Genomic DNA, 57,671 nt, shown 5'->3' on the forward strand with positions numbered 1-57,671 from the left:
TTCCCCAGGTAATACGGGGATTGCTGTCTGCAGGAATGGGAACCGGCTGAATGATGGAAGTGTAGCTTACCCAGGGAATGCTGGAAAAGAAAAAAAGCTGTTTCTGGTTTCTTCCGTCTGATAGGACCTGGCTCTGTCTGGCCTTTTCCTGCCGCTGTTTCCCATCCTCTAAAAAGGCGTTAAAGGGCAGCCGGTCGTCTGCAGTGCAGTAACAATAATTTTCATTTTCTAACGCCAGGGTATAGGAAGGAATGCAATGATCATATTCGATGATCACGTCTTCTTGAATACGGCGGCGAAATTCCGGGATAGAGTTGGCTGTTTGGGCTGTCGCGTAAAGGAAAGTCAAATAAAAGGGCAGCTTCTTTTCTTTTATGTAGCTCATGAAACTTGTAATGTCCAAATTTACGGTCATACCTACATATGGATAAGCGAGATTACGGAAAAGGTCAAACTGATCCTTACGCAGATAATGTTCCATGTCAAGATAATGGTAACTCATAAGAAACACCTCCTGATTTCATAAACCAATTGTGACGTAAATCGTTAGAAAAAAGCGCAGGCAGTACGCGCAATTATGATACAAAAAAATACCGGGAACCTTATATTAATAAGGCAAACCGGCATTCTTAAGTAAATTGTCAGTCGGAGTAACAGGATTTGAACCTGCGACCTCTCGGCCCCCAGCCGAGCGCGCTACCAAGCTACGCCATACTCCGTTCCCATGACACTATGACATTATAGCAGAAAATTTCCAATTGGTAAAGTATATTTCTTGAAAAATTTTCAAATTTAATATATTATGATAAAGAGACGATTATTTTAGGAAGAAAAACAGGTGAATATAGATGAAACCAATTGTAAGCTTTGATGTAGATATGACACTGCTGGACCATAAAGACTGGACAATTCCTGCCAGCGCTTTGGAAACCATAGAAAAGCTGAGAGAAAATTATACCATTGTTCTGGCAACGGGCAGAGATATGGATTCTCTTTTCAGCACTGCTATTCGGGATGTGGTAAGGCCGGAGGCGATCATCCATCTCAATGGAACAAAAGTAACCGTGGGAGATAAGGTCATTTATGAGCATACCTTTGATAAGGACCTGCTGAGGCAGATTCTGGCCTATACGGAGAAAACCCCTTACAGCGTGGGAACTACTGTCGGGGAATGGGATTATTATGTTCATCCGGAAGTGGTTGAAAGGCATGATGCAAATCTCTGGGGAGAATGCGGAAGAAGATTTAAGGATCCGGGAATACTTATGGATCTGGAAGTGAGGACCATGGCCTATATTGGAGATGAAGCAGGCGCAAAAGCCATGGAAGAGGTATTTCCGGAAATCCATGTGCATATGTTTGCCGACAAACGGGGAGCGGACGTGGTGGAACGGAAAGCTTCAAAAGCCATGGGGCTGATAAGGCTCTGCGAATATTATAAGATACCTCTCGCGGAAACAATAGCCTTTGGAGACAGCATGAATGACTATGATATCATAAAGATGGCAGGCAAGGGCATTGCCATGGGCAACGCCATGGATGAACTAAAGAAAGCGGCTGATTACGTTACGGATCCTATTGATCAGGAGGGGATTAAAAATGCCTGCCTGTATTTTGGGTTGATCCGGTAGGAGGGCTGAAATGGCTGAACATTATGATATTCTTGTGATCGGCGGAGGGCCGGGCGGTTATACGGCAGCTTTAAAAGCAGCCGGTCTGGGTCTTAAGACCGCCATTGTGGAGAAGGATAAACTGGGAGGAACCTGTATTAACAAAGGCTGCATTCCAACAAAGGCTTTGCTTCATGCCTCCAGTATCTTTGAATCTCTTCAAAACAGCGATGAATTCGGAGTATCCACAGATTTCATTTCTTTTGATTTTAAAAAGATGCAGAATTATAAGAAACGTTCCGTAAAGGCATACCGCAAGGAGATGGACGAGCTTGTTAAGGCTGCCGGGATAACCGTTATTTGCGGGACAGCCACCATTCGCCGGGGGCGGACCATAGAGGTGAACAGCCCGGAAGGCAAGGATTATTATCAGGCAGATCACATCATCATTGCCACCGGGGCAAAACCGGTGATCCTAAAGATTCCGGGAGCAGATCTTCCCGGGGTGCTGACCAGTGACCGCCTGTTAGCTTCTGATACCTGGAATTACGACCGGCTTACGATCATTGGAGGAGGGGTGATCGGGGTGGAATTTGCCACCATTTTCAGCGCCCTCTGTTCCCATGTGACCATACTGGAGAGCGAGGCCCATTTATTAGGGCCTATGGACTCTGAGGTCTCCCAGGCTCTGGAAGAAGAGCTTAAAAGAAAAGGAATCGTGATTCATTGCAGGGCAAAGGTTAAGGAGATCCGTGAGGAACCGAATCAAGGGCTGACATGTATCTTTGATGTAAATGGAGAGGAACAAACCATTCGTTCCGGACAGGTCCTCATGGCAGCCGGCCGGGCTCCTCGTCTGCATGGACTGATGGGACAGGATGTGAATCTTGAGATGGAGAATGGACATCTGAAAGTGGATTCAGAATTCAGAACCAGTGAACCTGGAATTTATGCCATCGGCGACGTGGCGGCTGATATAAAGCTTGCCCATGTGGCGGCCGCACAAGGGACCTATGTAGTAGAAAAGATTGCAGGAGTCGGTCATACCATCCGGCTTTCTGTTGTGCCCAACGGTATGTTCGCCAAGCTGCCTGTGGTACCCAGCTGCATTTACACGGAACCGGAAATAGCTTCCGTAGGGCTTACCAGGGAGGCTGCCAGCGCCTGCAGCATGAAGGTGAGCTGCGGCCGCTACTCCATGAGCGGAAATGGAAAGTCCATTATAACCAGGGAGCAGAATGGGTTCATTCATCTGGTATTTGAGGAATATTCCGGCACTCTTGTAGGAGCCCAGATCGTATGTCCCAGGGCAACCGATATGATCAGCGAGATGGCAACGGCTATTGCAAACGGTCTGACCGCAGAACAGCTTATGCTTGCCATGCGGGCCCATCCTACTTACAGCGAAGGAATCGGAGCAGCCATAGAGAATTATTTTGAAACCAAAGGAGAGATAAAGCGATGATTCAGGAAAGACTGGAACAATTAAGAAAACTGATGGCAGAGCACCATATGGATGCTTACATGATTCCGACCTCGGATTTTCATGAATCCGAGTATGTGGGAGAATATTTTAAATGCAGGGAATTTATGACCGGATTCAGCGGATCAGCTGGTACGGTTGTGATTACAAAGGATGGAGCCGGTCTGTGGACCGACGGCCGTTATTTCGTGCAGGCGGGAAAGCAGCTTGAGGGAACCGGAATTACCCTGCAGAGAATGGGACAGCCTGGTGTTCCTGAAATTGGGGAATATCTGGATCAGGTCCTCCCGGAAGGCGGCTGTCTGGGATTTGACGGACGGGTGGTAAACTGCCAGTTAGGGCAGGAGCTGGAAAAGCTTCTGGCCGATAAAAATGTGACCCTGGCTTATCAGGAGGACCTGGTAGATGTTCTGTGGAAAGAACGCCCCCAGCTGTCTGCAAAACCGGTCTGGATCCTTGAGGAGAAGTATAGCGGAAAATCTTCTGCAGAGAAAATAGAAGAATTGAGAAGCCAGATGAAGAAGGAAAAGGCAACCATTCATATCCTTACTTCTCTGGATGACATTGCATGGCTTTTAAATATCCGGGGAAATGATGTGGAATGTAATCCGGTAGTCCTTTCCTATGCAATGATAACCCTGGACCGTTTCTATCTTTTCATCAATGAAAAGGTGTTAAAGGATGAAGTGAAAGCCTATTTAAAGAACCTTTCCGTAACGGTATGCCCTTACAATGACATTTACACGGCAGTCCTTCAGTTAAGAAACCAGAAGGTTCTTTTAGAAACAGGTAAAATCAATTATGCCATCGTAAGAAATCTTGACATCTCCAACAGCATCATTGATAAAATGAATCCCACCGCCCTTTCAAAGGCCATGAAAAATCCTGTGGAAGTGGAAAATATGAGAAAAGGCCATATTAAGGATGGAGTGGTCATGGTAAAATTCATTTACTGGCTGAAGCAGAATGTGGGAAAGGAAACGATTACAGAGGTCAGCGCCCAGGAACATCTGGATGATCTGCGTTCCCAGCAGGAGGGGAATCTTGGACTGAGTTTTGACACGATTTCCGCCTATGGCGCCAATGCGGCTATGTGCCATTATAAGGCAACAGCGGAAAGTGATGTGAATATAGAACCTAAGGGACTTTATCTGGTGGATTCAGGCGGACAGTATTATGAAGGAACAACGGATGTGACCAGAACCATTGCAATAGGGCCGCTGACAGAGAAAGAGAGAGAGCATTTTACTCTTACCGTCATCAGCATGCTGCGGCTGGGTGCAGTGAAATTCCTTTACGGATGCCGGGGACTGACCCTGGATTATGTGGCAAGGGAGCCGTTCTGGAGCCGCGGAATTAATTTTGACCATGGTACCGGTCATGGAGTAGGATATCTCCTAAATGTCCATGAGCGTCCCAATGGAATCCGGTGGCGCATGGTACCGGAGCGTCAGGACAATGGTATCCTGGAGGAAGGCATGATTACTTCCGATGAGCCTGGAGTATATATAGAGGGCAGCCACGGCGTCCGTACGGAGAACCTGATTGTTTGCAGGAAGGCTGAAAAGAATGAATATGGGCAATTTATGGAATTTGAATTCCTGACCATGGTTCCCATTGATCTGGAAGCCATTGATAAATCCATTATGACGGAAAATGACGTGAAGCTGTTAAATGATTATCACAAAGCCGTTTATGAAGCCCTTTCCCCGTATTTTACAGGAGAGGAAGCATTGTGGCTGAAAGAGAATACAAGAGCTATTTAGCTGATAAAACAAGGCAGAACCGTAGATTACGGTTCTGTCTGTTTTTGAATGTCCGCATTTGCTTTGAGCCGCAGTAAAATGGGGAAAACTGCTTCCAAATCTTCTTTGCTCAAGTCTTTCATCAAAGCAGTGGCTTCCCTTAGAAGAGGCTGTTCTTTTTTTTCAGTTTTAAAAAATTCTATGGGAGTAATTTCAAGATAATCGCAGATTTCAAAAAATTGTTTCATAGATGGCATGGAACGTCCTGAAGAAATTCCCTGGATATAGCTTTTGTTTTTTCCCAGATCCAGGCTCATTTGATATTCGGAGATATCTTTTTTCAGACGAAGCTCCGTGATCCTATTCCTGACAAACTGTTCATCCAACATTATCACCTCTAAGTTATCATAAAGGATATTGTATGCAAATGCTACGTATTATATGCGTAATAATGGCTTAAAAATTGGTTGCATATACGGATGAAAAGCGTTATCATATACCATATACGAATGGAAAAGAAGCGGAATGAATGATTCCAGCAGGTACAGGGGGAAGGATCATGACAGGAAATTCAGGAAGGCAGTTCGAGAGGTGGAATTCAGTAAACGAGCATGAGTTCTTCCGTTTTAGTGAGACGGAGCAAATGTACAGAAACATAAATCTTTTTAAAGATACGGTTTTATTTGAATATTCTTATATAGATAGGAGGCTATATCTGTCACCAAATGCCAAAGGACAGATAGATCTGCTGGCTTTTGAACGAATTCTAAATAAACATAGGGACAATGCACCCCAAGACGGGGAGATCCGTTCCTTTGATTTTTGCCTGGGGAAAACGGGAGAACCATATCACTGGTGCAGCTGTAAACTTACCGCACAATGGGAAGACCGGACGGAAGATCCTGTTAAGCTTATAGGAAAGCTTCAGGATATTACCGGGCTGAAGGCAAGGGAAGAGCAACTTTTGCTCCAGTCCCTAAAAGATGGACTTACCGGTTTATACAACAAAATGGCCTTTAAATACCGGGTAGAGGAGAAATTAAAGGGCGGCGGATCGGGCTGGTTCTGCATGATCGATATCGATAATTTCAAGGAAATCAATGACTGCTTCGGCCATCTGACCGGTGATAGGATTTTAATGCAGGTAGGCGGAATGCTCTGCGATATTTACCCGGAACCGGATCTGGTGGGAAGGGCAGGCGGAGATGAATTTGTTGTTTTTACAACGGAAGAAAATGTCCGGGAAAGAGCGGATAATCTGCTGGATCGGGTAGAAAGGATTATACCGGAAGAAAAATGGCATATTTCTGTCAGCATTGGAATAGCACCCAGCACTGGAGAGCGGGGAGAGGATTATCAAAAGCTATTTTCCAAAGCAGACCGGGCTATGTATAAAGCAAAACAGGGTGGAAAAAACCGGATTGCTTTTTTTGGTGATGGTTGATGGGAGGTGGAATGTGGCGGGGGAGTATAGAGGATGGAATATGTAATGGGGCAGGAGGTGTGTATCCTGTCCCATTTTGTTTCTTATTTTTTAATTTTTTATTTTTACTATCTGGCAGATGCCTGTGGATAAACAGGGATCATTTCTGTTCGGAGGGTAAATCTACCAGAGTGTATTCACATTGGATTGCCGGGAGAAACTTGTCCAGTAGGTCCGCGGTTTTAAATTTTAAGCTGGAGGTATTGATACAAGGGTGGCAGGCAAAGAATTCGTGGGTCAGTACATCTTTATCGATCAACAGCCTGACACGGCGGTTTTTATCGTTCATAAGCCCCAGCACCGAAACAGAGCCAGGGGTGATGTCCAGAAATTCGATCATGAATTCCGGTTCAGCAAAAGAGAGTCTGGCTGAACCGATTTGCTTGGAAAGGACAGAGGTACGGAACTTCTTTTCGCCTGGCAGCAGAAGAAGATAGAAATCTGTTTTCTGGGCATTGCGGAGAAACAGATTCTTGCAGATTTCTATTTTTAACAGCGCATCAACCTCCTGGCAGGCTTCTATGGTGGGAAGCGGGGAGTGATCCACCCGCTGATAGGATATGTTGAGTTTATCCAGCAATTCATAGGTGCGGATTTCCTTGGGAAGACGCCCTGTTAGATCATTGGGGCACCCGTCATAAAGGGTTTTATCCAGGTAAAAGGTATCGTTTGTATGAATCATTTGTTACACTTCCTTTTGTCTTTTTATGATTTATTATATCTGAGGGAGGAAAAATTACAAGTATTTTTTAAGATGTGGAAGGATTTTAGTGGTCTTGTAGGTAGAGATGTATTATAATAGCTGTGAAGAAAAAAGGAAGTAAAAAACCCGGCGGAAAGGTAGGAATGGAAGTGTTTTATGAGGCGGCCGGGGTTTTATTATGTAAAGGGGTAGGAATAGAAAGAGATTAAAGATTTGAAAGAGACTAATAATAGGAAGAGACTAAATGTAGGAAGGATAGATTGCATATATGATAGATAACAGGTTGAAAAAAGAGAGATTCAGAAAAGATAGAATGGTAAAAGATAGTGATAACGCGAAAATAGAAGAGAAAAAGGGAAGGGAAGGTGGCAGGAATAGCAGTAAAAGCGATAATAGGAATGGCAGTAAGAACGGCAGTAGGAATGGGAACAGGAACGACAGCAGCATTGGTAGTAGGAATGGAAACAGGAACGATAGCAGCATTGGTAGTAGGAATGGGAACAGGAACGATAGCAGCATTGGTAGTAGGAATGGTGATAGGAACGACAGCAGCATTGGCAATAAGACTGGCAGCAGGAATACCAGCAAGACCGGCAGCAGGAACGGGCAGAGTGGAAATATGCTTAATAAGGCAAGCAGGGGAGAAAGAAATTCCTCTTCAAAATGTCCAGTATCCCGTAATTGCGGAGGCTGTCAGCTTTTGTACATGCCTTATGAAAAACAGCTGGAACAGAAGCAGAAGTATCTGGAAAAATTGCTGAAGCCATATTGCAGTGTTGCACCGATCATTGGAATGGAGAATCCTTATCATTATCGTAATAAGGTTCATGCAGTATTTGACCATGACAAAAAAGGCAATCCGATTTCAGGCGTTTATGAGGCGAATTCACATAGAGTTGTTCCGGTGGAAAACTGTATGATCGAGGATCAGAAGGCGGATGAAATTATCGGGACGATTAGAGGCATGTTGAAGTCCTTTAAGATACGCACTTATGATGAGGATACAGGATATGGATTATTGCGCCATGTATTGATACGGAGGGGATTTGCCACGGGAGAGATTATGGTTGTTCTGGTAACCGCCTCGCCAATTTTTCCTTCTAAAAATAACTTTGTAAAAGCATTGAGGGAAAAGCATCCGGAGATTACTACAATCATACAGAATGTAAACGGCAGAGGGACAAGTATGGTGCTGGGAGATAAGGAACATGTGCTATATGGGAAAGGATATATTGAGGACATCCTATGCGGCTGTCGTTTCCATATTTCTTCCAAATCCTTTTATCAGGTAAATCCGGTGCAAACGGAGATTCTTTACAATAAAGCAATTGAAGCCGCCGGGCTAACAGGCAAGGAGCGGGTGATTGATGCTTATTGCGGGATAGGTACCATAGGAATTGTTGCCAGCAGATATGCTAAGGAAGTTATTGGAGTCGAGCTAAATCGGGAGGCAGTGCGGGATGCAGTAGAAAATGCCAAGATCAACGGAATTAAGAATGCCAGATTCTTCTGCAATGATGCTGGAAAGTTTATGGTGAATATGGCGGAAAACGGAGAGCATGTGGATGTGGTGTTTATGGATCCTCCCAGGAGTGGAAGTACGGAGGAATTTATTGATTCCGTGGCGAAAGTGATGCCGGAAAAGGTTATTTATGTATCTTGCGGGCCGGAGACTCTGGCAAGGGATTTGGAGTATTTTAGAAAGAAAGGGTATGAGGCGAAGATGGGATGGGGGATGGATTTATTTCCAGTGACGGAACACGTTGAGACGTGCGTACTTTTGTCCCACAAAAATTCGTAAACATCTCCACCGTCCTTATAAACCGGAAAATTGAATAAAATGGACTTTAGAGGTAGCTCTGAGTCATCACATGGGAAAATCTCTATTTCTTTGATTAGCGAAGAAATTAGGGATTTTTTCTCTTCATCGCTGATTTTGTCATACACCTTTTCAAAGTTTGCCAGTAGAGTGTAGATGTTCTCTAAGGTAATGGCATCCTGCTCGACTGCCTTGCGGCGGAGCTTTACATCTTCAATTTTTTCTTCAAGCTCAACAATAACGTCGTACAGTCCATCAAGGCGGAGGGTCATATCATGGAGCTTGCGTTCCCTAAAACGGGTATCCTCCGGCAAGCTGTCAATTTCATTTTCAAGGCGAATTTTATTTAAGTCTACTTCCCGAAGTTTGACCTCATAGTTTTTAAGCTCTCTGTCGAGGGTAGAAGTGTCAATTTGCTTGCCTATCTTTGATTTTATTTCGGCTGCAAAATCCTCATTCTGAATAAGCTCCCTAATTGCTTCAATGACAAGCGGCTCTATATCTGTTTTCTTGAGCATTGCTTTATAGTCACAGCTTTTACCTCTTGCTGTTCGAGCCTTGCTGCACACATAATAGTAAATCTCTTTATATGTACCGTCTTTGTTCGTCCATGCGTGTTTATTGGTATACATCGGCCCGCCGCATTTAGGGCATTTCAAAATGCCGCTTAACAAATGTGCTCTATCCCGACCTATTTTCGATGGGGATTTTACACCTGTTATTTCTCGCTTTTCGTGAGCTTTATCCCACAATTCCTCGCTTATAATTGCTTCGTGCTGACCGTCAGTAAGGATATATTCCTCTTGGTGTACTTGACGGTATTCATTTTTACTGCCCTTGACTTTTTCTCTTGTACGTCTGCCAAAAGCGATTTTTCCAGAGTATACAGGGTTGTCAATTATCATTCGTATAAAATGGGTACTCCATTGCGTTAGTGTTCCGTTATCCCGTTTTACTTTTTTGATGCCCTGCAAGTTAAGATAGTTGGCAATTTTGTAAAACCCCATATTGCCATTAACAAATTTATCGAAAATAATGCGTATCGCATCGGCTTCTTCCTCTTGAACATAAAGTTGTTTATCTTTTAAGTAATATCCATAGGGAGCAAATCCACCATTCCAACCACCTTGACGAGCCTTTTCCTTTCGTCCGTTCATTGTCTGCTCAATAATGTTTTCACGTTCAATTTCAGCCACGGCAGACAATACAGAGATAAGAAGCTTGCCACTTGTCTGCGATGAGTCAATTCCTTCTTCAATGCAAATCAAATTCACACCAAAAGATTGAATGTGTTCCAAAGAGTTAAGTATGTCAGCGGCATTTCGTCCAAAGCGAGAGAGCTTATATACTAAAACGTAGTCAATGCCTAAACCGTTTTCAATGTCACTGAGCATTTGCTTGAATGCAGGTCTGCCCTCAATGGACTTGCCGGATTTTCCGGCATCTTCATAGATATTTACAACTTCCATTTCTTCTCTATCTGCAAATCTTGTTAAGCTGCTTTTTTGCCCATCCAAGCTAAATCCATCAACTTGCATTTCTGTACTTACACGGGGGTAAAGTACACATTTTTTTCCACTCCTATTCATAGTCATACCTCCAATATATTATTGGAAAACATCAATGCACAAGTGCGATTTTCAGTTCGCACGGTTTATTTCGCCTAAAATCTCTGCATCGTGTTTTTCAATAATCTGAGAAAGTACATTGATGAAGTCTTGATAGGCTTTGGTTCTCTCAAATGTTTGATTGGGTGCAGGAGCTTTGGGAGCATTGTTGGATGTTTCCTTGACATTTTCCATTCGCAATCACCTCCAAGTGCATTGCTTACATAGAGTATAAGCAATTTTATTATTTATGAAAAGTTTGTCGTTTTATTAGTAAGAATGAAACTAAATGCACCGCAAGTTTATATAAAATAAAAATGCGGTGCGATTATGTTTATTTATTTGCCGTATTTGCCACGCACCCCGGCAAGGGGGATATTTTGAGCTGCTGTTAGCACAGCATCATAGTCCCACAACACCGCAGCTTGTCCTTTCAAAAGCTACGCATATCGCAGGAACTCCCCCTGTTTCTATCGTATTGGGGGCGAAACGTATTGAAGTATCATTATCCCTTATGTGGGTCATTGCGAACGAGTATGCTAAACTCGGTCAAACAGTCCATTTTATCGCTCGGGCGGTATTGTATTCACCTCCCCATACCACTGTCTTGGCGATGTCTGTTAAGTCGCTTTGCCTTTCGGCTCACATAAGTAATGTACTCAAAATATCGTATATTCAGTTGTCAAGGAACATTTTTATGCTGTTTTATATATGAGAGGAAATACTTCCTCTCATATACCTTTAGAAAAAGAGGCACAAAGTAAATGTACTTAATAATATTTTTTCAGAAAATGCTCGATGCTCTTTAAAGCACCCTTGATGGATTGCCCTATGGTTGCCTTGCTAACTCCTTCAGCTTTGGCAATAGCCACTTTGCTCATTCCTAAAAAGTAATGAGCGTAAATTCGTTTTGCCTGCTTGTCGGGCAGGGTGGCAATGGCAGCATGGAGCTGTTCGCTTGTCAGCTTGCGTTCGTAAATCTCATCGGGTGAGAGAGAAACAAACAAGGCACTGTGTTCTATACCGTCACCACGGTCGAGGGAGTAGTATGCTTTGTGATAGCGTATCCTGCTTTGGTAGGCTTGTTCGGCTTTGCGACATTCTTCAAATATGTTAAACACCTCATCGGGAATATCTATATAGGTATCTATGCCTATGTGGTCATAGTAATCTTTCAAATTTATAGTTTTCATGGTTGTACCATCCTTTCGATTTTGGGTTTGCTGAAATCGAAAGGATGGTGGTGGGGAACGGCAGCGAGGCAATATCGCCTTACTGCAAACAAAACCGCATTTGTATTGGAAAGATGTTTTCTCCAATACAAATGCGGTTTTTTCTATTTCATATAAATTATGACTTGTGAGTTCATGATTTGAGCGGAAGTGGGTTGCTACGGTGCTTAGACTTTTTTTGATAGCGGATTATATGCAATATACATTTCCAAAAACATAAATGCCCCCAATTCCAAAAACATAGAATTGAGGGTATTGGGCGTAACAAAGCTCCCGTCAAAACGCTGTTTTTTTTATTGACGGGCATCGCTGTTCATCTGTTTGAGAACTAAAGGTTCAACTATAATTGAACTGTTATACCATTACTAACATGACATAATTCGATAAAATTATAGTAGGAGGTGAACTGATGGTACATAGCAACACTGACATTTTAAGTGATGTAATAAAGGCTGCAAGAGCCAAAAGCGGCTTAACTGTGGAAGAATTAGCTGAAAAAGTGGATATTACGGAACGGTATGTATATCGCATTGAAAACGAAAACAAGAAACCAAGCTTTGATGTTCTACTTAGGCTTGTTCGTGTGCTTGCCATATCGCCGGACTTGATTTTCTATCCCGAAAAACCGTCCAAAGAATCCGAGATAGAAAATCTCACCCGTATGCTTTTAAGCTGCGATGACCGTTCTATGGAGATAATCAAGGCAACCATTAAAGCCGCATTAGACAGCCAACCCAAAGAGTAAAAAACAGAGCCGACAATCGTGAGTGTCTACCTCACTGATTATCGGCTCTGCGTCTTATAGCAATTTGCTATTGCGTCTGGCACTTTAATAACAGTCATATTTAATTTTTGTACATTCACAATGGTTTGGTGGTTCTTTCCAGAGTTAGTTGATTTGATAATAATATTCATTGAGAAGCAGCTTTGCTTTTAATAGCAAAAAGCTGTTTCTCCCATACATAATTCGTTTGATCAGCTTGATTTTATTCACACTTCCTTCAGCCAACCCATTATTATATTCAAAATCTATACCATTTTTTACTGCTGTAATATCATGTTTCAAACCATTAATATATGTATCCACCTCATCAATTTCTAATTGTTTTGCTTTTGTAATCCATGAATCCAATTCCTTACTTTGACGGGAAAATATAATACGATGAAATTCCCTAAGCAGCCAATAGATTTTTCCTAAGACAGGATATCTTTTAATTGCAGCTTCATATTGTTTAAGTGTTAACCCTTTTACACGTTCTAATTCCCTATAAATAAGCTGACAAAAGAACTTGCGTGGAATATATTCAACAGGCTCGTTTTCATTTTTTGATACGTTCTTTAAATGTGTTCTTTCTTTCTGCATAAACATTCTTAAAGAAGCAACCGTGCCTGTGTACCCATTTTTACAAATATGCTCATGAATTTTTTCATAAGTTATTCCATTTGAACGCATTTCAATGACTGTTTGCTCGTAAGGTGCCAATTTTCCTGGCCTCCTGCAATCGTAGTGTCCATTACTCAGTGGGCAGTCTTTTTTCAGATAGTTTTTTACCGTTAAGGTAGTATGACCAGTTAAATATGTGATTTTGTCAATTGCATTCCCCTGTGCATATAAAGTTCTGACTTCTTCAATTGCTTGCTGTTTATTTTGCATTTGCCTGATATGCTGACGTTCCCGGGCATTTTCCTTCGCTTCAGGGATTTTATCTTTTGGAATAGCAAGATATTTTCTTATCGTAGAGGATGATGAGTGCAAAAGCAAAGCAATATCAGCCGTCATATATCCTTCCTGACGCTTTTTATGTGCAAAATGGATTCTTTCTGTACGGTTTCTTGTATCATATAGCGCCTGCATTTCTGCATTCTGTGAAGTGGCAGATATCACCAATCTGGAAGGAAATAGACGGTACATATATTTTTGTACTGCATCCGATAGATTTTTCAACAGATGGAACCTGTCACTGATTTGAAGTGCATCTGGATGAGAATTCGTTGAAGCAGATGAATATGTTTGGGCTCCATCACGCGAAATAACCACTAAGTTAGGATAGGATTTTAGCCAATCCTCAACCTGTTTCGTTTCTCTTGAGTCGATAATATCAATAATTCTGTGTGTTTCTAAATCCACCATAACTGTGCCGTAAGTATATCTTTTTCGAAAAGCAAAATCGTCCACACAAACTTTTGTAACAGCAGATTTATCCACAAGGGAAGGCATTTTTTTTAATCAGATCACAGATGCTGCTTTTACTGGTTTTGACATAATCCGCTTTAAGTAAAGATGATGCATTTACTGAACTTAATTTAACAGATGTCACTAATATCTTTTCAACAAGACGTTTCGTTTTCTTTCCGTTAGGTACAACAAAATCAAAGCGTTCCGAAAAAGTTTTGTGACTGCACTCCGGATTATCACAGTATACCTTTCTTGTATCCAATAGTAGAATTGTTTGTTTCTCATGTAAAGGGATATCCTGAATTTCCCTTTGATAAACAGAATGTATTTTTGAAGATGCATTACCACAATAAGGGCAGATCAGTTTTTGCTTTGTGGAATAAACATGTAGAATTATCTTATCATTTTTAATTTTACAATCAATACATTCTAAAGAAGAATCCAATAGTTTTATAATTTTAGTCTCCATGTAATCACCGTCCTATAGAGTAATTATACATCTTTATTAATGTGAATACAACCAACTCTGGAAAGAACCTATGGGGCGTTTACAACCGTAGTTTTAACTAAGTTATGTTTACGGATGAATCGCCGCCAAATCGCGCAAGCCGCCAGCGCTGAAAGTCAGCCATACTATAAAACCCCTGAGTTTGCTAAACTTCTAATAGCTTTCAGCGGTCTCTTGTGATATCCTGTGTCACTGAGAGGAGGTGAGCAAGATACAAAACCCATTGGACGATCTGTACGACCAGTACAATCGCTTTGTCCCTGACGCTGAAATCCAGCGGCAAATTGAAGAATGTCATCAACAGCTCATTCGAAGTTTGGAAAAGCCGGAGCGCAAACTCATACTGCGAATCATTGACAGCAAAGATTTAATTTCCGGGTTCTGCGCCAAAGAGAGTTTTGCCTGCGGCTTCTGGCTGGCATGGCGGCTGCTCTCACAGCTTCGCAGTTACGACAACGACCGTTCACTTGAGGAATCTCTCAAGGAGGGCGGTCGTTTTGCTATGCAGGAAGGAGATACGACAGATGAAGCATAAATCAAGAATAGCGATTGGCACGATGGGATTAGCAGCAGTTCTCCTGCTGGCAAGCAGGATGCCGCACCACTTGACAGCGAAAGCTCCTGCCGCGCCCCACATCCGCCCCGTGTGCGATTTAACGCAAGAAGTCAGGGCAGTACCCCTCCCTGAGCCTCAAACCGACTGTGCGGAGGATGTGCCCGCAATCGCTGAGGACATATCCAGCGTCTCTGATACAGCCGCCGTTACTCAATGTGCCCAAGGCGTACCAGAACCGGAACCCGCAGCAGACACAGTCATCCCAGAGGTAAGTCCGACTGTTCCGGCACGGCAGAAACAGCATCCCAATGAGTCCACATCAGCCCCCAAAGAGTCCACTCCTCAAATGGGAGACACCCGTGTGGCAGACGGAAAAAAGCAGGTGTACTTCTTTGGCTTCGGATGGATAGACGAAAACAGCGAAGGCGGCGGTGGCATCATCGTGGATGGAGACGGCGACATAAACAAGATGGTGGGCGATATGTAATCGAAAGGGGAAATATGACCTTGGAAGAGCTTTTACAACCGGATAACCAGCCGAATCAGAGCTCCGCAGACGGTAAGCCGATAGATAAAACTTACCTCGAAGAGAACCTTCCCGCCAGCATTCAAAAGGCAATTACCGAATACATTCAGGGAGAGAAAGACCATATGCTCCATCTGGACTGCCTCAGTGATGAGCTGTACGGAGCAATCAACGCGAACCTTTGGGGCGGCTGCATCACCGAGGAGCAGGCGGATTATCTGCGGAACAAATATTTATAAAGCAAGCCCAATACAAAAAAAGCAAGAGTGGAAACCGAAACATACCGGTCTCCACCCTTGCCTCATGTTATTTACTTTGTCTTTCTCACGCCGTTTTCGTCTACCTCATACCCATCGACTTTGGTGCTTTTGGCAAGAGAACCGTCGGTGTTGAAGTAATACCACTTACCGTCGATCTCCGTCCACTTGCCGGACACCATCAGGCCGTCCTTGGTGAAGTAATAGGTCTTTTTAGCACTGTCGCTGCCGATGTCCCACCAGCCGGTGAGAGCCTTATTGCCGGAGTAATAGCGCCAGTTGTCGCCGTCCTTGACCCAGCGGGTTTTCAGAACGCCGGTGGTTTCAAAGAAATACTTCACGCCGTCGATGGTCTGTGTTCCGGTGAGGGCCTTGCCGTCCTTGTAGTAGAGATACTGTCCGGCGTCGTTCTGCGCCCAGCCCTGTGCTGTGGCAGGGTCGATGGTCAGCTTGATATAACGGTAAAGCATGGAGGAAACCTCCGCACGGGTGGCATTGGACTTCGGATTAAACTTGTTGCCGCTGCGGCCCATCATAATGCCTGCCTGCTGCATGGCTGTTACCGCTGTTTTGTAAATACTGCCGATGCTGGAAGCGTCCGCATAAGCGGTGGCCTCACGGGTCACAGGCAGCTTGTAGCCGGTAGCTTTGGCGTAGTTTGCGAAGATGACCGCTATTTCCTCACGGGTAATCGCACGGTCAGGTGCAAACTGCTGGTTTCCGATGTCCTGCACAACGCCGTTCTTATATGCCCATTCGATATAAGGGCGGAAGGTGCTGTCGGCTTTTACATCGGTAAAGCTGTTGGTGGTGTATGCTTTCACATCCACGCCTGCCAGTCTGCCGAGAGCCGTTACCAGCATTCCCCGCGTCATGGCAGTGTTAGGTGCAAAGGTGGTTTTTGATGTACCGGAGAGAAGTCCTCTGCCGACTACATAATCAATGGCTTCCTTGCCCCAATGGGTTCCGATGTCGGTAAACTTGGCGCTCGGGGCCGTGTAGCCCACGCCGTACACTGAGAAGTGGCCGGTGGGGATCAGCAGGCTTCCGCTGTTTGCGTCATATGCGGAACCGTCAATGCGCTGTGCGTTGCCTTTTGCATCCACATACACGCCGAACAGGTAGCCGACAGCCTCATTCTTGCCCGGTGTGTAGGGGATGGAAAGGGTGGCTGCTCCGCTGCCAAGGCTGGTGATATTCACGGTTTTACCGTCTTTGATATAGCTGATGGTGATGTTATACACCGGCCTGTTTCCAAGGAGGGACTTTGCCTCTGTGGAAAGACCTGTCGCCGGGGCAATGGTGATGCTGATATTGCCGCTGCTTTGCTTCTGGATTTCCTTGAGGGCGTTCAGGTCAAGACCGAGGGAAACTGGCGCCCCATCCAGTTCAAGGCTTGTTACTCCCGCGCTCACAAGGCTATTCAGGGAGCTTTGGGTCAAGGTTGCCGTCAGGGAAGTGAAACCTTTTGGCATGATGACATTCAGCCCCACGGAAATGCCGCTTGCGGTTTTGCCCTGCGCCTTTGCGTCAGCCTGTGCCTTGGCAATGGCGTCGGTGATGGCTTTTTCCGGGATGGAGGCGCTTGCCGCACCGTTTGCCCCGGCTGTCGCTGTGACAGGAGCCGTTGCCGTCACCGGCTGGTCGGGCTTCTTTTCGGGTGTTGTCGGGGTCGGGGTGCTTGGCGTGTAAGAACCGCAGCCACCGCCGTTTCCACCGCCGCCGTTGTAGCTCCAGTTGGCGGTAACCGTTACGTTGGAGGTCACGTTGGTGAATGCCTTATCCCATCCGGTCAAGGTGTAGTTACTGCGTGTAACGTTGGGAGCCACTGCGGAGCCGCCGCTTGGAACCGACTGTGTCAGCTCGCCGCCGCCTGTGCGTGTACCGCCGTTTAGGTTAAAGGTGACGGTATAGACTGTACTGCCTTCCGGATAAATCTGAATCGAGAGTGCCTTTGTCGCATCAGGTGCCGTGCCGTTTACCGTTTTCACCGTAAAGTCGTATGTGCCCGAGTTTGTGGGCGTACCTGAAATCACGCCTGTATTTTCGTTCAGCGTTAAGCCGCCCGGCAGACTGCCGCTTGCAATGCTCCATGTGATAGACGCTGTACCGGTGGCGGCAAGGGTCTGGCTGTATGCCGTCCCGACGATGCCGGACGGAAGGGCAGTTGTGGTAATAGCCGGTGCTGTGCCGCCGCCCGGCGCAACCGACACCGTGCCAATATTGGAATAGACGGTGGCAGCCCCGCCCGTAGCGCTCACCTTGCAGCGGTAGACATAGCTTCCCTCCGACAGATCGATTGGGATGGTGAAGCTGGAGTTTGTCGCGCCGGGGACGTCCCAAAATAAGCCATTTAGTAATTCCTGCCACTGATAAGAAAGCGTTCCGCTTGGTACGGTTGCCGCCACGGTAAGCGAGCCGGTAACGGCGCCTTCCGTCACGCTTGCGTCCTGCGGTTGGGCGGTAATCGTGATAAACTCTGCCGGAGCATCATTATATGTTATCGTGCCGCCGGTATAGCTTAATGCGTACTCTATGAAATTGTTGTTGTCGCTGTACAGCTTCACCGTGCCCCCCGAAATGCCGACATTGGCTGAGGAACTCAGGGCGTAGCCCGTGCCGTTGCCGGTCGCTGTAAGCGTTCCGGTTGTGGAGATGGCGATGTCAGTATAAGCGGTGATTCCTTTGCCGTTCGTGGCGGTGGGGATGGCGGTCACGTCGGCGTTGCCGCTGATGGTTACGCCGATGCTGCCGTGGATAGCGCCGTTACCCCCGCCGCCGCTTGTGGCAGTCACGCTGCCGCCGCTGATATTTACGAGACCCGCAGACAGGGCGCTGCTGTTGCCCACGCTGGTCGCCGCAACCGTGCCGCCGGATATAATAATGCTGCCGTTGCCCGCAATGATGGCGGTGCCTATGCCTGTTCCGCTTTTGGAGGCGGTTACATTTGCGCTGCCCTCAATGGTGATATTGCCGGTTTGGCTTTGGATCGCGCGACCGTTGCCTGTCGCTGAAACCGTCGCGCTGCCGCCGATGGTGACGCCGCTGCCGCCTTGTGTGTAGATGGCGTTGCCGCCGACGCCGTCAGCCGTTGCGATTACGTTCGCGCTGCCGTTGATGGTCACACTCTTTGCGGAGATGCCGCTGCCGTTATCTCCTGTGCTCGATGCGGTGACTGTGCCGCCGGATATGGTCAATTCGTTTGCGGACAGCGCCACGCCGTCGGAGTTTGCCAGCGCAAGCGTGCCGCCGCTGCCGTTTTCGGTTATGGCAAGCGAACCGGCGCAAACAATGGCGGGATTAGCGTCTGAGGTGATGCTAACATTGCCGGTGTAAACAAGGTTGATGTTTTCGGCGGTAGCGCACTCGATTAAGATTGGGTTTGTGTTGACGTAGCTGTTGGTCAGCGTCAGGGTGGCGTTGGCGGCGTTCCATGTCCAGCCGGGGCCATTCTGATCGCTGGCAAGGCTCTTGTCATATTCCCCGCCGATGTTCATGGTGCCGGTGACGGAGCCGCTTGGCGCGTTGCCGTTCAGCGTGCCGCCGGTATGGATTAAGCCTCCGGGTGCGCTTATCATGTTGGCGGGGGTATCGTTGTTGACCAATGTCACCACGCCGCCGCCGATGCTGACGGAAGCGCCTGCATTGATGGTTTTCAGCGCATACCCTGTGCCGTTTGCCGTGGCGGTTACCGTACCGCCGGTGATGCTGATGTCACTTTCAGCTTGTATCCCGTTGCCGTTTTCCGCCGTATTCGTGGCGGTCACCGTACCGTTTTGCAGGATGATTTCCCCAAGCGCTTTAATTGCCCCGTTGGATGCGCCGCTCGGAGCGATGGCTTTCACTGTGCCGGTGGTGTTAGTGGTAATGTCGCCACCTGAGAGAATATCAGTGTTTGAAATTCCCGAGGGGTTCACTTTCGCGCTGTCGCTGATGGCGAGGTTTCCGCTTGATTGTATCGCAACATTGTCTGCATTGCTTGCGGTCACCTCCGCGTTGCCGCTGATGGTGATCGTTCCATTTGTGGCACGTAAGCCGCTTGAAGCGCCACCTTTTGCCGCAGCCGTTACCTTGCTGTTGCCGGTAATCACGATGTTGCCGGCAGAACCTGACGAAAGGCCGCCGCCGATGTTGGTTGCCGAAGCCGTCACATTCACGGAATCAGTAACCGTTACGCCTTGAAGGGCATAAATAGCGTATCCGGTGGAGGTGCCGCTATGGGTGGCCAACACCGTACCGATGCCGCTGATGGTCAACGCTCCTGCGGTGCGAATTGCGTAGGCAGGGGCGGTGGATGTGTAGCTTTCGGTCACGTTAAGTGCGTAGCTTCCCGTGTCAATGGTGAGGCTGCCTCCGCTCTTTACGCCGTGGTCAATACCCGTGGTTGATATGATAACATTATCTTCCAAGGTCAGATTGACGGCGTCTGTCGTGTCGAAATAAATACCATCGCCGCTATATGTGCTGCCCAGCGTCAGGGTGGCGTTGGCTGCGTTCCACGACCAGCCGCTTGTACTGAGGTTACCTGCGTTCTGAGTCAGGTCGGAAACCGTTGTGCCGCCGATGGACATCGTGCCGGTGACGGAGCCTGTGCCGCCGCCCGGTGTATAAACATATGCCGGGCTGACGTCAGACGGCGGGCCGTCGGTGTAGCTGCTTGTGCCGTCGCCCTGCGCCGTTACCGTAAAGGTGTAGCTTCCTGCCCCTGCCACCGCAATTTCGGAGGTGAAATCATACTCCGTGGCGGTGCCTCTGTTTACGGGGCTGCCCTGCGCCGCGCCGCCCTTATAAAGCTGCACGGAATAATTGACTGCATTGTTAACCGCGTTCCATGTCGCCTTGCCGGGGGTTGTGCTGTCCCACGCAAGGGTGGTGGGCACACCAAGCAGGATGGGTGATGACGCGGTATTGCTAAAATACGTGCCATCCCAAGTATATGTTCCTGCAGAAATTGCATTAGCACCGGCAGGAGCATCTTCTGCTCCTACAGTTATATAAGATGCGGTAAAAACGATGCCCCTGTCTTTTATTTTATTTGCCACACCGTCTATACAGGCATCCTGATAAAAAATAATCTTTCCATTATTTGCTCCCTCTATCTGTACATTAGAAAGATAAAGCTCAGTCACACCGCCGGTATAAAGCTCTAAAACAGAATTGTCTATGAGAAGCGATGCGGTATTGGTCGAAGACATAGGAGCGATGAATATGCCCGTTCCACCGTCATGCGTAACAGAGACTGTACTGCCATTGATTATGTTAAGCTCTGAATCATTGTCATAACTGCGAAAACCTGCTGCTCCGTTTTTGTTGGCAAGGGTCACTGTGCTATTATCAAAAGTTAATTTGCCATAGCTTATTGCGTATGAATTGTAGTCGTTATGACTGTTAATCTCGCTATGAACTTCACTGCCTTTGACATACAGGCTTCCCTCAATCGCTGCCACAGCATAATAGCCGCTGCTCTTCAATGTCACCTCGCAGTTCGTGATGCCTATAGGACTGTCAGAAAATGAACAAATCCCGATTGTGGCCTGATCAGCTCCACCGGTATTGCTGACATCCAGCGTTCCGCCTGTAATCTCCAGTTCCCCTAACAAAAGAAGACCAAGTCCTGATGAATTCGCAATCTTAACATTGCAATCTGTTGTTGTTAATTTGCCAGCTACTTGGTTCCCTGCGCTCTTTACCTCAAAGTTAATATTGTCGAGGGTTAAAGTGCCATTTACTGAAATGGTATCGCTTGAAGTCTCATGGCATTCTAATTTGCCGCCTCCGCTGACTGTCAAATCAGTCCCTGAAGGTATGGTTAATTTGCAACCCCCTGCAAGGTATACTGCCTTTCCAGAAGAAATCGACAAAGTATGGTTCGCACCAACCGTTAATGCACTACTTAATGTAAGGTCTTTATTAACTCCAATTATCTGCGCTGTGGTGCTTTTAAGCGCATCTTCCAACTGCTGATAATCTTCCGGAATAACGGTTGGAGTATCCGCCCCCATCGGCTGCGGCGCACCGCGTAGCACCGGAGCAACCGGGACATTGACCGTCACGGTGATGGTCGGCGGGGTTACGCCGTCCGCGAGGGTTATACCCTCCGGCAAATCCAGCGCCGGGGTAAAGGTGTAAACACCCTCGGCGTTGCCGTCATAGACCGGGTCGGAAGTCCAGCTTTCCACCTTCACGGTGGTTTGGGTTTCTTTCCGCGCGTCGCTGCCTGTGGCGGTTTCATCACCGTTTTCGGTAACAGTAACCGCCAGCGTACCCGGCAGGTTCAGTTCGCCTTCCTGTGTGCCGGTTTCCTCGGTCTGTTGGGACACCTCTGTGTCCAATTCCGCAAATGCGGTGATTTCACCGCTGATCCCCAGCGGAGTACCGGAATCCACCACTGTTTCGGCAAAGGCTACGGTCGGCAGCAGGGTGAATACCATGCACACCGACAGGAACAGACTGCCGATTTGTTTCCATGTTCGATTCATCAAATCATTCCTCCTTACGATTGTTTTGATTTTGTTATGCGTTGCCCTGTGACAGCAGCATCTCTAAAATCTCTTTCAGAGCAATGGACATTCCCCCAGGCCAGCAGAGGTTTTCTCCATCGGTGCAGGGCTTGCAGAAATCCCCGCTTGCGATGAGGGCGGCAAAAGCCGGTTCGTGGATTCTGTCCCTAAGCTCCAGCAAGATGGTGTGACCACTGTCCAGCGTGATGCCGAAGGTGTCTCCGTCAAATGCCTCGACCCGGATAATTTTTGACTGCGCGGCTCCCGTTTGTTCAAACTGCATTCCATAACCACCTCCTTGGTATCTAAACACACAAGCCTGAAAAATAAAATTCTTCCATATCATGCACTGTTATCTTACCATGCCCGAAAATCAAAAATGGCCAGAGTGTCAAAATTGACACTCTGGCCATAGACCTTTTTCAGTCTCGTTATTCTCTCTCAAACTGATACCCCTCGCCCTTCGATAATGTGATACAATATCCGCTGCCCTCTAATTTTGCCCGCAGGCGCTTGAGCGCGCTTTTCAAGGCGTTGCTGTCGCCCTCCATAGGTTGTTTCCATGCCTTTTCATACAGGTATTCGGCGCTGATAAAGCGTTCCTCGTTCTGTGTGAAGATCATCAGCAGGGCAAACTCCTTCTGGGTCAGCAGCAGATCGGTTCCGTCCAGCGTAGCTACACCCGCTGCCACATCAAGGGATAAGCGGTCACGGGTCAGCTTTTCGGGGATTTGCTCCGCCCGGCGCAGGAGGGCCTCCACCCGTGCCATCAAAACACCGAAATCGTAGGGCTTGGCGAGGTAATCGTCTCCCCCTGCTGTGAGGCCGCGCACAATATCCTCGGGTGTGGTCAGCCCCGTCAGCAGCAGAACCGGAATCTTTGAGTGCTGCCGCAGCTCACCCATAAAATCCAATCCGCTGCCGTCGGGCAGCATAATATCCAGCACAATCAGATCCGGCATCCGTTCCTCGACCGCTTTGCGGGCCTCCCCAAGTGTCAGCGCGGTGACGACCCCATAGCCCCGCCGGATGAGCAGCCGCTCATTGCCCCGCATAATCTGCTCATTGTCCTCCACCAATAAAATCCGTTTTTCACTCATGCGTCCTCACCTCCAAATTGCCCCTCATAGGTAGGCAGGGCAAAGCTCGTCGTCGTGCCGCTGCCCGGTGTGCTCTCGATCCATATCCGGCCGCCGTGGGATTCCACCACCGTCTTGCACAGATACAGGCCAAAGCCCGTGCCCCCGGTGGAAACGCCCCTCTCAAACACATGGGGCAGTAGCTCGGCGGCAATTCCTGTGCCGGTGTCCTTCACTGTCACCAAAATCTCACGCCCCGCTTTTTCCGCCCGCAGAATAATTTCGCCCTGTTCAGTATAGACGGCGGCATTTTGCAGGAGATTGGACACCACCTGCGCCAGCAAATCCGCGTTGCCGAATATGTTCAACCTTTCCGCAATTTCCGTAGCCAGAGTGTTGCCCTTCTTTTGCAAATGCAGGGAAAACATCTCTGCGCTGCTGCGCAGGAGGGTGGAGAAGTTCACCGCCTGCTTGTCGGTATTTTCGCTCATGGAGGCCAGCGTCAGCATTCCACCCACCATGCGGGCCAGCCGCATGATCTCCTGCTGGGCGTTTTGGAGCAACTCTGCCGCCTCCACATCCTTTACCGCCTCATCCATGTCCTCTAAAATTTCAGCTACCGTCTGCACATTCACCGAGATAACCGTCAAGGGTGTGCGCATTTCATGGGAGGTGTTGGACAGAAATTCTGTTTTCGCGCGGCTGGCTCTCTGGAGAATATGATTCTGTTCATCCAGCTTTTTTTGCTGTTCGTTGTAGAGCCGAAATTGCAGCAGCATGACGATACTCAGAGCAAGGCCCACCACCACAAAGCCGAATACAGCGGTAATCATCACATTCCGGCTACTTATGTAAAAGTCCTCCGGGGTAAAGAAAAAGTAAGCGTACAGGCACAGCCCAACATAGAGGAGCATTTCCAACCCCACCATGAGAAAGGCCGTTTTCCCCTCCAGCATAAAGGCAGTAAAAACAAGGGCGAAGATGAAAAAATAGGGGATCGTCCCATAGTATCCACCGTTGTTGAAGAAAAAGAAGGGAAAACCCATGAGGAAGATTGTGACAATGGTAATCATATAGCAGCGCTGATACCGGCCGTTTTTGCTTGCGTACCATAACAGCGCCGACGCAAGCAGAGCGAATATCAGGTACACAGCAGCGTTTTGCAGCTTTTCGCCCATGGCGGCGGACACGATGGCGGATACAAGGCTGACAACCACACCCGCCATCGCCAAAATATTGAACAGCCGGATGCGCAGGTCGAGGCTCTTGTCTACAAAGCTGCCGCTGATAAAAGAAAGCAATTTGTTCATAGCTCACGCTCCTTATCTTTCGTCGCAGTCTTGCGTCCGTTTCTTCTTCGCCCATCCTCTGGGCGGGGAGCGTCCCTGGGAATCAGCCACACACCCGCTATTTTTTGCGCGCCGTTTATACGTCCATCGGTGCAGTGATAGTCCACCATCCGGGGAGTGAGTCCCCACTGCTTTGCCGCTTCTTTTACACTGATATATTCCATCTTGGATTCCTCTCATAGAAGTGTCTTTTTGTTTATTATATTTCTTCAAGAAGAAATTTTCAAGAAGATAGATTGGACTTCAATTATTTGTTGTGGTATGTTGTGTTGCTGAGAGCCGGAGCTTTCTCAAATCAGGCGAAAGGAGTCAGCTATGCCATACGATGAAATATTAGAAATGGTTATCACAGAGCTAACCGAGCGAGGTCACAAGCAGCAGCGCAGTGAAAATCCAGAGGTCAATGATCTGGCACTTCGGAGGATTGAACTCAGTCTGAAGGTGCAGGAATGTGTTTCAATCCTTGACCAAGATGCGCAGGATACCTTGGAGGAATACCATAACACGATGGATATTCTCTCTGGTCTCCTAATCAGATACCTATATCTGCAGGGAGCAAAAGACTGTGTCTCCCTGCTCCGGGAGTTGGGCGTGATTCGATAAAAAGAATCACGCCCATTTTTTATTTTCTGGGTTCGGCAGCTATGACAACGGTCGTCTGCTTGAGAAAAATCTCAATGCAGACGACCCGTTTCTTTGTTGCGCAGGAGCAGGATATTTTTATCTGGCTGCCTACCTGTCATTTAGCCGCCGTGAATAGTCGCTCAGGTCAAACACCACTTCCTCCGCCATTGCTTTCAGATAAAGCGGCAGGGTCTCGTCCCGGAGCTTCTCCGCATAGCCCGTCCACTCATTAAAGTCCGACTTGCTCATCGTTTTCTTCAGTACTCTGGCATAATACTTTTTGTAGGCGCGCTGGTGAAGCTTCCAGACATCATTGTTAGCGGTCTTTTGCTTAAAGCGTTCGGCGGAACCCACCTCCCGGCAGGTCTGTCCGGCTTCAAATACGCCGGAGCAGTATTCATATTGAAAGCCCTTCTCCAATAAAAAATACCGTCCGCAGAGCTTGCACTGCTTCGGCATACTCTCCTTCATGATCCCCTTGAAGAAATCGGTGTAGAGAAAGTCAATCAGCCGTGTAAAGCTCATTCGCTCAAACAAGGCGGCGGTTCCATGCTCGTCTTCCAAAAGCAGGTACTGAAGATTGGATACCGCCGCCGCCCGCCGGTCAGACAACCCCATGGTCTTATCCGCCACAAAGGCACTCATGCCGTTCTTGGCAATCTGCTGAATAAAGCGTCTGTCCTTTTTGCGGGTTGCCTCTTTCAAAAAGCTGCGGTAACGCTCCAGCAACTCCAAGTCCTCCAGCAGCGCGGCGTATTCCTGCTCCGTGATGCCGTCCATCCTGCTTGCGGCAAAATTCCGAAACAGGGGCATCTCCCGGATAATCTCATTCAGCCTGTCTGTGCTGCGGCCCTGTGCCGCAGCATTTTTGTATTCTGCAATATCATAATTCAAGAAGTCAGTCAAAACCTCGTTGTACTTATATTTCCGATTATTTAGTTCAATATAGCTCTCTCCAAAAAGAACATCAAATGCAAAGAAGCTTGAACTCTCAGGAAAAAGGTCTTTAAAAAACAGCGCCATAGAAATCACCTCGGTAGATAATGGATTCAGCTCGATAGAGTATGTAGTCGCATTATCTCATTTTCTATTTACAAAGTCAAGCCGCTCTGTTAGGATGGCAATAGATAATATAATAAAAAATAATATTAACTATTGTGAGGTAATTACAAAATGCCAAAGAAATTAGAAACCATGGATGCCGAAACCCTGATGATCACACCCATGGAGCCGCTCAAATTTATTGTAAGAGGATTGATTCCGCAAGGACTGCACATCCTTGCGGGCGCTCCAAAAATCGGCAAGAGCTGGCTTGCCCTCTGGGTTTGTCTGCAGGTGGCGAAGGGAGAACGGGTCTGGAGCTTTGAAACCCGAAAGTGCGAAGTGCTCTATCTCTGCTTGGAGGACAGCTTCGCCAGAATCCAAAGCAGGCTGTTTGAAATTACCGATGAGGCGCCGCCCGGTCTGCACTTTGCAATTATGAGCGATGCCATCGGAAACGGGCTTGAGCTTCAGATTGAGGATTTTCTAAAGGAACACCCCGGCACAGGACTGATCGTCATTGACACGCTGCAAAAGATTCGCAAAACCGTTTCCTCAAATGTAAATCCCTATGCCGCCGACTATGACGACATCAACGCCCTCAAGCAGATCGCGGATAAAAACAGGCTCGCGATCCTCTTGGTTCACCATCTGCGGAAAACCTCCGACAACGATCCGCTGAATATGATCTCCGGCACCACAGGGATTGCGGGAGGCGCGGACAGCAGCTTCATCCTGCAGAAAGAAAAAAGGACAGAGCATACCGCAACCCTCATCTGCACCGGCAGGGACATCGAAAGCCGGGAATTGTTCCTTGCGTTTAACAGGGAAACTTTCCTCTGGGAACTGCTGCAGCCGATTGAAGCAGAGGAACAGAAAATACCCGATGAGATGATTCTTCTCTCAGACTTTATCAAATCGGTATCTGTGTTCACCGGAACAGCCACAGAGCTTGCGGAGCGGCTGAAAAGCTTCAGCGGAACGGAATATTCCCCGGCAGTGCTGAAGAAGAAAATCATCAAGCACATGGATTATCTTCAGAAAAACAAGATTGCCTATTCCGACAACCGCAGCTTTGAACGTAGGGAGTTTACCCTCCGCTATGACGGCTATGACGGTATGACGGCAGAAAATGCCCCCGCAAATTTGCCGTCTTTGCCGTCAGCAGAAGAGAGATCGCACCGTGTCGGCCCCTGTTCGCCCCTGTGTGAGCTTTTGCAGGGCAGGGTAGCAGGCTTGCTCGTTGAGCCGACTAAAACCGATTGTGAGGGCTTTGTGAGGAGCTGTCGGGAAAGCACTCTCCAGCCCAAGGATGCAGAACCCCCATGCATTCCCCATGGATGAAGAGATGAGCAGGATAAAGTCAGGTGCCCGAGAAAAGCCGAAAAATCCGCCGCTTTCACGGAAGTCCGGAGCGGAAATCAAGAAAAAAGGAGCGTTGTAAAAATGAATGACGACAACAAAACCAAAGTAGGAATTCATATGAAGCCGGAACTGCTGAAGCGGGTAGATGCGGAGTATCCCCTCTACGATTATCCCAGCCGAAGTGCCTTTGTGGGTGCGGCAACGGAGTTCTATCTCGGCTACCTCCACAGCCAGAGCTACACCGATTACATGAACAAAACTACGCTTTCTTTTCTGGCCGATCAGGTGACAAAGCTGGACGCGAAAATCTGCCGCCAGCTCTTCCGCCTGTGCGTGGAGCTGTCCATGGTGGCCCATGTGACCGCCACCACCGTTCCCGGAGCCGATGAGGAAACGCTGAAACGGCTGCGCCAGAAGTGCGTCAAGGATGTGAAAAACACCATCGGCAATATACGGTATGACAATATCTATGCTCACCAGCATACACAGTTTGGGGAGGACGACGATGCGTAAGACGGAGAAAATCACCGTGTCCCTGCCGAGCGATACGGTAAAGCTTGCCGATGAAGCCTATGCCGGGCTTGGTTTTTCCAATCGCTTGGAACTCATCAATGCCGCGATCCGTGAGTACGTCACCCATGATCTGATGCGTCAATTTACCGGTGAGCTGACAGAAATTTATCAGAAAATAGAACGCAGCGAAATCAAGGAGCTGGAGCAGCACCTCTCCAAGCTCTCCTACAAAATTGCCGTGGAGCTGGCGCAAATCTATATGCTGCTGGCAACCGCCGTGGAGCTTCCCTATGATGTTGACCGCAGCCTTCGGGGAAAAGCGGTTAAGCAAGTCAACCATCTGAAAGGATTCGTCCCCCTTTCCAAGGCCGTGAAAGAAGCTGAGAAGCTCGAAGAATTACTATGATTTCGCAGAAACGATTCCTCCTTGCCGCCCATCCCCGGCGGCAGTACATACTCCGGCATCTGTCCGGAGGACTACAAAAAAGGAGAGAGGATTCTATGGACAGAGAAGAAAAAATCGGGCAGCACTATTTAAAGACCGGCATACTGGGAGCCTATGAAACCGCTGAGGTGGTACAGGAGGAAACCGAAAACGGAAAGACAGCCCCCTGCTTTGAGGATGCCAATGTATTCTTTGACGCCGGTCAGACCCTCACCCAGAGAAGCATGGTCATCGAGGGGCGGCGCTTTCACATCTGCTCCGTGTTCCCGCCGAAAGCGGACTGCACCCCCACGGACAGGTTGCTGGAAGTCATTGACGCCGAGCTGAAAAAGGAAGCCCTCTTCGCGGAGTACATCAACCGCAAGAACTCGGTGGAGCTTCGCAGGGAGATGAACAGCCTGCAAAAAGAGCTGGATGCGGCAAGGCGCAGGGATGCGGAGCTGACCTCCCTGTTCAAACGCCTCTATGAGGATAACGTACTTGGCCGGGTAACCAATGAGCAGTTTCGGATGCTATCCGCCGATTACAACGATGAGCAAAAGGCGCTGCGGGATGCGATTCCTATCAGGGAGGCAAGGCTGCAAAAGCTGACGGACTCCGCGGCCAACGTGGAGGCCTTCATCGAAAAAGCCAAGCGGTACACGGAGATACGGGAGCTCACACCCGAAATCCTGCGGCTCTTCATTGCGAGGATTGAGATAGGCGAAAAGAGCACCCGATACTCCCGCACCGCTGAGCAGGCAATCCGCATCGTCTACCGGGACGTGGGCATCATGGACAGCGTAGAGCCGATCAACACAGAAGCTGCGGAAGATGACAGGCAGGAAAATATCGCGTGAAACAGCACAAGGCGGACAGCTTTCGCCATCCGCCCTGTACATATGAACCCCGGTTCACAATCTGTCCCTTTGAACGAGAACAGAAAGGGTTTCCGGGTTTTGGACAGGGTATGTAGGTGTGCTTTTGTGGTTGGTTAGAGTGAAATATGTTTCCGGTTACCGTGGTGGGGTAAGGAAAATGAACATTTTGGCAAAAGATCAGAATTTTTTCGAATTTATTTTCGAATATTTCAGATTAGAAATATCGAGTCAACAGAAACAGTTTGACAAGTTGGGAGTGGTACAGATGAAAATAAATTTGAGTGTTGTATTGGATGCTATTGAAATGGCAGATGATAATTATACATACTTTCTGGATATAGAAACAGGAGAAAGTGTTTTTCTTGCAGATGAATTAATCACAGGTCTGGATAATGAGAGACTGGAAGATGAAATTGAGGAAAACCCAGACCGCTATTTGAGATTTCCTACAAAGTTTGAGATCCACCAATATCACATCATGGAGGAATTTGTCTGGAGTCTGCCGGAAGGAAGGCGGCAGGATCTATTAGAACGGGCTATTCGTGGGAGAGGAGCGTTTCGGAGATTTAAAGATACGGTGTATGATCTTGGACTGGAAAAGAAATGGTTTCAGTATGAGGTTGCTGCCTATAGTAAGATTGCGATTGATTGGTGTAGGGATAATGGAATTGGATATTACGAGTAGAGGGATGAAATATGGATTGGAAGCAGTTGTTTAAACCTCATATCTTAGAGAGAGGGCTTGATTATTACGAAAGAGGTTTTGTAGAGGATTATGATGAGGGGAGCGATTTTGTACAGGCCACGGTTCAGGGAAGCAGCGCTTATGACGTTTATGTTGATATTATAGATGGAAAAATCCTTGATATGCAATGTGACTGTCCTTATGCGCTGGACGGGGATTATTGCAAGCATATGGCGGCGCTGCTGTTTTGTATGGAAAACGAGAAAGAAGCGCGTGCTGACAACCAGAAGAGAACGATAAAGAAAGATGATGGGAAAATAGCGCCGGATTCAGAAAGCAATATAAAAGAATTGGTGAGGAATGCGGATGAAGCAGTGGTTCGGTATTTCCTTGCAGAAATTTTGGGAAACGATGATAAGCTGCTCAGCCGATTCAAGAGTATCCTCTGTTGTGAGATTTCAACAGAGGATATGAAGCGATACAAAAACCAGATAAACAGGATATTTAACAAATATGCCGGACGGCGGGGCTTTATTGATTATTACAGCGTAGGTTCCTTTATATCAGAACTGGTAGATTTTCTGGACAACGATATAGAAGGCATGCTGGCAAACCGGCAATACAAGGAAGCGTTTGAACTAACAACCTGCATGTTCGTTAAGGCCGGCAACCAGGATATGGATGATTCCGATGGCGGGACAGGGATGCTGGCAGACCGGTGTATGGAAATCTGGCTGGAAATACTTGAGCACAGTGATATGGGTATAAAGAAAAGTATGTTCCGATGGTTTAAAGAGCATCTGGACGGCCGGGTAATTGATTATATGGAAGAGGATATCGAACAAATTTTGTTTGATAATTTTAGAGAGGGTGAGTTTCTTGAGGATAAGCTGAAGTTTACTGAAGAAAAGGTTTGTAAATATAGAAAAGAAAAGGATTCCTGGACACGAGGGTATCACACTGGGAAATGGATCCTTCGGCATATTGCAGTCATGAATGAGCTGAGAATTTCTCAGGACAGGATTGAGGAGTATGCAATAGAAAATCTGGAATTCAGTGCGGTTAGAAAATATTATGTCCAGGACTGCATGAAAAAGGGAAGGTACGATGCGGCAATACAAACGCTGGAAGAGGGCAAGGAAACTGACAAAAACGCAGCAGGCCTTGTGGCTGATTATAGCCTGCAATTAAAAGAGTTGTATAAACGGACAGGCCGGGCGGAAGATTATGAGAATGAGTTATGGCTTTTAATGCTGCAATATAAAGCTGGGGATGTTGCTGTATATAAAGAGTTGAAAACGCTTTATACGGAGGAGGAATGGCCCGGTAAGCGTGAGAAGATATTTGAGAAAATGCCGCTCCATACAGCCGTTGACAGACTATATGAGGAAGATCGGCTCTATGACCGGTTGCTGAAGCTTGTGTTGGATTCAAGTGGGCTGTATAAACTGATGGAATATGAAAAATACTTAAAAAAGCTGTATCCGGAGGAACTGTTGACAAAATATGAGACAGTTGTAAACAGCATGGCGGTTCGTACATCTGACCGAAAACATTACCGTGAACTGGTAGCTATATTAAAAAGAATGCAGAAATACACCGGAGGCAAAAAAAGAGTAGATGAAATCGTATACAGTTGGAAATCCCAATATAGGAACCGTCCGGCTATGATGGATGAGCTAAAGAGAATATAGTCTGCATTATATTGCGGCTTACAGGGTAAGTTGTAGCTGAGAGGGGTAGAACTTTTACCCCACACTAGAATTCTTTAAGCTGCTTTTGCTCTGTAGTATAAGAATTACGTCTACAGGAACGTTGAAACGGTAGTTCTTTTATCCCGTAAAAAACTCGCAAAGCCAAGACTAGATATTACCATGGTTTTAGATGAAGAGGACAGGAGAGCCGCCATTAAAAATGCCACATATCCAGAGATAAAAGAGTATATCAAAAATAAGCATGGCATAAACGTCCATACAGCTTATATTGCCCTTATTAAGAGGGAATATGGTCTAACTTGCAGAGAAGCCTTTAATAAGCCAGAACAGAGCAAAAGAGAGTATCATTGTACTGACGAAAAAAGAAAAATGATAATTGAAGCACTGCAATATTTTAAAATGATATCGTAAAGATATAAACAGAGAGGAACCGTAAGTGGTAAATAACTCGTCTACTTTCTGGTTCCTCTCAAAATTGAGATAATGGTGTAAAGTTGAAAAAGTTTCTAACAAACTTTTCGCACAGAACTCAAGGAGAAACTCCACATGAACACACGACTTGCAACTAACCAGATCCGACTCAGTGAGTGGACCAGGATTATTAAAGACCGTTGTCAAAGCGGTCTAAAGGTCGATGAATACTGTGAACAACACCAGTTATCACGCCACGCCTATTACTACTAGCTAAGAAAAGTGAAAGAAGCTGCTCTGATACATAACAGCTTTGTTGAACTGCCAGCTCTCCCGGAAAAAACGTATGTACCGGCTCACTTCGAAGTACTGGAGCATCACATCAAAGTATATGCCGGAAATCATGATACCGGCGGGATTCTTCGCGCAGAGGTTCCTCTGCGTCTATTAAGTCACAGCATCCTTACTCCGGAACTGGCAGGAGCCATCATTAACGCCAAGTATGTCAATGCAGTACCATTAAACCGGCTTTCTGAAGAGTTTTTAAGAAATGACGTTAACATTCCAAGACAGGATATGGCAGGCTGGATTATCCGTATTTACCAATACTATCTTGGCCCGGTACATGACATGATGAAGGCAGAGATTATGAAAAGCCATCATATACACTGTGACGAGACCCCATTTGTAATGCCGGAAAAAAGCAAGCAGTACATGTGGGTCTACCATTCACCCGGCAGTAAGGAAAAACCACCAGTCTTCCTTTACGAGTATCCAGGAACAAGAGGGACTGCCGCTCCAAGAGAGTTCCTAAAAGGATACAAAGGGACTCTTGTGACAGATGGTTATCAGGTATATCACACCCTGGCGAAAGAACGGTCTGATGATCTGAAGATTGCTGGTTGCTGGTCTCATGCCAGAAGACGGTTCGCTGAGATTGTAAAAGCCAGTGGAAAAAACGGTCCTTCCACACCAGGGCAGAAAGTAGCAGCTGAAGCAGTAAAAAGAATCGCTGCTATCTATCATGTGGATCATATGTACGAAAAATCATCCGATGAAGAAAGACTGGATCATAGAAAAAACTCAGTCAAACCTTTGGTGGATGCTTATTTTGAGTGGGTAAAAGAGTATGCCGGTAAAACGGGACTGGATAAAAGTTCAAAACTGGCAGGCGCTCTTGATTATTCCATTCATCAGGAACAGTTTTTAAGAGTATTTCTTGAAGATCCGAAAATACCTCTTGATAACAATGATGCAGAAAGAAGTATCCGGTCATTCTGTGTTGGTAAGCACAGCTGGCACATCATCGATTCGAAGAACGGTGCAGAGGCTAGTGCTGCCTTATATAGCATTGCTGAAACAGCAAAAGCGAATGGCCTTAAGCCGTATGAGTACTTCTCTTATCTGCTTGAGCAGTTAATGCATTATCCAAGAAATAATGTTCCGGAAGATGAACTGGTAAAACTAATGCCGTGGTCAGAGGAATTGCCGGATCGTTGTAGAAAACTAAAAATACGGTAAATATACCGCCGCCCCAATCGGGCGGCGAACTTATTGACCTGGACTGGTTATTTACCATTTACCACTTATCAATCATGTTTTTGGAATATCAGAAATCCCAATATCTATTATAATAAAAATATAAAATAAGTTTTATTAAGAAAGGTATTGTAAAAATGAAAAGCAATCCATTAACTGAACAATCTATTGAGTTAGCAGTCGAGATTATATAAATGTGTAAGAAAATTAAACGTGATGATATAAGTGATGTTATGATAAATCAGACTTGCCGATCTGGGACTTCGATTTCTGCTAATATAGCAGAGGCAAATGAAACAGCACACTGGTTATTGCTATTAAGAAGAACTGATTTTATCAAGCAAGGCGATTATGAAAAATTAAATAATCAATGTCAGGCACTTATAAAAATGTTATATTGTTCAATTAGAACAGTTTCATATAATTTGAAGTAAAATTTTTTATTAAAATAAAAAATGCAAAACAAGAATATGAATATTTCTTTTTTCCTTGTTTTGCACTTCTTTATTTTAAGGACTACATAAAATGTAATGATGTTCGGATAATAGGATGAAACTATGCGATTAATATTTTTAAACTTCTTAGCCAATTTCTTGTGTTCCATCCAAATATATTATTCTTTCATAATGTAAAACCGTGGTTTTCCTTTAGAACCTGTACCCCATTTTGATTTATACTCAATCGCTTCAGTGGGACAGCCTCCGATACAGGCCATACAGTGTGTGCAGTTCCCTTTCCATATAGGTTTCCCATTAACCATGTCAATGTTATTTAAAGGACATCTTTGAGCGCATTTTCCACAGGAAACACAGTCACTGGACACTGTAAAGCCCTTGTCATGGATTACTAAAGGGTAATATAACAGATTGACCGGTCCGCTTAACAGCCTGCTTCCAAAAGGCATAGGTGTTTCGGGAAACCGTTCCTCCTTTTGAATACGCGCAGCCAATTCTGCTATGTAAGGCTTCGCTTTCTCTATGATAGTGTGGCTCTCGGTTTCGTTCGGAACTGTGAACATAGCCACATAATTTTCCGGCATGACCACTGGGGCAAGCCCACAAAAACGCATTTCCTTTTCTGTACACAACTTTCGGGCATAAGCCGCCGCATTGCCGCCGCTGCCGCCGCAGGTAAGTAGAAAATAGGCATTGCTGTTGCCCTCAAAACTGGTCTCGCGAATCCAACGCTCCACTACCTTTGGCATGCGCCAGGCATAAGTCGGAGCGACAAATACCAGTGGACGTTCCGACCGGAACGTAATTTTTTTGCCTTCTTTCAGACAGTGATTGATGGAAACAATTTCATCACCGGTGCTTTCCGCGATTAGCTTTGCCGCCAGTTGGCTGTTGCCAGTACCGCTAAAATAAAAAATCATGATAATTCCCCTTTACATTTTGTTTTGTTATTTCTATGTTTAGAAGGTCTATTTATAGGAAACTAACCTGCTCTGTTCAAATCGATTCCGCTTACCATCATTCGCAAATATTCTTTCGCCTGTACCTTTGAGCACTCCTTTTTATGGAGATATTTCCATTCCAAGATAATCAATACCGCCTCACTATATAGTTTTGCAGCCATTTCCTGGGGTATTTTGAATTGGTGCGTATTCGGACTGCTTTTAAAAGCTGCCATCATATTTGTAATGAGATAAAAACGAATTTGGTTGATAAAGTATTGATTTGGATGGTTATTTTTCAAAATACTATGGACGGTTCCCATGTTTTGATCAAAGAAATCAATAAAGTTCTCCATCAGTGCGTTCAATCGTTTCTGACAATTACCAACTTCTTGATAATCGCTGTCAATTTGCTTGTGAACAGTCAAAAAGCAGTATTCCAGCAGATCATATTTATCATCGAAATAATTATAAAAGGTGGCTCGCGGCAGCATTGCTTTTTCACAAAGCTCCTGAACTGCAATTTCCTCGAAAGACTTTGCAGCAAGCAAGGTCAACATTGCCTGCTGCAAAGAAATGAGAGTCCGGGATGCGCCAATGGTTAATTTTTTAGATAAATCATATTTCATTTGATATTCTCCTTTGACATTTTTTCAATTCTGTCTAAATTTCGACTTCCTTACCATTCTGTCACTTGTATTCTTGATGAGTCTATTATAGACTAAAATAAAAATTTAGACAAGTGTAAAATTATAATCAAGTGGAAAAAATATTGCGTGTGATTATAATTGATCTTTGGGAAGGCGAGGTACAGTTATGGAATACAATGAAATTTTAGCGATGCAGAAAAAATATTTTTATTCCGGTAAGACCAAGGCGTATCAATACAGGCTGGCTGCGTTAAAAGCGCTGAAGGAATCCCTAATTCATTACGAAGAAGAAATCAATCAGGCACTTATGGAGGATTTAAACAAATCGCCATTTGAAGCTTATATCTCTGAATACGGCACCTCGCAGCAGCAGCTTACCCAAGCAATTCGTCATTTGAAAAAATGGATGAAGCCAATTCCCAGGGCCGTTGGAATCAATGCTTTTCCCGGAAGAGCCTATGATATGTTTGAGCCTTATGGCACGGCCCTCATCGTGTCACCCTGGAATTATCCTATTACACTGACCATCGTACCACTGATCGGCGCCATAGCAGCCGGTAATTGCTGTGTGATTAAGCCATCAGAATTGTCGCCGAACACATCAACCGTAATCGAAAAGATTGTGGCACGTGCCTTTCCAAAAGAATATGTCACCACCATATTAGGGGGAAAAGAGGAAAGCCAGCAGCTTTTAGAGCAGCGTTTTGATTACATCTTTTTTACCGGAAGCACCGCAGTGGGTAAGTATGTGATGGAAAAAGCGACACAGCATATTACTCCGGTGACACTTGAATTGGGCGGTAAATGTCCGTGTATCGTGACTGCTGACGCCGACATACGGGAGGCGGCAAAAAACATAGCGTATGGCAAAGTTCTCAACAGCGGACAGACTTGTATCGCCCCGGATTATGTGTTGGCGGATGAAAAAGTAGCGGAACAGTTTTGCATGGAGATTACAAATCAATATAAAAAGATGGTTGGGGATTCGCTTACGAATCCCGTATATCCACGCATTGTAAATGAAAGACACTTTGAACGGCTTCAACGTCTCATGGAGGGCGTAACAGTTTACAGCGGAGGTCGCTCCAACCGAGAGGCGTTGAAAATAGAGCCGACTATCCTGGTAGATGTGAAACCCGATACTCCTGTGATGAGCGAAGAAATATTCGGGCCACTCCTTCCGGTCATTCCCTATCAGACGTTGGGGGAGGCAGAAATATTTGTACAGGAAAGGGAAAAGCCGCTGGCGCTCTATCTCTTTACAACAAGCAAAAGCACAGAAGAGAGAGTATTTAACAAACTCTCCTTTGGCGGAGGCTGTGTCAACGACACAATTTCCCACATTACCTGCGATGGTCTGGGATTTGGAGGGGTCGGCCACAGCGGCATGGGAACGTACCATGGGGTACATAGTTTTGAAACCTTCAGCCACAGGAAAGGGATTTATAAAAAATCCAGGGTATTTGAGCTGCCGATGCGATACCAACCATATAACCAGGGAGTTGGCAGACTGCTTAAGTTCTTGATGAAATAAGAGTAGAACTCATATTACAAAAATAAATAGAAAAGAGGTAAAAGGTATGAATTATCCAAATTTGTTTTCACCCATGAATATTGGTTCTGTAAAGATCAAGAACCGCATCGTAATGTCCTCTATGTGCGTTGGTCTTGCAGAGCATGACGGTGCGGTGAGTAAGCGATTGTCAGATTATTATGAGGAACGTGCAGCCGGAGGTGTGGGACTCATTATGACTGAGTGTACCCGAATCAATGAGACGGATGCCGTCTCTCATTCCAGCATGCTGTCGATGTCTCATGACAGGTACATTGCACCCCTTCATGCCGCCGTGGAAAGAGTGCATGCCCACGGAGCAAAGCTGTTTGTCCAGCTCTTTCATCCCGGTCGACAAAACGTGGTTGTGTTTCCGACTCTGTGGCAGTTCAATGAGAGAATGGCAAGGGTTTTTCCGCCCTATTGGAATCTCTATTTCAAAGCCACCAGCAGCTTTGACGAATCCGCCATGGATGATCCAAAGACCGTGAAGCGTATGAAGCGCTATATGAAGCCGCTCCTTGCGCCCAGCGCTGTTCCATGCGGACTTGGCGTCAATGCCATCCGCAATCAAAATACGATTGCTATGACGATTCCTCAGATCAAAACGCTGATCAGCCAGTTTGCTGCCGCCGCGAAGAGGGTAAAGAAAGCCGGGGCCGACGGCGTGGAGCTGCATGCCGCCCATGGGTATTTGCTGCAGCAGTTTCTAAGCCCCTACACGAATCAGCGCACGGATGAATACGGCGGTTCCCTGGAAAACCGCATGCGGTTTTTGAGGGAGATCATTGACGGCATCCGAAAGGAGTGCGGGCCTGATTTCCCCATTAGTGTACGCCTGACTGCGGATGAATTTTATGACACGATTGGTTATCCCGGACAGGGGATCACCTTGGATGAGGGTGTAGAGATTGCGAAAAGGCTGGAGCAGTTCGGGATTGACGCACTCAACATCAGCAGCGGTGCTTATGATACCGATCAGACCTGTTGTGAACCAATTAGTTTTGAACCCGGCTGGCGCAAGTATTTGGCGAAAGCAGTCAAGGAAGCAGTTGATATTCCGGTCATCTCAGCCAATCTGATCCGCTCGCCGGAGCAGGCGGAAGCGCAGCTCGCGGAACATACCCAGGATTTTATTGCAATGGGACGCCCATTCCTCGCTGATCTGGAATGGGCAAACAAGGCCAAAGAGGGTCGGAGTGATGACATTCTCAAGTGCATATGCTGTCTGCACTGTATGGAGAGTTTGCATGAAAGTGTGCTGAATGGCAAGCCGATTGAATGTGCCGTCAATCCCCGCACCTGTCAGGAAAATAAATATGAACGCAATGCACCGAAAGATGGCCGTCAGCGGCAGATCGTCATTGTGGGCGCTGGTCCTGCAGGCTTAACAGCGGCAAGAGAACTGGCGGCGCGGGACTTCAAGGTAACCGTACTGGAAAAGAACGGAGAACCCGGCGGTCAGCTTCTCTTGGCGAAAGCACCGCCCCATAAGGAGAAGATCGGTTGGCTTATTGAGGAATTGACTCATTTGGCAACCCAGCAGGGTGTAACAATTGAGTACAATATCAAAGCCACCAAAGAAGTCATTGATACCTACCATCCCTATGCTGTGATCTTCGCAACCGGCGGAGAAGCGATGGCACCGAGAATACCGGATTCCGACTCGGACGCGGTGGTCACGGTGACGTCTGTTTTGACGGGAGAAAAAATCTACTCCAATCAGGAAATTGCCGTCATCGGCTCAGGCATGACTGGGCTGGAGACAGCGGAGCTGCTGCTGGAACAGGGGAATAAAATCACTGTGATCGAGATGGCGGACAAACTCGCCCCTGGCGCTTATCCAACTAACGCTTCGGATGTAATAAGACGGCTGGAAAAGGGCGGAGTCAGATTTCTCCCAGGCAGGAAGCTGGAGCGGATTGGAGACGGGATGCTGTATCTGAGCCGTAAAGACGGCGTGCTGGAGTCCGTCCGCACGGACGTCACGGTGCTGGCTATCGGCGTACGCAGCAGCAATGCGCTGGCAAAGGAATGCTCCGGCCATTATGATCGACTCTATACTATCGGCGACGCAGAAAAACCTGGACGTATTGGCGACGCTACTCGCAGAGCTTTCGAGCTGGCATGCTCTTTACATTAATAACATTTCACATTTTGCCGCCCTTACAATTGATTTCTTTTACCAATCACCTTATAAGAGAGGAGTCGCCATGAACAGAGAACAGCAGGAGAGGCTTTGGAAAATTGCAGAAAAATTCATTATATGCCGCAAATCCATGTCTGCACTGGGGGATGAAACGAGGCAACGGATTGTCCTTGCTCTTTTAGAGTGCGACTACAAAGGTGCCCGTTTGGGCGAACTTGCTCGTAAAATACAGCTATCTCGCCCTGTCGTATCCCATCACCTGCAGGTTTTAAAGGATGCGAAAATTGTAAATATGAGACAGGAAGGTACCAAAAATTATTTCTATATAGATTCGAATGAATCACAATGGAAAATACTGAATGAGGTAACCAGCCTTATATACGAAGAGGTCCAGAATATAAGCAAAACAATATGATAAAAGGAAGGAGACTCTCTTTTTTGAAACTTAGACAAAAACTAATCGTATCATTTTTAATTGTTGTTGCTATTTCATCTATCGCCATAGTGATTGGATTGATAAATCTTCTGATTGTTAACCGTTCATACAGCAATGCCCTGATAGACTATGGATTTTCGCAGGGCCAGGTGGGTAGTTTTTTTGCATCGGTAAATGAGGAACATTCTATATCCAGGGATGTCATCCTATTATCCGACCAAACAGACAAAGAAGATGCCGTACAAAAATTAAATACTACAATATCATCAGAGACGGATACTTATTTGAAAGCAGTACAGGCGAACCTTTCTTCGAACTCATCCGCACAGGCTTACTATAAGGACATTACAGACAATCTGTCTCTTTATCGCCAAACATCCGATGAAGCCATCCAATTGGGATTGCAGGGAAAAACAGATGAGGCTGTTCACATTTTGCAGGATGAGGCTGGCCTCTATTACAGCAAAGTGAAAGATGCGGCTCAGGGTCTTATGAGTTTTTATGAATCAACGGTCGAAGCGCAATCAAATAAGTTAACGGTCCAATCAGAAAATACTCCGAGCGTCTGGCTGCACTTTCGGAGGGAGAGTTGAGCTCCCCTGTTCCTGAAATTTCAAAAGAGGATGAAATGGGTATTCTTGCTGACGTTACTAAGGATCTGGTGAGCAAGATCAGCATAATTATGAGCGATCTGATGCGTGTTTTGCATGAGATATCTATCGGAAACCTCACCGTTTCCTCCATGTTCCCGTATCAGAATGATTTCATACCCTTACAAACCTCTATAGAGCAAATTATCGTATCCCTGAATGATACTTTGGGACATATTGATTTATCTGCTGATCAGGTAGCAGCCAGTTCCAATCAGTTGGCCTACGGCTCCCAGGCTCTGGCTCAAGGTGCAACCCAGCAGGCAGCCTCGGTGGAAGAACTGGCGTCCGCGATTGCTGAAATTTCCAGGCAGGTGAAGGATAACGCCAATCATGCGCAAAATGCCAGTGCCCAGTCTACGAGAGCTGTAAATGAAGTTGACGAAGGTAATCGGAAAATACAAGAACTGATTGCTGCAATGACAGAAATCAGCCGTTCTAACCAAGAAATCAGCAAAGTAGTCAAAACAATTGAGGATATTGCACTTGAGACGAATATCCTTGCACTCAACGCCTCAATTGAAGCTGCCCACGCCGGCGAAGCCGGTAAAGGATTTGCAGTAGTAGCTGACGAAATCCGTGGCCTCGCCGGCAAATCTGCTGAGGCCGTTAAAGGAACTGCTGTACTGATTAATGGAGTGATAAATTCTGTTGATCGTGGGACTGTGCTTGCCGATACCGCTGCAAAATCGCTGCTTACCATGGTGCAAGGTACTGCAGCAGTGAGTGATGTTATCAACCAAATATCTCTTGCATCAGTATCCCAAGCAAATGCGATCACCCAAGTAACCATGGGTATCGACCAGATTTCCTCCGTGGTTCAAACCAACTCCGCTACTGCGGAAGAGAGTGCGGCTACCAGTGAAGAGCTCTCCAGTCAAGCCCAAATTCTGCGAGAACTGACTGGACGATTTAGGCTCAAAAGTGAAGCGGAATCGGTTCAAAAATTAGTTGAAGCAAACGAAAGGTAGATCTATGTTATGAGAGAACATATAATTTTAGTGGATTCTGAGAAGTGTATCGGGTGCAGTATGTGCCAACGGGACTGTCCTGAAAACAATATTTCGATTACAAACAAGAAAGCGGTAATTAAGTCGCAAAGCTGCATGAAGTGCGGACATTGCGTTGCAGTTTGCCCGAAAGCTGCTGTTTCCATCACAGGTTTTGACGAACCGCCAATTGAGATCGAAAATCCAACGATATTAAATCCAAAGCAGCTTCTAAGCGCAATTCAAACCAGAAGAACGATTCGCCAGTTTAAGAATCAGCCGGTGGAGCCCGAGGTAATCACGCAGATCATCGAAGCAGGACGCTGGACGCCAAGCGGGCATAATGCACAGGATGTATCCTATATCGTGCTGAGGGATAACATGGAGCGTTATGAAAAAATAGCGGTGCGTTTATTTAGAAAGCTGCTGCCGATAGTAAAGCTGGTGAATCCCAGCGTAAAAAAAGCAGTGATTGATGATCATTTTTTCTTTAAAAAAGCACCTGTCGCCATTATGATTCTGTCGAAAAGCGAGATCAATGCTTCTCTTGCTGCCTCCAATATGGAATTGATGGCACAGGCACATGGTCTGGGGGTCCTTTATAGCGGGCTTTTTAGCAGGGCCGTATACCTTTCTAAAAAGCTGCAAAAAGCGCTGCAACTGACGCATAAAGATCGGGTCGTTACAACCCTGGTGCTTGGCTATCCGAATGTGAATTACCGTCGCACCGCACAAAAAGATGCGGCGGTTATCCGTAATTTATAAAGAAATGTAGGGCTTATCTGTACAACAGCGGATGGGAATTGGAGCCGTGTATGGAGTATGGAGTGCCTGCCTTTGCACAGTCATAGGGTCTAAGGTGTTTTACACGCTATGATAGCCTGGCTGCCAAAAGCTGCGCAAGAGCCTGCCCGATTCTCAGGGCAGGCTCTTGTTCTCTTTTTCTGCTTTTGACGGAGCATCTGGATATCAAGATAAGAAAGCATATCGTGGTGAAGTTGATTATATCATTACCAAGCCTATCAGTAGATTGTCAAGAAATGTGTTAGATACGTTAACTATTATACGAAGTTTAAAGGCAAAAGGTATCAATATCTATTTTGAAAAGGAAAATTTAAATTCACTTGAAGCAGAAAAAGAAATAGATATTGCATTTAATGGAGTTTTAGCACAGGAAGAGAGCAGAAATTTAAACGAAAACGTTCAATGGGGATACAAACGTAAATTTGAAAGAGGTGATGATTTTGTCGGCAAGATGCCTATGGGGTACAAACGTGACAATGATGAATGGATAGTCGTGCCGGAAGAAGCCGATATCATAAGAAAAATCTCTAAATGTAATCCAGTTGAAGCTGATGCGATTGCTGACTGGTGTAATGAAAGCAGTTATCGTTTTATAGAACTTGCTGATGATAAAGATAAAATCGTGATTTCTCACATGCTTTTTGAAGCAGGTAGTTTCGGAACATTACTACCAGGAACCACCACTTGGAAGGAATGGGATGCCCTTAATTTTGATTCTGAAGAATTTTTAAATAAGCTTCCATATTTACACACCCAACACACACAGAATGCGTTGTCGAATTGTGCCGGAAGAGATGATAACATGACCGACTATGAGGAGGGAAGAAAGGCAACATTCGATGTTGTGATAAATAAATATGTTTTAAGAGGGCTTTAAATGGTATTGGAGCATATTTTAACAGATTCAGCTGACAAAAGAGTCGAAAGGATTTTTGGAGAAAATGTAAGACAGACATGGCAATCCGATTGTTGGATCAAAGAAGAGGGAAACTAACGGAAGGTGCCGTACTGAGAGGATTGGATTATAAATAAAGCAGAAAGCCAAATGCTCTTTTACAATGTTTTTATAGGACGATGCTTAACTTTATGATATAATTGGATTATATAGGATGGAAGGAGTATTCAATAATGAAGTTAAGCCGATCCTATTATGCAAAGATTATCCCCAAGGAAAAATCCAATGAATTTTTTGGATTTTATAATATATTAGGTAAATTCTCTGCGGTTATGGGTCCAACGCTGATGTCCATTACAACAGCCATTACCGATAATGCCAGATGGAGTATTTTGGGAATTATTCCTCTTTTTAATTGGATTAGTGATTTTTATGGCACTTTCTAAAGAACAAAAAATAAGATGAAAGATGATGGAGCTGGAAAAATGAGCAAAGGAAAAGCAAAGCATTTGGTAGTGATCTCCTATGATGCATTTTCTGAAGATAACTGGGAAAAGGCAAGTCGGCTTCCCAACCTTTCCCGATTAATAAAAAGCGGAGCATTCAGTACAAAATTAAAAAGTGTCTATCCGACTCTTACCTATGTGGTGCATACCACTATGGTGACCGGCGTTTATCCGGATAAGCATGGAATCTATCATAATACCCCTCTCCAGCCTTTCATTGATGAAGATGAACAGGCGTGGTTCTGGTTTAAAAAGGATATCAAGGCACCTGCTGTGTATGATGCTTTGAGAAATTGTGAAATGAAATCAGCCGGAATCCTGTGGCCTGTTACCGGAAAGGCCTCCATTCGCTATAATCTTCCGGAGATAAAGGCAATCGGACGTGAGAATCAATCTCTTAAGATCTTAAGAAATGGAAGTCCATTTTTTTGTATGGGGCTTGAGAAAAAATATGGAAAATTGAGAAAAGGGATTGAACAGCCTTACCTGGATGATTTTACAGCCATGTGCGGAAAAGACACCATTCTAAGCAAAAAACCGGAACTTCTGATGATGCACTTCATTGAACTGGACGATGCGAAGCATCATTATGGGACAGACAGTCCTGAGATTGACAAGGTTTTGATCCGGATGGATGAAAGAATCGGTAAGATTATGGAGGCAGTTCGGGAGGCAGGCATTTTTGAGGAGACGGTTTTTCTGGTGTTGGGAGATCATGGGCAGAAAAATGTAAGGTACAAGGTGAAATTGAATCAATTGTTAAAAGAAGAAGGCCTTATTTATGAAGAAAAAGGGAAAATGTTTTGGAGAGCCTATATACAGTCTACAGGAGGGTCTGCCTATTTGCATCTGAAGGAAAATGACGAGGAAGCGAAGCAGCGTGTACTACAGATTCTTTTAAAAGCGGCAGAAGAGAAGAACTTAGGTATTGAGAGGATCTATACCAGAGAAGAACTGGAACGTTTTCATGCGTTCCCGGTTTCGGGGTATATGCTGGAAGCAAAGACTGGTTACTGTTTTGATGACAGCCTTACCGGGTCCCTTGTGACTGACTTGGAGAAAGAGAATAGAAAGTATGCAACTCATGGGTATTCACCAGAGAAACCAGAGTATCGATGTGGCTTTGTAGTATCAGGAAATTGTATTAAGAAAGAATACCAGTTGGGAGAAATCCAGATGGTAGATATAGCTCCTACGATTGCAGCAATTCTCGGCATTGATTTCGGTCCTTGTGACGGCAGAGTGTTGGATGAGATATTCAGAATTAATACGAAAGTGTAAAACTGGGAAGAAGTATACCAATCTGACATATTTAAACGGATAAGTAAATAATACAGTAAATAAAGATAGGCATTAGCGTAATTGTACCGTAGGGTAAATATACGTTAATGTCTTGGGGGTAGAATGCTCTGAAATATAACTATCTTGAGCAAATGAAAGAAGGTTTGTAATGATTAGATCAGTAATAAAGGATGTCGTTTTTCTGAATCAGAAGTCAGAACCGGCAACGGAAGCGGACAAGCAGGTGGTTCAGGATTTGCTTGATACTTTAAAAGCGAATGAAGTAGGTTGTGTAGGGATGGCGGCTAACATGATTGGTGTCAAGAAGAGAATAATAGCAGTGAGTATGGGTTTTGCTAATATTGCTATGATTAATCCGGTGATTGTGAAAAAGTCTGGTGCCTACGAGACGGAGGAAGGCTGTCTTTCTTTGATTGGAGTTCGCAAGACCACCAGATATATGGATATCGAGGTAGAGTTTCAGGATATTAATTTCAATAAACAGTGCCAGAAGTATTCCGGATGGATTGCACAGATTATACAACATGAAATCGACCACTGCGATGGCATAGTGATATAGAAGTATAGGCATTGATGGAAGTTGTAATAGCGAAATGAATACTAAAAAGGCGGAATAGAAGGATTTTATGCTTAACATAAGAACCAGGAGGTAAGATTATGGTACAGGTAGGAACAAAAGCACCAGCATTTTCATTGCCGGATCAGAATGGATTGATGCACACGCTGGAGGAGTACAAGGGTAGGAAGGTTATTTTATATTTCTATCCAAAGGACAATACTCCGGGCTGCACCAAGCAGGCTTGCAACTTTGGAGAGCTGTATCCGCAGTTTCAGGAAAAGGGAGCTGTGGTTCTTGGGGTGAGTAAAGACAGTGTGGCATCTCATAAAAAATTCGAGGAAAAGTATGGACTACCATTTACATTGCTTTCTGATACGGAACTTACCTGTATTCAGGCATATGATGTCTGGCAGGAAAAAATGAATTATGGTAAGGTTAGCATGGGAGTGGTTCGAACCACATATCTCATCGATGAAGATGGAGTAATTGTAAAAGCCTTTGGCAAAGTGAAGGCAGAGGAGAATCCGGCACAAATGCTGGAGCAATTTTAGGATATGAAAATAATAATTTCTCCGGCAAAGAAGATGATTGAGGATACGGATTCCATTGAGGTTACCGGAGTGCCCGGATTTATTAATGATGCTATAATATTGATGCATGAAATGAAGTCCTTGTCCTTATCAGAGGGAAAAGCATTGTGGAAATGCAATGATAAATTGGCAGAATTAAACTATAAGCGCTACAAAAATATGTCTTTGATGCATAGACTGACACCGGCAATAATAGCATATGAGGGCTTGCAGTATCAGCATATGGCTCCGAAAGTGCTTACAACTAGGGCACTTTCGTACCTATCAGATCATTTACGGATTTTGTCAGGCTTCTATGGAGTACTCAAGCCCTTTGATGGGGTAACGCCATATCGACTAGAAATGCAGGCAAAGCTATCCGTGAATGATTGTAAAGATTTGTATGATTTCTGGGGAGACCGGTTGTATCATAGTCTAGTGGACGATGACAGAATTATCCTTAACTTGGCTTCGAAGGAATACTCACAATGCATCGAGAAATATATCACACCGAAGGATCGATTTATTACGATTGAGTTTGGTGAGCTAGTGGAAGGGAAAGTGAAGCAAAAGGGAACAATATCTAAGATGGCTCGCGGTGATATGGTGCGGTTCATGGCAGAGAATAATATTTCTGATCTGAATGGTCTCAAGGATTTCCAGGAGTTAGGATTTGCTTATTGCAAGGAGCTTTCCAGCAACTCAAAATACGTATTCATAATGTGATGCAAGAGGTTGTTATGAGAACATACCTGTTTGGGTTTCATTGGCACCCAATGATAATATACATTTTGGAAAAAATGCTTTTGAACAATGGGCTGAGTCATTATTGTGTGACGAGTATTTTATAAATGAAGATATGCAGTTTACTAATTATCCGGGTTTTCATATCGCCGGAGTAAAAGCAGGGTGGTTTGATATACTATTAGTGGATAGAGCGAAAACCATAAATATCACTGCGTCTAATTATCTCGGTCATGATGCTCCTTTTGAACTTCTCAAAGCAGTAAATGACTTGACCATTGTTAATACAGATGATAAATCAAAAACAAACTGGATATCTTGGGATGATGAGCCCGGTACATATATTTGGAAATTAGAAAGACAAAATGAAACAATAAACATTAACATATACGAATCACAAACAATTCCCAAAGATAGAAAACATCTTGAGAAAGAAGAAACATATCGTATCGATTTTGAAACAAATGGCGAATTTCTTGGGTTTGTAAAAGAAGTTTCCAGATGCAGAGTTATATAAAATGAGATCGTTTATTCATACAATCAGGCAGAATAGAAGCTAATTCTATTTTTCTGCTGATCGATCAGTGAAGATTTTTGGAGGTAATATCCTGCCGCAAAGGGGTTAACAGATACATACGGCATCATTATTGCATACTCAAGGCATACAGAAGTTGTAGTCCTACTGCAACGGACGAAGAAATAGAAAAATGAATATCTGATATATAAAAAGCGTGGAGGTTTGAACAGCCTTCATGTTTTTATATATTTATTAAGGAAAGGAAAAACATATGAAAAATGTCATGTGATTACCAGCTATAGTTTTGATATGCCTGAACAGCCAGTTATTTCAGCATATCTTGACGTCATACCAAAACGCCGATATAATAAGGTGATAAAATTGACAATGCAACAACCAAATAATCTTGTTTAATTAATCGCAGGCGGGGTAAAGTGGTATTTTGGCACGAAGTATAAAAGAACGGTTGCATCACATTGTGAAGTTTGTATCAAATGATATCGGAAATAAATACCACAGGAGGTAATCATGATTAAGGTTCAAAACTTGTCCTACTCATATCCGCAAAAGGATTTATATAAAAAAGTTTCATTTACAATAGAAGATAATGTACATTGTGCATTGATTGGTACCAACGGTACAGGAAAAAGTACGTTACTCGATTTACTAATGCACCCGGAAGAGTATCTGTACGATGGGAAAATAGTAATTGACAATACAGACAGAATCGGATATGTCAGCCAATTTTCGCAATTAGACCCAAAAGAAGATATGACCGTGTTTCAGTATATCAGCGATGAATTTGTAAAGCATGAGCAGAAAATATTTGACTTTTGTAAGGAAATGGAGACTGCTGTAGACCTGGAAAGTATCTTCGAGGAATATCAAAAAGAGTTAGATGAATGGAATGCCATTGATGGAGAGTCTCACGAAATCAATATTAAGAAACAATTAAAACTAGCTGATTTGCAAAAGTTAGAAGAACAGAAAATCAGTAGTCTGAGTGGTGGAGAATTTAAGCTGGTTCAGGTAATCAGAGAGATGATGTTGAGTCCAAGGCTTCTTGTTATGGATGAACCGGATGTATTTTTGGATTTTAAACATCTGAATGCATTAAGAAATCTGATCAATGCCCACAAAGGAACGCTTCTTATTATCACTCATAACCGGTACTTGCTAAACCATTGCTTTAACAAGATACTTCACATGGAAAATATGGAGGTTCAGGAATTTAATGGAACCTATACAGAATATAATTATGAGCTTCTGGCTATGAAGATTGATTTAGAAGAAGCAGCAGCTGCAGACCAAGCTGAGATTGACCGTCAAAGTAAAATCTTACAAAAATCCAGAGCGAGAGCGTCGGAAATGGACAACGCATCCCTTGGAAGAGCCGTACACGCAAGACAGACCTTGGTGGACCGCCTGAAAGCAAGAAAAACAAAGGCCCCTTTCGTAGATATCAAACAGCCCGAAATTTATTTTGAACTGGAAAACGAAGTGGCAGATGAAAATATTCTGGAATTGACGGATTATAGCGCTGCATTTGATGAGCAGCTTTTAGAACATGTAGATTTTGAAATGAAGCCAGCAGAGCATGTAGCAATTGTGGGGAGTAATGGAACAGGAAAAACAACAATGCTATGTGAAATCTTTGAAAATAAGAAAGACACGATCAAGATTAGTGAAAGTGCAAAGGTCAGCATGTTTTCCCAGATTACCGGCTCATTATATGACGATACGAAAACATTGCTTGAAATTTTTGAAGAAAAAGGTTTTGCTACAAAAAATGATATAGAGAATTATTTGAAAAAATATGGTTTTGAAGGAGAGACGCTTGGTCAGAAAGTGAGTGAATTGTCTGGAGGAGAGAAGGATTTGTTTCAATTAGCGGCGCTCTCATTAGAAAAAGCCAACTTCCTGCTGTTAGATGAACCCACGGGGCATTTGGATGTTTATGCGCAGATTGCATTGGAGCAGGCGATTTCAGAGTACAAAGGTGCAATTCTTATGGTGTCCCATGATTATTACACGGTGGCCAATTGTATGGACTATGTACTTTTGGCAGAAAATAACACTGTGCGCAGAATGAGCAGCCGTAAATTCCGACAGATGATTTATGCCAATCATTTTGACAAAGATTATCTGCTGCTGGAGCAAAAGAAAAAAGAGACAGAGACTAGAATTCAACAGCTGCTTCGAACAAACGAATTTGAAAAAGCAAAGGTTCTGATGGAGTCATTAGAAGAAGTTATTAAAAAAATGAAAATGTCAATGACATAATTTCAATGAGTTTCATTATATCGTTTAGAATTGTTGTCCCAGCATATATGGAGATGGTTGTACTTCTTTCTCATAAATAAGCAGACATGCATTTATTAAAAAGATAGATATAATAAATATTTAAAATTGTACACAAGGGAGAGGCATACTTGAAAAAAATAGGCATATATGTTTGCGGAAACATTTCGAAAAAGTGTACAGCAAATGGCTGTATGAGAGCATTTAATGAGAATAAAGATTCTTTTAGCATCTATGACGAATCAGATTATAAGCTGGTATCATTTAACAACTGCGCCGGATGTGATGAGGCACCGATGGAAAGTCTTTTGACTAAAATTGAAAAGTTTAAAAAGGCAGATGTTGATACGATTCATCTGTCCTCATGCATTAGAAGTAAATGCGAGCATTATCAAGAGTTTGTGGATGTGTTATCGAAAGACTTTGATATTATAGGTTATACTCACGGATCTGCCGAAGGAAAAAAGAATAATAATATTAATAAGAAAAAGCTGATCACAGTAAAAAAATAATATTCATGTTGAAGTCCTTGACACTCCCTCCTGCTTTCACTTATGGAAATCAAGGCAGAAAAGTCCCCGTGTGGCTTTCACGCCCCATTCCAATTTGGAAAAGATATGTCCCCGTCGGTAACGGCACTTGTAACGGTAACGCCGGCAGAGTGTTTAACACACTACATTTTAGTCATGTGCCAAAAAGGGCGCTCCCCTCTTCGGATTCCCCCACAACAAAACAGCGGTATGCACTTTATCAGGTGCATACCGCTGTTTTGTTGTCAGCATCCCATTTCCCGGTCTGCATATAGTTCCTTGTAAACGAACCTAAATACAGTATAAATAAACAAAAATTTGGGGATTTGAACAGTATGAATAGGAAAATATATTTTGAATTTCGGACAAGATAGTTATAAAGGCCAAGATGTGATTATATTCAAAGAATTGTTTTCAAAAATGCTCGAAAATCCAATTAAAGAATATCGGTATCATATGAATCCCGCAGGGAGGATTTTATATTACCTTGTCTGTTGGTCTTTCCGGAGGTGAAATATTTTACACAAATTTTACCTATACTTAACATAGATAATGCTTTAATTATCTTTAATTATTGTATAATTAGTATTTGTTGTGAAAAAGAAAATAGAAATTTAAAATATTATAAAGGATAAGCGCTTCTTATTAAAGATTTAATAAGGAGTCGATTAGCGAGGGTGACGAATGGATGATCAAATGTTAAAGTCTGGGCAAAAGGCCAAGATAAAAACAGATGCGGTAAACCTTTTTTATGGCAACTTCCAAGCGCTGAGGGATGTTACAATGGATATAGCGGAATGTGCTATAACAGCCATAATCGGACCGTCAGGATGCGGTAAATCTTCTCTTCTGCGTCTTTTTAATCGTATGAATGACCCGATACCAGGAGTTAGGGTAGAGGGGAAAATTATGCTTGATGGTGTTTCTATCTATGATAAGAATATGGATGTTGTTGCATTGAAAAAAAGAGTTGGCATGGTTTTTCAAAAACCTAATCCCTTTCCCATGTCTGTGTATGATAATATGGCATTTGGTCCAAGGCATCATGGAATAAAGCAAAGAGCCCGTCTTGATGAGATTGTGGAGAGGAACTTGAACCAGGTTGCTTTATGGGACGAAGTTAAGGACAAACTGAAAGAATCTGCTTTTGATCTTTCTCCGGGCCAGCAGCAGCGTCTGTGTATTGCCCGTGCATTGGCTGTAGAGCCTGAGGTTTTATTAATGGATGAATCCTGCAGTGCTCTTGATCCGGAATCTACAATGCAAGTTGAGGGGTTAATGGAAGAACTGGCCCAAAAATATACGATCATTATTGTAACTCATAGTATGGAACAGGCGGCAAGGGTGTCTCATATGACTGCGTTTATGATGATGGATCATGATAGAGCGGGGACATTGGTCGAATACGCTCCAACAGCAGAAATTTTTGCTAATCCTAAGGATAAACGCACCGAGGACTATATTACAGGTCGATTCGGATAAAAAATTTTAAAATGTGAACTTGCAGTTCTTTAATATATTCTGAGAAATGGAGGAAATCGAACATTGGAGTTTTATCATAGTAGATGATTTTGATGTTTGATTTTTGTGAGAGACATGAGGAAAAAGATTGTAACATGCAAATTATTAAGACGAATAAAAGGTTCTGTCAGCATAGTGATATTGACCCTTTCTATGGGGGTGCTGACTGCATGCAGCCAGGCACCTGGCTCAGCCACGATTGTTGCAGGCTCAACTTCCGTACAACCCTATGCTGAGATTCTGGCAGAAGAGTACATGGCTTTAAATCCAGACGCTGTGATTGATATCCAGGGCGGAGGATCTTCGGCCGGCATTACGGCAACCAAGACTCACAGTGCTGATATTGGAATGTCTTCCCGTGCATTGACCGATGAGGAGAAAAATCTGTGGAATGTGGAAATTGCCAAGGATGGATTGGTATTAATCGTGAACCCCAGGAATCCGATACAAGACCTTACTTCAGATCAGATCCGCGATATTTACGCAGCTACAATTACCGACTGGAGTCAATTGGGAGGCTCAAAGTCAAAGATCAATATCATAGCGCGTGAAGAAGGATCAGGTACAAGAAGTGCCTTTGCAGAGCTGTTGATGGATGAAGAAGAGATAACTCCAAAAGCTATCGTCCAGGACTCCAATGGGGCGGTACGGCAATTGGTTGCGGATGACCCCAATGCGATAGGATTTATCTCTTTGGGTTTGGTTACGGATGAAGTGAAAGCTTTACATTTAGATGGCATCGAAGCGACACGGGAAAATATAATGAATGGCAGCTACAAACTTTCCAGGCAGTTTTTATTTGTCACCGACGGTGAGCCGACCGGATTAAATAGGGAATTCATAGATTTTACCCTTTCTTCAGAGGGGCAGAAATTACTGAGTAATGAGGGACTTATTCCATCAGAAGAGGGGGCAGGGAAATGAAGAGTTTTAAGGAAAAATTATCTGAGCGTGTGTTTCTTCTAATTGCTCTTTCGACTTTATCGGTGCTGGCACTCATCACTGTGTTTATATTTATAAAAGGTATACCTATTATTGCCAAGGTTGGTATAATAAACTTTGTTTTTGGGATGAAATGGGCTCCCAGCCAAGGTGCCTATGGCATTTTCCCGATGATAGTGGGATCTGTATCGGTCACTTTAGGAGCAGCAATCCTGGGAGTTCCCATTGCCATTTGCTGCAGTATTTTTCTGGCTGAGTTTGCTCCGGCAAAACTTAGAAACATATTCAGACCCGCCATCCAGTTGCTGGCTGCCATACCTTCCGTGGTATATGGGTTCTGGGGAGTATTGTTCGTTGTACCAATGATACGTAATTACCTGGGAGGGCCGGGCTTAAGCATATTAGCCGGTTCCATCATTTTGGGTATTATGATCCTGCCAACGATCATCAGTATCACCGAAGTATCTCTCCTTGCGCTGCCACGCCATTATAAAGATGGGGCACTTGCATTAGGGTTAACACATTGGCAGACGATACGCTCCCTGCTGTTACCTGCGGCTAAATCGGGTATTGTTGCCGCCATAATTTTAGGTTTAGGCAGGGCAATTGGTGAGACTATGGCGGTGATTATGGTTCTGGGTAATGCTGTCGCACTTCCTGAATCAGTTCTTGACCCTGTCAGGACGCTGACCACGAATATCGGTATTGAGATGGGATACGCATCCGGCGAACACCAGCAGGCGCTTTTCGCCACTGGTATTGTATTGTTTGTTATTATTATGATTTTAAATGCTACTGCGCAATACATCACACGAAAGAGGTGAGGTCACTATGAGAATTAACGCGAAAACTTCCGAAAAGATAGCAAAATTTTTGATTTGGACAGCTGCTCTTCTTGTTATTGCAATTCTTTTTTCTATCATTATCCATATACTAATCAAGGGCATACCTATGCTCAGTTGGCAGTTTTTAACGGATATTCCGCGGGATATGGGGCGTTCTGGGGGTATTTCTTCTTCTATTGCCGGTACCCTGATTGTAACTGCAGTAGCCGTTATTGTAGCAACACCATTTGGAATTGGAACCGCTATATACCTTACGGAGTACACGCGTGAGAGCAGAGTCACCCGCATTATCCGTTTCAGTGCCGAGTCTCTGGCAGGGATCCCATCCATTGTTTATGGACTTTTTGGTTTTATCTTCTTTGTTATATACTTAAAAATGGGATGGTCAATTTTATCCGGCGGATTAACCATGGCTATCATGATTCTGCCTACTATCATACGTACATCAGAAGAGGCGATTCGTACTGTGCCGCAGCTATACCGGGAGGTAGGCTTCTCTTTGGGACTCACTAAGTGGCAGACAATAACCAGGGCGGTACTCCCATCAGCAATCCCTGGTATAGTGAATGGAGTGATTTTGAGCATAGGGAGATGTGTAGCCGAGACTGCTGCTGTTATTTTAACAGCCGGCTCAGCATTGCGCATGCCTACATCGCTCTTCTCCCCAACTAGAACCATGGCAGTACATTTTTATATACTGGCGAGGGAGGGAATATCCATGGATAACGCTTATGGAACAGCAGCGCTCTTGATTATTCTTATTCTTCTGCTTAATGTTGGTTTCAATATGCTGGTCAATCGATTCATAGCGAAAGGCCGTTAAGAGGTGAAAAATGACACAGAAATCAAAAATAGAGATAAAAGGATTAAACTTCTATTATCAACAAAAGCAGGTTATTAAAGAACTTAACCTGGAGATACCTGAAAATCGGATTATGGCTGTTTTCGGTCCGGCTAACAGTGGTATAACAACATTGCTTCGCACATTAAACCGTCTGAGTGACTTGACAGTGGGAGCCCGTCAGGAGGGTGAGATACTTTTAGAGGGGAAAAACATCTTTGACCAGGACGTCAATGTGACAGAACTGCGCCGCAGGGTAGGGATGGTCTTTGATGTACCAACACCTCTGCCTATGTCCATCTTTGACAATGTGGCATTGGGCCCCCGCATGAGTGGAATGAAAACCAAGGCGGCTGTGGAAGAGGAAGTAGAAAAGGCTCTGCGTATGTCTGCCCTCTGGGATGATGTCAAAGACAGGCTGGATACTCCTGCAGCCAGGTTATCCGGTGGTCAGCAGCAGCGCTTGTGTATTGCCAGGGTTTTGGCTCTTGAGCCGGAGGTTATTTTGCTGGACAGACCCTGTTCAGCTCTTGACCCAATATCAACGGCTAAAATTGAGGAATCCTTAATACAGCTTAAGGAGCAATACACCATTATCATTGCACCCCATACCGTTCAGCAGGCGGGGCGTATCGCTGACCGGGTAGCATTCATGCTAATGGGAGATCTGATTGAACAAGGTTATACTCAAGAGGTTTTTTCATTCCCCAAGGATAATCGAACCAACGATTATCTTACCGGAAGATTTGGTTAAACTTCCGTATATTTATAATTTTTTGTAAAAGGAGATGAGCATATTGATTAGAGAACGTTTTGCACAGAAGATACTTGACGTTAAACAAAAGGTATTAAAAATGGGAGCTCTGGTTGAGAATATTATTGACACGGCAGTGACTGCTTTAAAGACACAAGATCTTGATCTTGCAAGGAATGTTTTTGAGAAAGATGACGAAATAGATCAGTTAGAACTTGAAATTGAAAAGGAATGTATGATGCTTCTTGCCCTTCAGCAGCCTCTTGCCAAGGATTTAAGGACAATTGCATCGATTCTGAAAATCATAACAGATCTTGAAAGAATGGGAGACAATGCAGTAAACATTGCAGAGGTAATACTTGAGATTGGCGAAGACCCTATTATGAATTCCCTAAAAGATATTCCAAGTATGGCAGATATTGCTCAGAAAATGTTAAAAATGAGTCTTGATGCCTTTGTAAATGAGGATATTGCCCTTGCAGAAAAGGCAGCTGAGAGGGACGAAGATGTTGACAGGCTCTATGAAACCGTTATAAATGATATCCTTAACATCATCACAGAAAAAAGGGGGCTTACAAAACAAGGTACTAAACTTCTGTTCTTAGGACGGTATCTTGAGAGAATCGCCGACCATTCTACCAATATATGTGAAAGAACGATATACATGATCACAGGTGAGTTAAAGGAAATCAATTAGAGGCATGCCTCTAATTGATTTCCTTTATTTATATTATAAGAGTCCGGAGTATCATTATGTATGCAGCCGTAATGGAATGATTCTGGTCATCAGAAATGCAGCAACAAGACATGTGCAGGTATGCGTTTTATTAACTGGAAAGATATGATATAATTATTTTATTCAATTAGTTTTAGATAAAATAAAACTGTGGATGTTTCATATGCACTTTGTTACGTGTTTTTAGACACTCTGTGACTCGGTTAATCCAGAGGATCATAAGCGCAAAGGTTGGTGAAATCAGGCCGAGTCCCAAATTCCCAGTCCAGCTGCGGCCATATCGAGCATAGCAATCCGTATATTGGCAGTAACAGAGCTCTATGATGAATTAATAAATTTAAAGGTTTGATAAGGAGATTTGTTCCATATGACACAGTTTACCGAGGAAGTCCTTGTAATAATAAAGGGAATACCATATGGGAGAGTTATGAGCTACGGACAGGTTGCAAGGCTTGCAGGAAATACTAGAGGAGCAAGGCAGGTAGTCAGGATACTTCATTCCATGTCTGAGAAGTACAATCTCCCATGGCACCGGATAATTAACTCCAAAGGCAAAATATCAATCACGGATAAAAGACATGCAGCTATTCAAAGAGAAATTCTTATATCAGAAGGAGTGGAAGTATCTGAGGACGGATGCATAGATATTTCTACATATGGAATATGAGCACGCTCTACTTGCCGGACTTACAATATCATTTTCACGGAATGGATCCAAACTGGGTGGTCAACCATGCTTATAATCTACTTAGCTTTAATTGGGAAACAAACCTCCGTAATCATTTCTTTTGGTTGATTTTCTGTTTTGGGTGAGATGTGGTATATATTAAATATATTCCCATTGAAATCATACCCATTCTCATTAATCCATTTTGCAATATCCGCATTTACAGCAAATAATTGAGGATATTCCCCTTTAAAAGTCAAGGAAGCTACTTTTATAGGCTGAATCTCTTTAAAGCGTATATCTTCAAAATCTTTATGCATTTCTGAAATTGACCTCTGTATTTCTACTGATAATCCATTGGGCGTATCCTCATGAATAATGGCAATATCATAATTAGGTACTGTATATTGTAAATTCAAATGAGCTGTTTTCAGACCCAGTCCAATCCACAGCTGCCCTTCCTCTTCATATTTAGATATTGTTTTGGTGTAACTAACTACTTTACGCTGTGGGATTTCTTTAATGGCAATATCACAGTTTGTAAAAACAGACTTTTCATCAAGACTTTTTATCGCTGTATTGAGCATCATTATCTGCCTTTGCAGAGTATTCAGGTCTTCTTGTTTCTGTGAGAGCTGTAACTGTAAATATTTTTTCCAACTTTCTGTATCTTCATATTGGCTAAGAATCTGCTTAATGATAGTTAGACTTAATCCCATTGCTTTTAGTGATTGTATTCTATTGGCACAAACCAACTGTTCTTCTTCATAGTATCGGTATCCGCTGTATTTATCAATCTGTGCTGGCTTTAATAATTCTATTTCATCATAATGGCGCAGCATATTAATACTTATTTTAGACAGCATAGCAAAATCTCCGATTTTTAGCATTTCCCTCAACTCCTTTCGATATATATCTTATCATACCTCATAATACCATGATAGCGTCAAGTCTTTTTTACTTTTTATGAATGGTATTGACTCTC

General features: G+C 44.6%; 57 protein-coding genes, 1 tRNA gene and 2 pseudogenes (1 of these 60 only partly in view). 42 read left to right on the top strand and 18 right to left on the bottom strand.

Annotated elements, in window-relative coordinates; all coding sequences use genetic code 11:
* On the bottom strand, positions 1-502 hold the 5' portion of the coding sequence (locus ABFV83_RS02775; protein WP_349947423.1) for a CatA-like O-acetyltransferase. It extends 137 nt beyond the left edge of the window; only the first 502 of its 639 coding nucleotides appear in the window; it begins with the start codon at positions 500-502; the stop codon falls past the left edge of the window.
* 143 nt (positions 503-645) lie between these two features.
* Positions 646-719: transfer RNA gene (locus ABFV83_RS02780), tRNA-Pro, on the bottom strand.
* 129 nt (positions 720-848) lie between these two features.
* On the opposite strand from ABFV83_RS02780, the gene ABFV83_RS02785 reads away from it, so the two are divergent.
* Genes ABFV83_RS02785 through ABFV83_RS02795 form a run of 3 tightly spaced genes read left to right on the top strand, consistent with a single transcriptional unit; the run spans position 849 to position 4,859 of the window.
* The gene (locus ABFV83_RS02785) at positions 849-1,631 is read left to right on the top strand and encodes an HAD family hydrolase (protein WP_349947424.1); all 783 of its coding nucleotides are present in this window, start codon (positions 849-851) and stop codon (positions 1,629-1,631) included.
* Between the two features lie 10 nt (positions 1,632-1,641).
* Positions 1,642-3,075, top strand: a complete 1,434-nt coding sequence (gene lpdA / locus ABFV83_RS02790; protein ID WP_349947425.1) for a dihydrolipoyl dehydrogenase — start codon at positions 1,642-1,644, stop codon at positions 3,073-3,075.
* On the top strand, positions 3,072-4,859 hold the full coding sequence (locus ABFV83_RS02795) for an aminopeptidase P family protein (protein WP_349947426.1): 1,788 nt from the start codon (positions 3,072-3,074) through the stop codon (positions 4,857-4,859). The genes lpdA and ABFV83_RS02795 overlap by 4 nt, the downstream gene beginning before the upstream one ends.
* 26 nt (positions 4,860-4,885) lie before the next feature.
* Here the strand turns inward: ABFV83_RS02795 and ABFV83_RS02800 are convergent, their stop codons facing one another.
* Positions 4,886-5,224 carry a helix-turn-helix transcriptional regulator gene (locus ABFV83_RS02800; RefSeq protein WP_349948850.1) on the bottom strand — a complete coding sequence of 113 codons (339 nt, stop codon included), beginning with the start codon at positions 5,222-5,224 and terminating at the stop codon, positions 4,886-4,888.
* A 173-nt stretch (positions 5,225-5,397) separates the two neighbouring features.
* Here ABFV83_RS02800 and ABFV83_RS02805 point away from each other — a divergent pair, with 173 nt between their 5' ends.
* Positions 5,398-6,282: a GGDEF domain-containing protein gene (locus ABFV83_RS02805; RefSeq protein ID WP_349947427.1), complete on the top strand. Its 885-nt coding sequence runs from the start codon at positions 5,398-5,400 to the stop codon at positions 6,280-6,282.
* Between the two features lie 139 nt (positions 6,283-6,421).
* Here the strand turns inward: ABFV83_RS02805 and ABFV83_RS02810 are convergent, their stop codons facing one another.
* On the bottom strand, positions 6,422-7,003 hold the full coding sequence (locus tag ABFV83_RS02810) for a prolyl-tRNA synthetase associated domain-containing protein (protein WP_349947428.1): 582 nt from the start codon (positions 7,001-7,003) through the stop codon (positions 6,422-6,424).
* A gap of 289 nt (positions 7,004-7,292) precedes the next feature.
* Here ABFV83_RS02810 and rlmD point away from each other — a divergent pair, with 289 nt between their 5' ends.
* Positions 7,293-8,825 (top strand): 23S rRNA (uracil(1939)-C(5))-methyltransferase RlmD, encoded by a 1,533-nt coding sequence (gene rlmD, locus ABFV83_RS02815; protein WP_349947429.1) that lies wholly within the window; start codon positions 7,293-7,295, stop codon positions 8,823-8,825.
* Positions 8,826-9,325: 500 nt separating this feature from the next.
* Here the strand turns inward: rlmD and ABFV83_RS02820 are convergent.
* The 3 genes and pseudogenes from ABFV83_RS02820 to ABFV83_RS02830 all read right to left on the bottom strand — a co-directional run.
* Positions 9,326-10,438, bottom strand: a pseudogene (locus ABFV83_RS02820) (recombinase family protein); the annotation flags it as partial.
* A 45-nt stretch (positions 10,439-10,483) separates the two neighbouring features.
* Positions 10,484-10,645, bottom strand: coding sequence for a hypothetical protein (locus ABFV83_RS02825; RefSeq protein ID WP_349947430.1), 162 nt, complete (start codon positions 10,643-10,645; stop codon positions 10,484-10,486).
* Between the two features lie 575 nt (positions 10,646-11,220).
* On the bottom strand, positions 11,221-11,643 hold the full coding sequence (locus tag ABFV83_RS02830) for a sigma-70 family RNA polymerase sigma factor (RefSeq protein WP_349947431.1): 423 nt from the start codon (positions 11,641-11,643) through the stop codon (positions 11,221-11,223).
* A gap of 448 nt (positions 11,644-12,091) precedes the next feature.
* Between ABFV83_RS02830 and ABFV83_RS02835 the strand changes: the two genes are divergently transcribed.
* Entirely contained in the window at positions 12,092-12,427 is a 336-nt protein-coding gene (locus ABFV83_RS02835; protein WP_349947432.1) for a helix-turn-helix transcriptional regulator, read from the top strand.
* A gap of 144 nt (positions 12,428-12,571) precedes the next feature.
* Here the strand turns inward: ABFV83_RS02835 and ABFV83_RS02840 are convergent, their stop codons facing one another.
* Together ABFV83_RS02840 and ABFV83_RS02845 are read right to left on the bottom strand one after the other, a co-directional pair.
* The gene (locus ABFV83_RS02840; protein WP_349946131.1) at positions 12,572-13,888 is read right to left on the bottom strand and encodes a transposase; all 1,317 of its coding nucleotides are present in this window, start codon (positions 13,886-13,888) and stop codon (positions 12,572-12,574) included.
* Positions 13,881-14,327: a transposase family protein gene (locus ABFV83_RS02845; protein ID WP_349946130.1), complete on the bottom strand. Its 447-nt coding sequence runs from the start codon at positions 14,325-14,327 to the stop codon at positions 13,881-13,883. The genes ABFV83_RS02840 and ABFV83_RS02845 overlap by 8 nt, the downstream gene beginning before the upstream one ends.
* Positions 14,328-14,589: 262 nt before the next feature.
* Here ABFV83_RS02845 and ABFV83_RS02850 point away from each other — a divergent pair, with 262 nt between their 5' ends.
* Genes ABFV83_RS02850 through ABFV83_RS02860 form a run of 3 tightly spaced genes read left to right on the top strand, consistent with a single transcriptional unit; the run spans position 14,590 to position 15,687 of the window.
* Positions 14,590-14,901 carry a DUF6809 family protein gene (locus tag ABFV83_RS02850; RefSeq protein WP_349947433.1) on the top strand — a complete coding sequence of 104 codons (312 nt, stop codon included), beginning with the start codon at positions 14,590-14,592 and terminating at the stop codon, positions 14,899-14,901.
* Between the two features lie 58 nt (positions 14,902-14,959).
* Positions 14,960-15,409: a DUF6550 family protein gene (locus ABFV83_RS02855; RefSeq protein WP_349947434.1), complete on the top strand. Its 450-nt coding sequence runs from the start codon at positions 14,960-14,962 to the stop codon at positions 15,407-15,409.
* A 20-nt stretch (positions 15,410-15,429) separates the two neighbouring features.
* A complete protein-coding gene (locus ABFV83_RS02860; RefSeq protein ID WP_349947435.1) occupies positions 15,430-15,687 on the top strand; it encodes a hypothetical protein in 258 nt (85 codons plus the stop codon).
* Between the two features lie 71 nt (positions 15,688-15,758).
* Here ABFV83_RS02860 and ABFV83_RS02865 read toward each other — a convergent pair whose 3' ends face one another.
* The 5 genes from ABFV83_RS02865 to ABFV83_RS02885 all read right to left on the bottom strand — a co-directional run bounded on the left by ABFV83_RS02865 (position 15,759) and on the right by ABFV83_RS02885 (position 24,797).
* Positions 15,759-22,184: an S-layer homology domain-containing protein gene (locus ABFV83_RS02865; protein WP_349947436.1), complete on the bottom strand. Its 6,426-nt coding sequence runs from the start codon at positions 22,182-22,184 to the stop codon at positions 15,759-15,761.
* Positions 22,185-22,218: 34 nt separating this feature from the next.
* A complete protein-coding gene (locus tag ABFV83_RS02870; RefSeq protein ID WP_349947437.1) occupies positions 22,219-22,488 on the bottom strand; it encodes a hypothetical protein in 270 nt (89 codons plus the stop codon).
* Between the two features lie 148 nt (positions 22,489-22,636).
* Positions 22,637-23,305 carry a response regulator transcription factor gene (locus ABFV83_RS02875; RefSeq protein ID WP_349947438.1) on the bottom strand — a complete coding sequence of 223 codons (669 nt, stop codon included), beginning with the start codon at positions 23,303-23,305 and terminating at the stop codon, positions 22,637-22,639.
* Entirely contained in the window at positions 23,302-24,594 is a 1,293-nt protein-coding gene (locus ABFV83_RS02880) for a HAMP domain-containing sensor histidine kinase (protein ID WP_349947439.1), read from the bottom strand. The genes ABFV83_RS02875 and ABFV83_RS02880 overlap by 4 nt, the downstream gene beginning before the upstream one ends.
* Positions 24,591-24,797 (bottom strand): DNA-binding protein, encoded by a 207-nt coding sequence (locus tag ABFV83_RS02885; protein ID WP_349947440.1) that lies wholly within the window; start codon positions 24,795-24,797, stop codon positions 24,591-24,593. Before ABFV83_RS02885 ends, ABFV83_RS02880 begins: the two co-directional genes overlap by 4 nt.
* A gap of 151 nt (positions 24,798-24,948) precedes the next feature.
* On the opposite strand from ABFV83_RS02885, the gene ABFV83_RS02890 reads away from it, so the two are divergent.
* Positions 24,949-25,236 carry a hypothetical protein gene (locus tag ABFV83_RS02890; RefSeq protein ID WP_349947441.1) on the top strand — a complete coding sequence of 96 codons (288 nt, stop codon included), beginning with the start codon at positions 24,949-24,951 and terminating at the stop codon, positions 25,234-25,236.
* 129 nt (positions 25,237-25,365) lie between these two features.
* Here the strand turns inward: ABFV83_RS02890 and ABFV83_RS02895 are convergent, their stop codons facing one another.
* Positions 25,366-26,280 carry a DUF6076 domain-containing protein gene (locus ABFV83_RS02895; protein ID WP_349947442.1) on the bottom strand — a complete coding sequence of 305 codons (915 nt, stop codon included), beginning with the start codon at positions 26,278-26,280 and terminating at the stop codon, positions 25,366-25,368.
* Between the two features lie 150 nt (positions 26,281-26,430).
* Here ABFV83_RS02895 and ABFV83_RS02900 point away from each other — a divergent pair, with 150 nt between their 5' ends.
* The 9 genes from ABFV83_RS02900 (at position 26,431) to ABFV83_RS02940 (ending at position 34,265) form a co-directional block, all read left to right on the top strand.
* Positions 26,431-27,642, top strand: a complete 1,212-nt coding sequence (locus ABFV83_RS02900; RefSeq protein ID WP_349947443.1) for an AAA family ATPase — start codon at positions 26,431-26,433, stop codon at positions 27,640-27,642.
* Between the two features lie 102 nt (positions 27,643-27,744).
* A complete protein-coding gene (locus ABFV83_RS02905; RefSeq protein ID WP_349947444.1) occupies positions 27,745-28,176 on the top strand; it encodes a hypothetical protein in 432 nt (143 codons plus the stop codon).
* Positions 28,169-28,582 carry a ribbon-helix-helix domain-containing protein gene (locus ABFV83_RS02910; RefSeq protein ID WP_349947445.1) on the top strand — a complete coding sequence of 138 codons (414 nt, stop codon included), beginning with the start codon at positions 28,169-28,171 and terminating at the stop codon, positions 28,580-28,582. Before ABFV83_RS02905 ends, ABFV83_RS02910 begins: the two co-directional genes overlap by 8 nt.
* A 95-nt stretch (positions 28,583-28,677) precedes the next feature.
* Entirely contained in the window at positions 28,678-29,460 is a 783-nt protein-coding gene (locus tag ABFV83_RS02915; protein ID WP_349947446.1) for a DUF4368 domain-containing protein, read from the top strand.
* Positions 29,461-29,746: 286 nt separating this feature from the next.
* Entirely contained in the window at positions 29,747-30,166 is a 420-nt protein-coding gene (locus ABFV83_RS02920) for a UPF0158 family protein (protein ID WP_349947447.1), read from the top strand.
* A gap of 11 nt (positions 30,167-30,177) precedes the next feature.
* Positions 30,178-31,860: an SWIM zinc finger family protein gene (locus ABFV83_RS02925; protein ID WP_349947448.1), complete on the top strand. Its 1,683-nt coding sequence runs from the start codon at positions 30,178-30,180 to the stop codon at positions 31,858-31,860.
* 180 nt (positions 31,861-32,040) lie between these two features.
* The gene (locus tag ABFV83_RS02930) at positions 32,041-32,292 is read left to right on the top strand and encodes a 23S rRNA methyltransferase (RefSeq protein WP_349947449.1); all 252 of its coding nucleotides are present in this window, start codon (positions 32,041-32,043) and stop codon (positions 32,290-32,292) included.
* A 282-nt stretch (positions 32,293-32,574) separates the two neighbouring features.
* Positions 32,575-33,813, top strand: a complete 1,239-nt coding sequence (locus tag ABFV83_RS02935; protein ID WP_349947450.1) for an IS66 family transposase — start codon at positions 32,575-32,577, stop codon at positions 33,811-33,813.
* A gap of 212 nt (positions 33,814-34,025) precedes the next feature.
* Entirely contained in the window at positions 34,026-34,265 is a 240-nt protein-coding gene (locus tag ABFV83_RS02940) for a four helix bundle protein (RefSeq protein ID WP_349947451.1), read from the top strand.
* Positions 34,266-34,444: 179 nt separating this feature from the next.
* Here the strand turns inward: ABFV83_RS02940 and ABFV83_RS02945 are convergent, their stop codons facing one another.
* Together ABFV83_RS02945 and ABFV83_RS02950 are read right to left on the bottom strand one after the other, a co-directional pair.
* Positions 34,445-35,206: an EFR1 family ferrodoxin gene (locus ABFV83_RS02945; protein WP_349947452.1), complete on the bottom strand. Its 762-nt coding sequence runs from the start codon at positions 35,204-35,206 to the stop codon at positions 34,445-34,447.
* A gap of 62 nt (positions 35,207-35,268) precedes the next feature.
* Positions 35,269-35,856, bottom strand: a complete 588-nt coding sequence (locus ABFV83_RS02950) for a TetR/AcrR family transcriptional regulator (RefSeq protein ID WP_349947453.1) — start codon at positions 35,854-35,856, stop codon at positions 35,269-35,271.
* A 187-nt stretch (positions 35,857-36,043) separates the two neighbouring features.
* Between ABFV83_RS02950 and ABFV83_RS02955 the strand changes: the two genes are divergently transcribed.
* The 23 genes and pseudogenes from ABFV83_RS02955 to ABFV83_RS03065 all read left to right on the top strand — a co-directional run.
* Positions 36,044-37,411: an aldehyde dehydrogenase gene (locus ABFV83_RS02955; protein WP_349947454.1), complete on the top strand. Its 1,368-nt coding sequence runs from the start codon at positions 36,044-36,046 to the stop codon at positions 37,409-37,411.
* Between the two features lie 46 nt (positions 37,412-37,457).
* Complete coding sequence (locus ABFV83_RS02960; protein ID WP_349947455.1) at positions 37,458-39,572, top strand: NAD(P)/FAD-dependent oxidoreductase; 2,115 nt, start codon at positions 37,458-37,460, stop codon at positions 39,570-39,572.
* 70 nt (positions 39,573-39,642) lie between these two features.
* Complete coding sequence (locus ABFV83_RS02965) at positions 39,643-39,993, top strand: winged helix-turn-helix domain-containing protein (RefSeq protein WP_349947456.1); 351 nt, start codon at positions 39,643-39,645, stop codon at positions 39,991-39,993.
* 23 nt (positions 39,994-40,016) lie between these two features.
* The gene (locus ABFV83_RS02970; protein ID WP_349947457.1) at positions 40,017-40,607 is read left to right on the top strand and encodes an MCP four helix bundle domain-containing protein; all 591 of its coding nucleotides are present in this window, start codon (positions 40,017-40,019) and stop codon (positions 40,605-40,607) included.
* A gap of 35 nt (positions 40,608-40,642) precedes the next feature.
* Entirely contained in the window at positions 40,643-41,635 is a 993-nt protein-coding gene (locus ABFV83_RS02975; RefSeq protein WP_349947458.1) for a methyl-accepting chemotaxis protein, read from the top strand.
* Positions 41,636-41,644: 9 nt separating this feature from the next.
* Positions 41,645-42,418 carry a nitroreductase family protein gene (locus ABFV83_RS02980; protein ID WP_349947459.1) on the top strand — a complete coding sequence of 258 codons (774 nt, stop codon included), beginning with the start codon at positions 41,645-41,647 and terminating at the stop codon, positions 42,416-42,418.
* A 166-nt stretch (positions 42,419-42,584) separates the two neighbouring features.
* Positions 42,585-43,334, top strand: a complete 750-nt coding sequence (locus ABFV83_RS02985; protein WP_349947460.1) for a recombinase family protein — start codon at positions 42,585-42,587, stop codon at positions 43,332-43,334.
* A 251-nt stretch (positions 43,335-43,585) separates the two neighbouring features.
* A complete protein-coding gene (locus ABFV83_RS02990) occupies positions 43,586-43,798 on the top strand; it encodes an MFS transporter (protein WP_349947461.1) in 213 nt (70 codons plus the stop codon).
* 39 nt (positions 43,799-43,837) lie between these two features.
* Positions 43,838-45,139: an alkaline phosphatase family protein gene (locus ABFV83_RS02995; RefSeq protein ID WP_349947462.1), complete on the top strand. Its 1,302-nt coding sequence runs from the start codon at positions 43,838-43,840 to the stop codon at positions 45,137-45,139.
* Positions 45,140-45,308: 169 nt separating this feature from the next.
* Positions 45,309-45,719, top strand: a complete 411-nt coding sequence (locus tag ABFV83_RS03000; protein ID WP_349947463.1) for a peptide deformylase — start codon at positions 45,309-45,311, stop codon at positions 45,717-45,719.
* Positions 45,720-45,817: 98 nt separating this feature from the next.
* Positions 45,818-46,270, top strand: coding sequence for a thioredoxin-dependent thiol peroxidase (gene bcp / locus ABFV83_RS03005; protein ID WP_349947464.1), 453 nt, complete (start codon positions 45,818-45,820; stop codon positions 46,268-46,270).
* 3 nt (positions 46,271-46,273) lie between these two features.
* Positions 46,274-47,014, top strand: a complete 741-nt coding sequence (gene yaaA, locus ABFV83_RS03010) for a peroxide stress protein YaaA (RefSeq protein ID WP_349947465.1) — start codon at positions 46,274-46,276, stop codon at positions 47,012-47,014.
* Between the two features lie 40 nt (positions 47,015-47,054).
* Positions 47,055-47,549: a hypothetical protein gene (locus ABFV83_RS03015; protein ID WP_349947466.1), complete on the top strand. Its 495-nt coding sequence runs from the start codon at positions 47,055-47,057 to the stop codon at positions 47,547-47,549.
* Between the two features lie 528 nt (positions 47,550-48,077).
* Positions 48,078-49,832, top strand: coding sequence for an ATP-binding cassette domain-containing protein (locus ABFV83_RS03020; protein ID WP_349947467.1), 1,755 nt, complete (start codon positions 48,078-48,080; stop codon positions 49,830-49,832).
* A gap of 149 nt (positions 49,833-49,981) precedes the next feature.
* The gene (locus ABFV83_RS03025; protein ID WP_349947468.1) at positions 49,982-50,362 is read left to right on the top strand and encodes a CGGC domain-containing protein; all 381 of its coding nucleotides are present in this window, start codon (positions 49,982-49,984) and stop codon (positions 50,360-50,362) included.
* A gap of 702 nt (positions 50,363-51,064) precedes the next feature.
* Complete coding sequence (pstB, locus tag ABFV83_RS03030; RefSeq protein WP_349947469.1) at positions 51,065-51,862, top strand: phosphate ABC transporter ATP-binding protein PstB; 798 nt, start codon at positions 51,065-51,067, stop codon at positions 51,860-51,862.
* A 114-nt stretch (positions 51,863-51,976) separates the two neighbouring features.
* Complete coding sequence (locus ABFV83_RS03035; RefSeq protein ID WP_313181718.1) at positions 51,977-52,825, top strand: phosphate ABC transporter substrate-binding protein; 849 nt, start codon at positions 51,977-51,979, stop codon at positions 52,823-52,825.
* Complete coding sequence (pstC, locus tag ABFV83_RS03040) at positions 52,822-53,667, top strand: phosphate ABC transporter permease subunit PstC (RefSeq protein WP_349947470.1); 846 nt, start codon at positions 52,822-52,824, stop codon at positions 53,665-53,667. The genes ABFV83_RS03035 and pstC overlap by 4 nt, the downstream gene beginning before the upstream one ends.
* A gap of 7 nt (positions 53,668-53,674) precedes the next feature.
* A complete protein-coding gene (pstA, locus tag ABFV83_RS03045) occupies positions 53,675-54,511 on the top strand; it encodes a phosphate ABC transporter permease PstA (protein ID WP_349947471.1) in 837 nt (278 codons plus the stop codon).
* A 10-nt stretch (positions 54,512-54,521) separates the two neighbouring features.
* The gene (gene pstB, locus ABFV83_RS03050; RefSeq protein ID WP_349947472.1) at positions 54,522-55,283 is read left to right on the top strand and encodes a phosphate ABC transporter ATP-binding protein PstB; all 762 of its coding nucleotides are present in this window, start codon (positions 54,522-54,524) and stop codon (positions 55,281-55,283) included.
* 34 nt (positions 55,284-55,317) lie between these two features.
* Complete coding sequence (gene phoU, locus ABFV83_RS03055) at positions 55,318-55,980, top strand: phosphate signaling complex protein PhoU (protein ID WP_349947473.1); 663 nt, start codon at positions 55,318-55,320, stop codon at positions 55,978-55,980.
* A 406-nt stretch (positions 55,981-56,386) separates the two neighbouring features.
* Positions 56,387-56,686, top strand: coding sequence for an MGMT family protein (locus tag ABFV83_RS03060; RefSeq protein WP_349947474.1), 300 nt, complete (start codon positions 56,387-56,389; stop codon positions 56,684-56,686).
* A pseudogene (locus tag ABFV83_RS03065) lies at positions 56,683-56,775 on the top strand (DUF4261 domain-containing protein); the annotation flags it as partial. The gene ABFV83_RS03060 and the pseudogene ABFV83_RS03065, both read left to right, overlap by 4 nt.
* Here the strand turns inward: ABFV83_RS03065 and ABFV83_RS03070 are convergent.
* Positions 56,764-57,576, bottom strand: a complete 813-nt coding sequence (locus ABFV83_RS03070; RefSeq protein ID WP_349947475.1) for a MerR family transcriptional regulator — start codon at positions 57,574-57,576, stop codon at positions 56,764-56,766. The pseudogene ABFV83_RS03065 and the gene ABFV83_RS03070 overlap by 12 nt on opposite strands.
* Positions 57,577-57,671: the final 95 nt, after the last annotated feature.

This window comes from Lacrimispora sp. BS-2 (assembly GCF_040207125.1).
GTDB lineage: Bacteria > Bacillota > Clostridia > Lachnospirales > Lachnospiraceae > Lacrimispora.

Bases quoted from the DNA above. Each gene is read 5' to 3' on its own strand.
- ABFV83_RS02785 (WP_349947424.1), top strand. From the start codon at position 849: ATGAAACCAATTGTAAGCTTTGATGTAGATATGACACTGCTGGACCAT.
- lpdA (WP_349947425.1), top strand. From the start codon at position 1,642: ATGGCTGAACATTATGATATTCTTGTGATCGGCGGAGGGCCGGGCGGT.
- ABFV83_RS02795 (WP_349947426.1), top strand. From the start codon at position 3,072: ATGATTCAGGAAAGACTGGAACAATTAAGAAAACTGATGGCAGAGCAC.
- ABFV83_RS02805 (WP_349947427.1), top strand. From the start codon at position 5,398: ATGACAGGAAATTCAGGAAGGCAGTTCGAGAGGTGGAATTCAGTAAAC.
- ABFV83_RS02810 (WP_349947428.1), bottom strand. From the start codon at position 7,003: ATGATTCATACAAACGATACCTTTTACCTGGATAAAACCCTTTATGAC.
- rlmD (WP_349947429.1), top strand. From the start codon at position 7,293: ATGATAGATAACAGGTTGAAAAAAGAGAGATTCAGAAAAGATAGAATG.
- ABFV83_RS02825 (WP_349947430.1), bottom strand. From the start codon at position 10,645: ATGGAAAATGTCAAGGAAACATCCAACAATGCTCCCAAAGCTCCTGCA.
- ABFV83_RS02830 (WP_349947431.1), bottom strand. From the start codon at position 11,643: ATGAAAACTATAAATTTGAAAGATTACTATGACCACATAGGCATAGAT.
- ABFV83_RS02835 (WP_349947432.1), top strand. From the start codon at position 12,092: ATGGTACATAGCAACACTGACATTTTAAGTGATGTAATAAAGGCTGCA.
- ABFV83_RS02845 (WP_349946130.1), bottom strand. From the start codon at position 14,327: ATGGAGACTAAAATTATAAAACTATTGGATTCTTCTTTAGAATGTATT.
- ABFV83_RS02855 (WP_349947434.1), top strand. From the start codon at position 14,960: ATGCCGCACCACTTGACAGCGAAAGCTCCTGCCGCGCCCCACATCCGC.
- ABFV83_RS02865 (WP_349947436.1), bottom strand. From the start codon at position 22,184: ATGAATCGAACATGGAAACAAATCGGCAGTCTGTTCCTGTCGGTGTGC.
- ABFV83_RS02870 (WP_349947437.1), bottom strand. From the start codon at position 22,488: ATGCAGTTTGAACAAACGGGAGCCGCGCAGTCAAAAATTATCCGGGTC.
- ABFV83_RS02875 (WP_349947438.1), bottom strand. From the start codon at position 23,305: ATGAGTGAAAAACGGATTTTATTGGTGGAGGACAATGAGCAGATTATG.
- ABFV83_RS02880 (WP_349947439.1), bottom strand. From the start codon at position 24,594: ATGAACAAATTGCTTTCTTTTATCAGCGGCAGCTTTGTAGACAAGAGC.
- ABFV83_RS02885 (WP_349947440.1), bottom strand. From the start codon at position 24,797: ATGGAATATATCAGTGTAAAAGAAGCGGCAAAGCAGTGGGGACTCACT.
- ABFV83_RS02890 (WP_349947441.1), top strand. From the start codon at position 24,949: ATGCCATACGATGAAATATTAGAAATGGTTATCACAGAGCTAACCGAG.
- ABFV83_RS02895 (WP_349947442.1), bottom strand. From the start codon at position 26,280: ATGGCGCTGTTTTTTAAAGACCTTTTTCCTGAGAGTTCAAGCTTCTTT.
- ABFV83_RS02900 (WP_349947443.1), top strand. From the start codon at position 26,431: ATGCCAAAGAAATTAGAAACCATGGATGCCGAAACCCTGATGATCACA.
- ABFV83_RS02905 (WP_349947444.1), top strand. From the start codon at position 27,745: ATGAATGACGACAACAAAACCAAAGTAGGAATTCATATGAAGCCGGAA.
- ABFV83_RS02910 (WP_349947445.1), top strand. From the start codon at position 28,169: ATGCGTAAGACGGAGAAAATCACCGTGTCCCTGCCGAGCGATACGGTA.
- ABFV83_RS02915 (WP_349947446.1), top strand. From the start codon at position 28,678: ATGGACAGAGAAGAAAAAATCGGGCAGCACTATTTAAAGACCGGCATA.
- ABFV83_RS02920 (WP_349947447.1), top strand. From the start codon at position 29,747: ATGAAAATAAATTTGAGTGTTGTATTGGATGCTATTGAAATGGCAGAT.
- ABFV83_RS02925 (WP_349947448.1), top strand. From the start codon at position 30,178: ATGGATTGGAAGCAGTTGTTTAAACCTCATATCTTAGAGAGAGGGCTT.
- ABFV83_RS02930 (WP_349947449.1), top strand. From the start codon at position 32,041: ATGGTTTTAGATGAAGAGGACAGGAGAGCCGCCATTAAAAATGCCACA.
- ABFV83_RS02940 (WP_349947451.1), top strand. From the start codon at position 34,026: ATGTGTAAGAAAATTAAACGTGATGATATAAGTGATGTTATGATAAAT.
- ABFV83_RS02945 (WP_349947452.1), bottom strand. From the start codon at position 35,206: ATGATTTTTTATTTTAGCGGTACTGGCAACAGCCAACTGGCGGCAAAG.
- ABFV83_RS02950 (WP_349947453.1), bottom strand. From the start codon at position 35,856: ATGAAATATGATTTATCTAAAAAATTAACCATTGGCGCATCCCGGACT.
- ABFV83_RS02955 (WP_349947454.1), top strand. From the start codon at position 36,044: ATGGAATACAATGAAATTTTAGCGATGCAGAAAAAATATTTTTATTCC.
- ABFV83_RS02960 (WP_349947455.1), top strand. From the start codon at position 37,458: ATGAATTATCCAAATTTGTTTTCACCCATGAATATTGGTTCTGTAAAG.
- ABFV83_RS02965 (WP_349947456.1), top strand. From the start codon at position 39,643: ATGAACAGAGAACAGCAGGAGAGGCTTTGGAAAATTGCAGAAAAATTC.
- ABFV83_RS02975 (WP_349947458.1), top strand. From the start codon at position 40,643: ATGGGTATTCTTGCTGACGTTACTAAGGATCTGGTGAGCAAGATCAGC.
- ABFV83_RS02980 (WP_349947459.1), top strand. From the start codon at position 41,645: ATGAGAGAACATATAATTTTAGTGGATTCTGAGAAGTGTATCGGGTGC.
- ABFV83_RS02990 (WP_349947461.1), top strand. From the start codon at position 43,586: ATGAAGTTAAGCCGATCCTATTATGCAAAGATTATCCCCAAGGAAAAA.
- ABFV83_RS02995 (WP_349947462.1), top strand. From the start codon at position 43,838: ATGAGCAAAGGAAAAGCAAAGCATTTGGTAGTGATCTCCTATGATGCA.
- ABFV83_RS03000 (WP_349947463.1), top strand. From the start codon at position 45,309: ATGATTAGATCAGTAATAAAGGATGTCGTTTTTCTGAATCAGAAGTCA.
- bcp (WP_349947464.1), top strand. From the start codon at position 45,818: ATGGTACAGGTAGGAACAAAAGCACCAGCATTTTCATTGCCGGATCAG.
- yaaA (WP_349947465.1), top strand. From the start codon at position 46,274: ATGAAAATAATAATTTCTCCGGCAAAGAAGATGATTGAGGATACGGAT.
- ABFV83_RS03020 (WP_349947467.1), top strand. From the start codon at position 48,078: ATGATTAAGGTTCAAAACTTGTCCTACTCATATCCGCAAAAGGATTTA.
- pstB (WP_349947469.1), top strand. From the start codon at position 51,065: ATGGATGATCAAATGTTAAAGTCTGGGCAAAAGGCCAAGATAAAAACA.
- ABFV83_RS03035 (WP_313181718.1), top strand. From the start codon at position 51,977: ATGAGGAAAAAGATTGTAACATGCAAATTATTAAGACGAATAAAAGGT.
- pstC (WP_349947470.1), top strand. From the start codon at position 52,822: ATGAAGAGTTTTAAGGAAAAATTATCTGAGCGTGTGTTTCTTCTAATT.
- pstA (WP_349947471.1), top strand. From the start codon at position 53,675: ATGAGAATTAACGCGAAAACTTCCGAAAAGATAGCAAAATTTTTGATT.
- pstB (WP_349947472.1), top strand. From the start codon at position 54,522: ATGACACAGAAATCAAAAATAGAGATAAAAGGATTAAACTTCTATTAT.
- phoU (WP_349947473.1), top strand. From the start codon at position 55,318: ATGAGCATATTGATTAGAGAACGTTTTGCACAGAAGATACTTGACGTT.
- ABFV83_RS03060 (WP_349947474.1), top strand. From the start codon at position 56,387: ATGACACAGTTTACCGAGGAAGTCCTTGTAATAATAAAGGGAATACCA.
- ABFV83_RS03070 (WP_349947475.1), bottom strand. From the start codon at position 57,576: ATGCTAAAAATCGGAGATTTTGCTATGCTGTCTAAAATAAGTATTAAT.